The sequence below is a fragment of the Erwinia artemisiae genome (assembly GCF_051400835.1).
In the GTDB taxonomy this organism is placed as follows: Bacteria; Pseudomonadota; Gammaproteobacteria; order Enterobacterales; family Enterobacteriaceae; genus Erwinia; species Erwinia aeris.
The window spans coordinates 115,344-172,313 of sequence record NZ_JBLFFM010000009.1 but is presented as its reverse complement, the minus strand read 5'-3'; the positions used below and the strand labels follow the sequence as shown (position 1 = coordinate 172,313).

The 56,970-nt window shown below is 57.0% G+C and carries 51 protein-coding genes, 1 pseudogene and 1 riboswitch (1 of these 53 cut by a window edge); of the genes and pseudogenes, 32 read left to right on the top strand and 20 right to left on the bottom strand.

What is annotated here, in order from left to right; all coding sequences use genetic code 11:
* A protein-coding gene (locus ACMGEE_RS18190; RefSeq protein WP_436830440.1) for a Na/Pi cotransporter family protein crosses the window boundary here: on the top strand, positions 1-586 show its end. Its footprint begins 1,040 nt before the window's first position; 586 of the gene's 1,626 nt are visible here — the last part of the coding sequence; its start codon lies beyond the left edge, outside the window; its stop codon occupies positions 584-586.
* A 33-nt stretch (positions 587-619) separates the two neighbouring features.
* Here the strand turns inward: ACMGEE_RS18190 and panS are convergent, their stop codons facing one another.
* The 4 genes from panS to ACMGEE_RS18170 all read right to left on the bottom strand — a co-directional run bounded on the left by panS (position 620) and on the right by ACMGEE_RS18170 (position 6,220).
* Positions 620-1,537 carry a ketopantoate/pantoate/pantothenate transporter PanS gene (gene panS / locus ACMGEE_RS18185; RefSeq protein WP_253456247.1) on the bottom strand — a complete coding sequence of 306 codons (918 nt, stop codon included), beginning with the start codon at positions 1,535-1,537 and terminating at the stop codon, positions 620-622.
* Between the two features lie 167 nt (positions 1,538-1,704).
* Entirely contained in the window at positions 1,705-2,397 is a 693-nt protein-coding gene (aqpZ, locus tag ACMGEE_RS18180) for an aquaporin Z (RefSeq protein WP_436830435.1), read from the bottom strand.
* 327 nt (positions 2,398-2,724) lie between these two features.
* Positions 2,725-4,077 (bottom strand): lysine-sensitive aspartokinase 3, encoded by a 1,353-nt coding sequence (gene lysC, locus ACMGEE_RS18175; RefSeq protein ID WP_253456236.1) that lies wholly within the window; start codon positions 4,075-4,077, stop codon positions 2,725-2,727.
* Positions 4,078-4,171: 94 nt separating this feature from the next.
* Positions 4,172-4,365, bottom strand: a riboswitch (Lysine riboswitch).
* Positions 4,366-4,417: 52 nt separating this feature from the next.
* Positions 4,418-6,220, bottom strand: a complete 1,803-nt coding sequence (locus ACMGEE_RS18170) for a cation:proton antiporter (protein ID WP_253456233.1) — start codon at positions 6,218-6,220, stop codon at positions 4,418-4,420.
* A 213-nt stretch (positions 6,221-6,433) separates the two neighbouring features.
* Here ACMGEE_RS18170 and pgi point away from each other — a divergent pair, with 213 nt between their 5' ends.
* The 8 genes from pgi to ubiA all read left to right on the top strand — a co-directional run bounded on the left by pgi (position 6,434) and on the right by ubiA (position 15,085).
* Positions 6,434-8,083 carry a glucose-6-phosphate isomerase gene (pgi, locus tag ACMGEE_RS18165; protein WP_301252087.1) on the top strand — a complete coding sequence of 550 codons (1,650 nt, stop codon included), beginning with the start codon at positions 6,434-6,436 and terminating at the stop codon, positions 8,081-8,083.
* Positions 8,084-8,726: 643 nt separating this feature from the next.
* Positions 8,727-8,975 (top strand): exopolysaccharide production protein YjbE, encoded by a 249-nt coding sequence (yjbE, locus tag ACMGEE_RS18160; RefSeq protein WP_125290158.1) that lies wholly within the window; start codon positions 8,727-8,729, stop codon positions 8,973-8,975.
* 79 nt (positions 8,976-9,054) lie between these two features.
* Positions 9,055-9,696 (top strand): YjbF family lipoprotein, encoded by a 642-nt coding sequence (locus tag ACMGEE_RS18155; protein ID WP_253456227.1) that lies wholly within the window; start codon positions 9,055-9,057, stop codon positions 9,694-9,696.
* Positions 9,693-10,442 (top strand): capsule biosynthesis GfcC D2 domain-containing protein, encoded by a 750-nt coding sequence (locus ACMGEE_RS18150; protein WP_253456224.1) that lies wholly within the window; start codon positions 9,693-9,695, stop codon positions 10,440-10,442. Before ACMGEE_RS18155 ends, ACMGEE_RS18150 begins: the two co-directional genes overlap by 4 nt.
* Positions 10,442-12,529 (top strand): YjbH domain-containing protein, encoded by a 2,088-nt coding sequence (locus ACMGEE_RS18145; protein ID WP_253456221.1) that lies wholly within the window; start codon positions 10,442-10,444, stop codon positions 12,527-12,529. The genes ACMGEE_RS18150 and ACMGEE_RS18145 overlap by 1 nt, the downstream gene beginning before the upstream one ends.
* 148 nt (positions 12,530-12,677) lie before the next feature.
* Positions 12,678-13,076, top strand: coding sequence for a phosphate-starvation-inducible protein PsiE (gene psiE, locus ACMGEE_RS18140; RefSeq protein WP_253456218.1), 399 nt, complete (start codon positions 12,678-12,680; stop codon positions 13,074-13,076).
* Positions 13,077-13,678: 602 nt separating this feature from the next.
* A complete protein-coding gene (gene ubiC, locus ACMGEE_RS18135; protein WP_436830434.1) occupies positions 13,679-14,206 on the top strand; it encodes a chorismate lyase in 528 nt (175 codons plus the stop codon).
* Positions 14,207-15,085 carry a 4-hydroxybenzoate octaprenyltransferase gene (ubiA, locus tag ACMGEE_RS18130; RefSeq protein WP_253456211.1) on the top strand — a complete coding sequence of 293 codons (879 nt, stop codon included), beginning with the start codon at positions 14,207-14,209 and terminating at the stop codon, positions 15,083-15,085.
* 60 nt (positions 15,086-15,145) lie between these two features.
* On the opposite strand, the gene plsB is transcribed toward ubiA, so the two are convergent.
* A complete protein-coding gene (plsB, locus tag ACMGEE_RS18125; protein WP_253461154.1) occupies positions 15,146-17,575 on the bottom strand; it encodes a glycerol-3-phosphate 1-O-acyltransferase PlsB in 2,430 nt (809 codons plus the stop codon).
* Positions 17,576-17,703: 128 nt separating this feature from the next.
* Here plsB and ACMGEE_RS18120 point away from each other — a divergent pair, with 128 nt between their 5' ends.
* From ACMGEE_RS18120 to ACMGEE_RS18110, 3 genes are all read left to right on the top strand, one after another.
* Positions 17,704-18,078 carry a diacylglycerol kinase gene (locus ACMGEE_RS18120; RefSeq protein ID WP_301252092.1) on the top strand — a complete coding sequence of 125 codons (375 nt, stop codon included), beginning with the start codon at positions 17,704-17,706 and terminating at the stop codon, positions 18,076-18,078.
* 97 nt (positions 18,079-18,175) lie between these two features.
* Complete coding sequence (gene lexA / locus ACMGEE_RS18115) at positions 18,176-18,784, top strand: transcriptional repressor LexA (protein ID WP_253456205.1); 609 nt, start codon at positions 18,176-18,178, stop codon at positions 18,782-18,784.
* Between the two features lie 649 nt (positions 18,785-19,433).
* Complete coding sequence (locus ACMGEE_RS18110; RefSeq protein WP_125290167.1) at positions 19,434-19,643, top strand: CsbD family protein; 210 nt, start codon at positions 19,434-19,436, stop codon at positions 19,641-19,643.
* Positions 19,644-19,790: 147 nt separating this feature from the next.
* Here the strand turns inward: ACMGEE_RS18110 and zur are convergent, their stop codons facing one another.
* Positions 19,791-20,306, bottom strand: coding sequence for a zinc uptake transcriptional repressor Zur (zur, locus tag ACMGEE_RS18105; protein WP_253456203.1), 516 nt, complete (start codon positions 20,304-20,306; stop codon positions 19,791-19,793).
* Positions 20,307-20,744: 438 nt separating this feature from the next.
* Between zur and ACMGEE_RS18100 the strand changes: the two genes are divergently transcribed.
* From ACMGEE_RS18100 to pspG, 3 genes are all read left to right on the top strand, one after another.
* Positions 20,745-21,989 (top strand): conjugal transfer protein TraF, encoded by a 1,245-nt coding sequence (locus ACMGEE_RS18100; RefSeq protein WP_436830433.1) that lies wholly within the window; start codon positions 20,745-20,747, stop codon positions 21,987-21,989.
* 113 nt (positions 21,990-22,102) lie between these two features.
* Complete coding sequence (dusA, locus tag ACMGEE_RS18095) at positions 22,103-23,098, top strand: tRNA dihydrouridine(20/20a) synthase DusA (protein WP_436830432.1); 996 nt, start codon at positions 22,103-22,105, stop codon at positions 23,096-23,098.
* Positions 23,099-23,346: 248 nt separating this feature from the next.
* The gene (gene pspG / locus ACMGEE_RS18090; protein WP_253456194.1) at positions 23,347-23,577 is read left to right on the top strand and encodes an envelope stress response protein PspG; all 231 of its coding nucleotides are present in this window, start codon (positions 23,347-23,349) and stop codon (positions 23,575-23,577) included.
* Positions 23,578-23,817: 240 nt separating this feature from the next.
* On the opposite strand, the gene ACMGEE_RS18085 is transcribed toward pspG, so the two are convergent.
* The gene (locus ACMGEE_RS18085) at positions 23,818-24,798 is read right to left on the bottom strand and encodes a quinone oxidoreductase (RefSeq protein WP_369895063.1); all 981 of its coding nucleotides are present in this window, start codon (positions 24,796-24,798) and stop codon (positions 23,818-23,820) included.
* Positions 24,799-24,890: 92 nt separating this feature from the next.
* On the opposite strand from ACMGEE_RS18085, the gene dnaB reads away from it, so the two are divergent.
* The 6 genes from dnaB (at position 24,891) to ACMGEE_RS18055 (ending at position 30,021) form a co-directional block, all read left to right on the top strand.
* On the top strand, positions 24,891-26,306 hold the full coding sequence (gene dnaB, locus ACMGEE_RS18080; protein WP_125290172.1) for a replicative DNA helicase: 1,416 nt from the start codon (positions 24,891-24,893) through the stop codon (positions 26,304-26,306).
* A gap of 268 nt (positions 26,307-26,574) precedes the next feature.
* Positions 26,575-27,039, top strand: a complete 465-nt coding sequence (locus ACMGEE_RS18075; protein WP_253456188.1) for an Lrp/AsnC family transcriptional regulator — start codon at positions 26,575-26,577, stop codon at positions 27,037-27,039.
* A gap of 232 nt (positions 27,040-27,271) precedes the next feature.
* Entirely contained in the window at positions 27,272-27,886 is a 615-nt protein-coding gene (locus ACMGEE_RS18070) for a YitT family protein (protein ID WP_436830431.1), read from the top strand.
* 78 nt (positions 27,887-27,964) lie between these two features.
* Positions 27,965-29,158: an amino acid aminotransferase gene (locus ACMGEE_RS18065; protein ID WP_370734825.1), complete on the top strand. Its 1,194-nt coding sequence runs from the start codon at positions 27,965-27,967 to the stop codon at positions 29,156-29,158.
* Between the two features lie 115 nt (positions 29,159-29,273).
* The gene (locus tag ACMGEE_RS18060; RefSeq protein WP_301252096.1) at positions 29,274-29,690 is read left to right on the top strand and encodes a secondary thiamine-phosphate synthase enzyme YjbQ; all 417 of its coding nucleotides are present in this window, start codon (positions 29,274-29,276) and stop codon (positions 29,688-29,690) included.
* A gap of 1 nt (position 29,691) precedes the next feature.
* Positions 29,692-30,021 carry an MmcQ/YjbR family DNA-binding protein gene (locus ACMGEE_RS18055; protein WP_125290176.1) on the top strand — a complete coding sequence of 110 codons (330 nt, stop codon included), beginning with the start codon at positions 29,692-29,694 and terminating at the stop codon, positions 30,019-30,021.
* A 62-nt stretch (positions 30,022-30,083) separates the two neighbouring features.
* On the opposite strand, the gene ACMGEE_RS18050 is transcribed toward ACMGEE_RS18055, so the two are convergent.
* Both ACMGEE_RS18050 and uvrA read right to left on the bottom strand, forming a co-directional pair.
* Positions 30,084-31,136 carry an NAD(P)-dependent alcohol dehydrogenase gene (locus ACMGEE_RS18050; RefSeq protein ID WP_125290177.1) on the bottom strand — a complete coding sequence of 351 codons (1,053 nt, stop codon included), beginning with the start codon at positions 31,134-31,136 and terminating at the stop codon, positions 30,084-30,086.
* A 248-nt stretch (positions 31,137-31,384) separates the two neighbouring features.
* Positions 31,385-34,216 carry an excinuclease ABC subunit UvrA gene (gene uvrA, locus ACMGEE_RS18045; protein WP_253456179.1) on the bottom strand — a complete coding sequence of 944 codons (2,832 nt, stop codon included), beginning with the start codon at positions 34,214-34,216 and terminating at the stop codon, positions 31,385-31,387.
* Positions 34,217-34,526: 310 nt separating this feature from the next.
* Between uvrA and ACMGEE_RS18040 the strand changes: the two genes are divergently transcribed.
* Positions 34,527-35,069, top strand: a complete 543-nt coding sequence (locus ACMGEE_RS18040) for a single-stranded DNA-binding protein (RefSeq protein WP_253456176.1) — start codon at positions 34,527-34,529, stop codon at positions 35,067-35,069.
* A 95-nt stretch (positions 35,070-35,164) separates the two neighbouring features.
* Here ACMGEE_RS18040 and ACMGEE_RS18035 read toward each other — a convergent pair whose 3' ends face one another.
* A complete protein-coding gene (locus ACMGEE_RS18035) occupies positions 35,165-38,968 on the bottom strand; it encodes an NAD(P)-binding protein (protein ID WP_436830430.1) in 3,804 nt (1,267 codons plus the stop codon).
* A 415-nt stretch (positions 38,969-39,383) separates the two neighbouring features.
* On the opposite strand from ACMGEE_RS18035, the gene ACMGEE_RS18030 reads away from it, so the two are divergent.
* Positions 39,384-40,313, top strand: coding sequence for an alpha/beta fold hydrolase (locus ACMGEE_RS18030; protein WP_436830429.1), 930 nt, complete (start codon positions 39,384-39,386; stop codon positions 40,311-40,313).
* A gap of 185 nt (positions 40,314-40,498) precedes the next feature.
* Here the strand turns inward: ACMGEE_RS18030 and ACMGEE_RS18025 are convergent, their stop codons facing one another.
* Complete coding sequence (locus tag ACMGEE_RS18025) at positions 40,499-41,257, bottom strand: SDR family NAD(P)-dependent oxidoreductase (RefSeq protein ID WP_253456167.1); 759 nt, start codon at positions 41,255-41,257, stop codon at positions 40,499-40,501.
* A gap of 382 nt (positions 41,258-41,639) precedes the next feature.
* On the opposite strand from ACMGEE_RS18025, the gene cspE reads away from it, so the two are divergent.
* Positions 41,640-41,852 (top strand): transcription antiterminator/RNA stability regulator CspE, encoded by a 213-nt coding sequence (gene cspE / locus ACMGEE_RS18020; protein WP_125290184.1) that lies wholly within the window; start codon positions 41,640-41,642, stop codon positions 41,850-41,852.
* Positions 41,853-41,972: 120 nt separating this feature from the next.
* On the opposite strand, the gene ACMGEE_RS18015 is transcribed toward cspE, so the two are convergent.
* From ACMGEE_RS18015 to gstA, 7 genes and pseudogenes are all read right to left on the bottom strand, one after another.
* Entirely contained in the window at positions 41,973-42,362 is a 390-nt protein-coding gene (locus ACMGEE_RS18015; RefSeq protein WP_436830428.1) for a hypothetical protein, read from the bottom strand.
* 68 nt (positions 42,363-42,430) lie between these two features.
* On the bottom strand, positions 42,431-42,964 hold the full coding sequence (locus ACMGEE_RS18010; RefSeq protein ID WP_436830427.1) for a hypothetical protein: 534 nt from the start codon (positions 42,962-42,964) through the stop codon (positions 42,431-42,433).
* A gap of 238 nt (positions 42,965-43,202) precedes the next feature.
* A pseudogene (locus ACMGEE_RS18005) lies at positions 43,203-43,610 on the bottom strand (methyltransferase domain-containing protein); the annotation flags it as partial.
* Positions 43,611-43,663: 53 nt separating this feature from the next.
* On the bottom strand, positions 43,664-44,044 hold the full coding sequence (locus ACMGEE_RS18000) for a DUF4440 domain-containing protein (RefSeq protein WP_394148921.1): 381 nt from the start codon (positions 44,042-44,044) through the stop codon (positions 43,664-43,666).
* 33 nt (positions 44,045-44,077) lie between these two features.
* The gene (locus ACMGEE_RS17995; RefSeq protein WP_253456158.1) at positions 44,078-44,545 is read right to left on the bottom strand and encodes an OsmC family protein; all 468 of its coding nucleotides are present in this window, start codon (positions 44,543-44,545) and stop codon (positions 44,078-44,080) included.
* 79 nt (positions 44,546-44,624) lie between these two features.
* On the bottom strand, positions 44,625-45,542 hold the full coding sequence (locus ACMGEE_RS17990; RefSeq protein ID WP_301730350.1) for a pyridoxal-phosphate dependent enzyme: 918 nt from the start codon (positions 45,540-45,542) through the stop codon (positions 44,625-44,627).
* A gap of 203 nt (positions 45,543-45,745) precedes the next feature.
* Entirely contained in the window at positions 45,746-46,348 is a 603-nt protein-coding gene (gene gstA / locus ACMGEE_RS17985; protein ID WP_253456153.1) for a glutathione transferase GstA, read from the bottom strand.
* 359 nt (positions 46,349-46,707) lie between these two features.
* Between gstA and ACMGEE_RS17980 the strand changes: the two genes are divergently transcribed.
* Genes ACMGEE_RS17980 through ACMGEE_RS17960 form a run of 5 tightly spaced genes read left to right on the top strand, consistent with a single transcriptional unit; the run spans position 46,708 to position 52,031 of the window.
* Positions 46,708-47,115 (top strand): ExbD/TolR family protein, encoded by a 408-nt coding sequence (locus ACMGEE_RS17980; RefSeq protein ID WP_301252107.1) that lies wholly within the window; start codon positions 46,708-46,710, stop codon positions 47,113-47,115.
* 1 nt (position 47,116) lies between these two features.
* A complete protein-coding gene (locus tag ACMGEE_RS17975; protein WP_369895071.1) occupies positions 47,117-47,854 on the top strand; it encodes an energy transducer TonB family protein in 738 nt (245 codons plus the stop codon).
* A gap of 28 nt (positions 47,855-47,882) precedes the next feature.
* A complete protein-coding gene (locus ACMGEE_RS17970) occupies positions 47,883-50,126 on the top strand; it encodes a TonB-dependent receptor family protein (protein ID WP_436830426.1) in 2,244 nt (747 codons plus the stop codon).
* Between the two features lie 17 nt (positions 50,127-50,143).
* A complete protein-coding gene (locus tag ACMGEE_RS17965; RefSeq protein WP_253456141.1) occupies positions 50,144-50,776 on the top strand; it encodes a MotA/TolQ/ExbB proton channel family protein in 633 nt (210 codons plus the stop codon).
* Entirely contained in the window at positions 50,769-52,031 is a 1,263-nt protein-coding gene (locus ACMGEE_RS17960) for a phospholipase D-like domain-containing protein (RefSeq protein ID WP_436830425.1), read from the top strand. The genes ACMGEE_RS17965 and ACMGEE_RS17960 overlap by 8 nt, the downstream gene beginning before the upstream one ends.
* A 112-nt stretch (positions 52,032-52,143) precedes the next feature.
* Here the strand turns inward: ACMGEE_RS17960 and ACMGEE_RS17955 are convergent, their stop codons facing one another.
* Positions 52,144-52,332 carry a hypothetical protein gene (locus tag ACMGEE_RS17955; protein ID WP_253456134.1) on the bottom strand — a complete coding sequence of 63 codons (189 nt, stop codon included), beginning with the start codon at positions 52,330-52,332 and terminating at the stop codon, positions 52,144-52,146.
* Positions 52,333-52,704: 372 nt separating this feature from the next.
* Here ACMGEE_RS17955 and ACMGEE_RS17950 point away from each other — a divergent pair, with 372 nt between their 5' ends.
* Positions 52,705-53,136, top strand: coding sequence for a DUF3828 domain-containing protein (locus ACMGEE_RS17950; RefSeq protein ID WP_253456131.1), 432 nt, complete (start codon positions 52,705-52,707; stop codon positions 53,134-53,136).
* Between the two features lie 44 nt (positions 53,137-53,180).
* Here the strand turns inward: ACMGEE_RS17950 and ACMGEE_RS17945 are convergent, their stop codons facing one another.
* Positions 53,181-54,116 (bottom strand): VirK/YbjX family protein, encoded by a 936-nt coding sequence (locus ACMGEE_RS17945; RefSeq protein ID WP_253456127.1) that lies wholly within the window; start codon positions 54,114-54,116, stop codon positions 53,181-53,183.
* 234 nt (positions 54,117-54,350) lie between these two features.
* On the opposite strand from ACMGEE_RS17945, the gene ACMGEE_RS17940 reads away from it, so the two are divergent.
* Both ACMGEE_RS17940 and ACMGEE_RS17935 read left to right on the top strand, forming a co-directional pair.
* On the top strand, positions 54,351-55,175 hold the full coding sequence (locus ACMGEE_RS17940) for an AraC family transcriptional regulator (RefSeq protein ID WP_253456124.1): 825 nt from the start codon (positions 54,351-54,353) through the stop codon (positions 55,173-55,175).
* 77 nt (positions 55,176-55,252) lie between these two features.
* The gene (locus ACMGEE_RS17935; protein WP_301252114.1) at positions 55,253-56,212 is read left to right on the top strand and encodes a DMT family transporter; all 960 of its coding nucleotides are present in this window, start codon (positions 55,253-55,255) and stop codon (positions 56,210-56,212) included.
* Positions 56,213-56,970 lie beyond the last annotated feature (758 nt).

Below are 56,970 nucleotides of genomic sequence, written 5' to 3'. Positions count from 1 at the left end.
ACAGATGCTGACCAGCTTCAGTAAAGTGATGCACGGCGAGCTGCGAGAGGAAAGGGAAATTCGGCGGCTGGACGACGACGTTGACATACTTTATACCGCGATCAAACTCTATCTGGCGCAGATGCCGAAAGAAGATCTGCCGGAAGAGGATTCGCGGCGCTGGGCGGAAACCATCGAAATGGCGCTGAACCTGGAAATGGCGGGCGATATTCTGGAGCGCATGAGCGGCGACGTGGTGGATAAATCGCTGAATGCGCGCCGCGCTTTTTCGGTGGAGGGCCTGGCGGAGCTGGATGCGCTGCTTGAGCAGCTCAACGCCAACCTGCGTCTGAGCCTGTCGGTATTTTTATCACATGACGTAACCAGTGCTAAGCGGCTGCGGCGCGCCAAGCACCGTTTCCGCATTACAACTCGCCGCTATTCGCATAAGCATGTCGATCGTCTGCATCAGCAAAACGTGCAGAGTATAGAAACCAGTTCGCTGCATCTGGGCCTGCTGGGCGATATGAAAAGGTTGAACTCGCTATTTTGCGCGGTTGCCTACAGCGTGCTGGAGCAGCCTGACGATCCCAGGGATGAGGAATAACGCAAGCCCCCGCGACAATGCGGGGGAGAAACGCTATTTTTTGCTGATGGGTTTGCTGGACCAGTAGCCCGCCAGCAGCGAGCCGGAAAGATTGTGCCAGACCGAGAACAGCGCGCCCGGCAGCGCGGCCAGCGGTGAGAAGTAAAGCTTGCCCAGCGTCGCCGCCAGCCCGGAGTTTTGCATTCCCACTTCCAGCGCCAGCGTGCGGCAGGTGGATTCATCGAAGCCAAACAGCTTGCCGCCCCAATAGCCGCCCAGCAGGCCGATAGCGTTATGCAGGATCACTGCGGCTATCGTCACCAGCCCCACCGACCCGATAAAGCCCTGACTGCCCGCTACGACGGCGCTAATAATCAGCAGAATGCAGACCATGGAAAAAGCGGGCAGATAAGGCTCCACGCGGCGCACCACGCCGTGCAGCGTGTGATGGACAATCAGCCCGATGCTAATCGGCACCACCACGATTTTAACGATGCTCAGCAGCATCCCGGCGACATCCACCTGAATATGCGTATCCACGTAGAGCTTAGTCAGCAGCGGCGTGGCGAACACGCCTACCAGTGCGGAGACGGACGAGATGGTCACCGACAGCGCCACGTCGCCCTTAGCCAGATAGATCATCACGTTGGAAGCGGTGCCGCTGGCGACGCTGCCGACCAGGATCATGCCCGCTGCCAGATCCGGCGGCATCTTAAACAGTTTTGCCAGCGCCCAGGCGGCGAGCGGCATCACCAGATAGTGCAAAAACGTGCCGGCGATAACCGGTGCCGGTCGGGTCAGCACGCGTTTGAAATCGTTGATATTCAGCGTGACGCCCATACCAAACATAATCAGCATCAGCAAATAAGTGACCCAGGGGCCAATACCCAGAAAGGGAGTTGGCGTGTACCAGGCAGCAAGGGAAAGCAGGACTGCCCATAACGGGAACAGTCGGGTAACGGTGGCGAGCATAGCCAGACTTCCTTTTTATGTTGTGATTACAGAATGCCGTTTTCCCGGAACGGGGGAAAAGCGGTCGTCGAATCATAGCATTAGCCGATGGGAAAGGAAGGACGAGCGGACAGCGGCGGGAAAGACGCAGGAAAAGGGCGGGCCAGCAGCGGCCCGCCAGGCAGGCGTTACGCTTTTTCCTCCAGCAGAACGCGGTAAATCAGGCCGCCAACCAGCGCGCCGACGAGCGGCATCGCCCAGAACATCCATAGCTGATCCAGCGCCCAGCCGCCCTGGAAGATAGCCACGGCGGTACTGCGTGCCGGGTTAACCGAGGTATTGGTCACCGGAATGCTGATCAAATGGATCAGGGTCAGCGCCAGACCGATAGCAATGGGCGCAAAGCCCTTCGGCGCGCGTTTGTCGGTCGCGCCGTGGATGACGATCAGGAAAATAGCGGTCAGCACGGCTTCCGCAATCATGCCGGACAGCAGAGAGAAACCGCCGGGCGAATGCTCGCCGTAGCCGTTAGCGGCAAAACCGCTGGCTGCCGCGTCAAAAGAGGCTTTGCCGCTGGCGATCAGATAAAGCGTGCCTGCCGCCAGCGCGCCGCCCACAACCTGCGCCAGCACATAGGGAAGGATTTGCGACGCGGGAAAACGGCCGCCGGCCCACAGCCCTATGGTTACCGCCGGATTAAAATGACCGCCCGAGATATGCCCTACGGCATAAGCCATCGTCAGGACGGTCAGGCCAAACGCCAGCGATACGCCGAAAAAACCAATTCCCAGCTCGGGAAAAGCCGCGGCTAATACCGCGCTACCACAGCCGCCGAGAACCAGCACAAAGGTTCCCAGCGATTCAGCGACTAACCTACGCATGTTTTGCTCCATTATTTGATTTAACGCCACGATTATCCCTGGCTTGTCCAACCGGAAAATCAACGGAACGGAGAATATGCTGTCTGCGGGCGGATCTGCGGCTTTATTAGCGACTGGCTTGAGCCAGATCAAAAGATAAGCGCTCGCTGAGTAAAGCGATGAAAGGGAAAAACAAGAAAAGTAAAAAAGCGGGCAAGGCTGATTAAGCCTTAAGGCTATCAGGCCACCATTGGGCTGAGGAAGGGCGGCATTGCTGCTGCGAAAAACGGCAGGGCGCCGCAGGCTTGTCAGCAATCTGAAAACCGGGCTTCCGCCCGGCTTTCACGCTTACTCAAACAGATTTTTATGCAGCGCCTGCACCACCTGTTCGGCGTCGTTGCCCGGCACCAGGAAGCAGAGGTTATAGCTGCTTGCGCCATAGCAGATCAGGCGCAGGTTAAACGGCTCCAGCACGCCGAAGACCTCTTTGCCGACGCCGCAGGCTTTGGAAAGCTGATTGCCGATTAACGCCACCAGCGCCAGGTTTTCTTCTACCTCTACGCGGCACAGAGAAGAAAGCTCGGTCAGCAGCGCCTGAGTCAGCAGGCCATCGCTGTTGGAGGTGGAGCCAGTGGTATCCAGCGTCAGCGCAACGCTTACCTCCGAAGTGGTAATCAGATCGACCGAGATATTATGGCGCGCGAGGATGGTGAAAACCTCAACCAGAAAGCCGCGCGCGTGCAGCATATTCAGGCTGTGCAGCGTCAGCAGCGTCTGTTTGCGGCGCAGGGCCAGCGCGCGGAACAGCGGCGGATCCTGCGTTTCGTTGCAGACGCGCGTGCCGCCAGCGGCCGGATCCTTACTGGAGCCGACGAACACCGGAATATCGCTGCGTACGGCAGGCAACAGCGTGGCCGGATGCAGCACCTTGGCACCAAACGTCGCCATCTCCGCCGCTTCGCCAAAGGTGATTTCATCAATGCGTTTCGCCGTCGGCACCACGCGCGGATCGGTGGTATAGATGCCCGGTACATCGGTCCAAATGTCGATACGGCTTGCGTGCAGCGCTTCGCCCAGCAGCGCGGCGGTATAGTCGCTGCCGCCGCGACCCAGCGTGGTGGTGCGGCCTTTCGGCTCGCTGCCGATAAAGCCCTGGGTCACGATCAGCGCTTCGCCCAGCCGCGGCGCCAGCTGTGCCTGCGTCAGTTCCGCCAGCAGCGCGACATCCGGCTCTGCGCGACCAAAGCGGTCGTTGGTGCGCATCACTTTACGCACGTCGAACCACTCGGAGGCCACTTCGCGCTGGCGCAGGATCTCTACAAACAGCAGGCTGGACATCAGTTCGCCGTGGCTGACCAGCTCATCGGTCAGCGCGGTTGAGGTAGCCAGCGCGGCGGCTTCGGAAAGCATGGTGATGTTTTCCAGCACGCGATCGATTTCGTCGCGAATCACTTCAGAATGCGGCAGCTGGTCAACAATGGCGTACTGGATGCGGCGGATCTCATCCAGTTGATAAGCACGCTGTTCCTGCTCCAGGCCTTCCGCCAGGGAAACCAACAGGTTGGTGACGCCCGCAGAGGCGGAAAGCACCACCACGCGCACATTCGGATCGGCCAGCACCACGTCGGCGCTGCGGTTCATGGCGGCGTAATCGGCAACGCTGGTGCCGCCGAACTTCGCCACGATCAATGATTGGGACATGTCTTGACATACCTCGTGTCAGGTTAAAATCTATCAGCCTTGGCACAAGGGAAGAGCAGAAACGGGGCAGACGTAGAAAAGGGATTACTACGAGTCACCCAGAAGCGCTCCACCTTGCAAATCGTCCGCCCGGCGGACGATCGTGGTGACAACCCAGAGGATTCAGCCCCTGTAGCCGATACGCCCCATACCGCATGGTTTGTACCTCGGCGTCGCTCCCCCTGATGTGTTTTCTACGGATTCGGTTCCTCCAACACACTGCCTGGGCGACGCGCCTCTTCTGGCCTGCGCATCAGATGCGCAGCTAGCCGCCCAGAAATACCGGGTTATTGCCTTGCTGTCAATCCCCGGAACTGGCCGATGATTCATTTTGTACCAGAGCGATCACCGTACAGGGCAGCGCGGGCGGCTGGCCGTCGCCTATTTTCAGCTTGCCCTGTTCGTCCTGCACAAAGAGCAACAGCGCGTTCTGATTCTTTTCCAGATACTCTTCCCAGCCGAAATTTTCATTCAGGCCCGTCGCTTTGATTACGCCGCCTTTCGCCAGCAGGCTGCTGAGGCGGGCATAGGTATGCTCCTGGCTGAACAGCACTTCATGACGGCGAAAGCGCGGGCTTTCACTGTCGCGGCGGCCTTTCAGCGCGGCGCCCGAACGAATAGCCGCCACGTTGTTGTTACCAAAAATATGGCTGAAATGGTAAACGGCCAGCGCATTTTGATGGCGATTGGGCGACAGGGCAAGCACCTGGGCCGTTTCGCTAAGGTCGAGGAAGTTTTCGGCATGATCCGACCAGGCGTTGCCGTAGTAAGCGGGAATGCCTTCCATACGGGCCAGCCGATAATATTCCCAGCTGCTGTCCGTCACTAGCACGGGCAGATCCAGCTTTTGCAGCGCGGCAGCCAGCGCGCGGGCGACGCTGTTCGCGCCGATAATCAGGATACCGCGCGGCTCCCGTTGCTGCACGCGCAGCGCACGGGCGAGGAACGAGCTGGTCAGGCTTTGCAGCACCACGGTGCCGATAATCACCGCAAACACCACGGTCACCAGCCGGCTGGCGCCTTCATAGCCGGTTTTTTCCAGCGTCAGCGCAAACAGCGAGCTGACTGCCGCCGCCACGATGCCGCGTGGCGAAATCCAGCTCAGCAGCAGCTTGTCGCGCCAGGAGAGCGAGGAACCCCACGTGGAGAGCGCGATACAGAGCGGACGAGCGATAAACTGCACCACCAGCAGCAGGCCAAGCAGCGGCCAGCCCATCGCCAGCAGCGCGCCGAGATCCAGCCTGGCAGCCAGAATAATAAACAGCGCGGAGATCAGCAGCGCCGACAGCTCCTCTTTAAAGGCGATAATCTCGCTCAAATCCACATCGCGCATATTGGCCAGCCAGATCCCCATCACGGTGACGGTCAGCAGGCCCGACTCGTCGGCAATAGCGTTCGACGCGCCGAAAGCGGTCAGCGTAACGGCCAGCACCGCAAAGTTTTGCAGATAGCCCGGCAGCCAGACGCGCTTCAGCGCGACGCCCATCAGCCAGCCGAACAGCGCGCCGCCGACGGTGCCGACCACCACGGTCAGGCCGAACGTCCAGAAGAGATGGGTCAGCGACTCCGCTTTTTGCTGTAGCACAATGAATTCAAACACCAGCAGCGTGAAAATAGCGCCGACCGGATCGATCACAATGCCTTCCCAGCGCAGGATCTGATTAATTGCCTTATTCGGACGCACCACGCGCATCAGCGGAGCGATAACCGTCGGGCCGGTGACGACCGTGACGGCGCCGACCAGCGCCGCCAGCTCGGGCGGGAAGTCGAGCAGCAGCCAGCAGGTGAGGCCGATAGCCAGAAAAGTGATAAACATGCCGATTGTGACCAGATTGCGCACCACCTTGCCCAATCCACGGATCTCGTCGAAACGCAGCGTCAACGCGCCTTCAAACAGAATGATCGCTACCGAGAGAGAAACCAGCGGGAACAGCAGAGCGCCAAACAGCGCATCCGGCTGCAAAACATGACCGACCGGCCCCAGGAGAATGCCGAAAACAAGCAGCGGTAAAATGGCCGGTAAACGCAGCAACCAGGCCAGCCACTGGGCCACGAGCGAGCTTAATCCAATGATAACCAACAGGAGTGGCGCAGAAAGCTCCATAAAATTTTTCCTTTAAAGGGCAAGAATAGTCATACTGAAACGCATCGGGTTTCACCCCGCCGCCTGAATTATAAATAGCCCCGGGCAAAAGAGAGGAAAACTTCTCCTCTGATAGCCGTCACCTGTTGCAGGGAAAGGCGTGCGAAAAACGCGTAACAGGTAACATGGCGCCCGGTCTGTTTTACGGTTCTTAAATAAAAAGAGTGTGTTGCTATGAAAAATATCAATCCGACACAAACCGCTGCCTGGCAAGCGCTGCAGCAGCATTTTGCAGAGATGAAAGACGTAGAGATTGCCGACCTGTTCGCGAAAGATGCCGATCGGTTCAGCAAATTTTCCGCCACCTTCGACGATCAAATGCTGGTGGACTTCTCTAAAAACCGCATCACCAGCGAAACGCTCGACAAGCTGCAGGCTCTGGCGAAAGAAACCGAGCTGCAGGATGCTATCAAATCCATGTTCTCCGGGGAAAAAATTAACCGCACTGAAGATCGCGCCGTGCTGCACGTTGCCCTGCGCAACCGCAGCAACAAGCCGATTATGGTCGATGGCAAGGATGTGATGCCGGAAGTCAATGCGGTGCTGGAGAAGATGAAGTCGTTCTCCGATCGCATCATCAGCGGTGAGTGGAAGGGCTACACCGGTAAAGCTATCACCGACGTGGTCAACATCGGTATCGGCGGTTCCGATCTGGGGCCGTTTATGGTTACCGAGGCGCTGCGTCCGTATAAAAACCATCTGAATATGCATTTCGTCTCTAACGTAGACGGCACGCATATTGCGGAAACGGTAAAAGATCTCAGCCCGGAAACCACACTGTTCCTGGTCGCGTCAAAAACCTTCACCACCCAGGAAACCATGACCAACGCCCACAGCGCGCGTGACTGGTTCCTGAAGGCGGCGGGCGACGAGCAGCACGTAGCGAAACACTTCGCCGCGCTCTCTACCAATGCCAAAGCCGTGGGCGAGTTCGGCATCGACACTGCCAATATGTTTGAGTTCTGGGACTGGGTCGGCGGCCGCTATTCGCTCTGGTCGGCGATTGGCCTCTCTATCGTGCTGTCCATCGGCTTCGATAACTTCGAGCAGCTGCTGAGCGGCGCCCACGCGATGGACAACCACTTCGCCAACACGCCTGCGGAGCAAAACCTGCCGGTGATCCTGGCGCTGATCGGCATCTGGTATAACAACTTCTTCGGTGCCGAAACCGAAGCTATCCTGCCTTACGACCAGTACATGCATCGTTTTGCCGCCTACTTCCAGCAGGGCAATATGGAGTCGAACGGCAAATATGTCGATCGCAACGGCAACCCTGTCAGCTATGAAACCGGCCCGATCATCTGGGGCGAGCCTGGCACCAACGGTCAGCACGCCTTCTATCAGCTGATCCACCAGGGCACCAAGCTGGTACCCTGCGACTTTATCGCGCCGGCCGTCAGCCACAACCAGCTGGGCGATCATCACGCCAAGCTGCTCTCTAACTTCTTCGCACAGACCGAAGCGCTGGCGTTCGGCAAATCTCGCGAAACGGTAGAGAAAGAGTTCGCTGATGCGGGCAAAGATGCCCAGTCCGTCGGGCATATCGTGCCGTTCAAAGTGTTTGAAGGGAACCGTCCGACCAACTCCATTCTGCTGCGTGAAATCAACCCGTTCAGCCTTGGCGCATTGATTGCGCTGTACGAGCACAAAATCTTTACCCAGGGCGCTATCCTGAACATCTTCACCTTCGATCAGTGGGGCGTGGAGCTGGGTAAACAGCTGGCTAACCGCATCCTGCCTGAGCTTTCCGGCGGCGAGCAGGTGGCAAGCCATGACAGCTCCACCAACGGCCTGATCAACCGCTACAAAAACTGGCGCGGCTGAAACAGCTGACACGCGTCCGGCTCTCTGCTGGCGCAGCGCAAAGTCTGAAGGTCGGCCATCGCGCCGGCCTTTTTTAGCTGCATAATGCGTTTATCAGATCCATCTTTATCTACTGGTGGTCCTGTTTGACAGCGACGCGGTTTCCCGCTGGCCCTGACGAATGCGGCGCTGTAACAGAGTTTAAGGTTAATTCCTCTTCCAATAATTGCTGAATGACCTGCTGCCTGACTAAGGAAATTCTTAAATTTCAGGCCGCTAAGTCAATTTATGGCAGGAATAGTCCGAAACGCATTCTCGTTCGATCCGCTTAAAACGCTGAGTAAATACATTTAAACCACTGATAAACTGCACTTTTAACAGAAAAAGCGCGCTGCCGCATTTTCTGCCCATAAAACGCCCGTTTTAATCACAATCGGTAGTGAATGGCGCTAACTTGTCGCGTTATGGCAGCGATAAATAGCGATATAACGAGTTTATTGACCAATTGTTGCCTTATCCCTCCAAAAATGTTTCTGTTTCACACAGCGAAGCGGCAGCAGCCAGCGCGTTTAACCGTCCTGAATTCTGGTAATTTATTGCCTTATAATGAGCCGGTCTGAAATCTTTCAGGCGAGTTATCCATTCATTCTATGAAGGATTTTGTATGAAAAAAGTCTTATGTGCTGCTGCAGCCGTAGCGTACTTAGCGACTGCTTCCGCCGCGTTTGCCGCGCCTGAAGAGGCCGGTGCCGCAGCGGGCGCCTCGGCGGGAACCCTTTCCGCCGGGACGACCACGGCAGTGGGTGTGGGCGCGCTTGGCGCGCTGGTTGGCGTGGCGCTGGCAGCAAGCAGCGGCGGTAACGGTTCCAACACCGGAACCACGACTACTACCACCACCAGCACCACTCGTTAAGTGCAGTAAATTAATCATAACCACACGCTTGTGTGGTTATTTTTTGATATTTTCAGACTTCATTCAGGAACTTACACCAGTGCGCTACCTACCACTGCTGCTTTTATGCCTGCTTGCCCAGGGCTGCACACAAACACAAAAAAGCCTGGGGGAGACGGTAAAACTCGCTCTGCTCGGGCCGGACGACGTCGAGGTAACGGCAGAGCAGGTCGAAGGCCTGCCCTATGCCAGCATGTATCTGCGCGTTAACAACGGCCAGCGTATTTTTGTGGTGCTGGGCTTTGACGAAAACGGCCAGCAAAAATGGATCACGCGCGATCGCACCATGATCGTCACGCAGCATGGCCGCGTGGTGAAAACGTTAGGCCTGGCGGACAACCTGCATGAGGTGAGCAACCTTGCTCAGGATCCGCTGGCCGATCCGCTGCATCTGACCGATGGCGCAGGCTGGACACGCCAGCTGACCTGGTCGGCAGCGGGCCGCTTCCACGCCGCGACGGCGGTATCGCGCTTTACGCGTTTGCAGGATGAGGTACTTGACCTGACAGGGCACCGCGTCGCCTGCCGCGTCTGGCAGGAAGAGGTCACGGCCGACGGTAAAACCTGGCGCAATATTTTCTGGATCGACACGACTACCGGCCAGGTTCGCCAGTCGCGGCAGACGCTGGGCGGCGACGACGTCTCCGTTGAAACCACCATCCTGAAGCCTGCAAAATCATGAAAAATATTACTTATCTCCTCGCAGGCCTCGCCGCCTGCGTGTCACTGAACGTGTGCGCCGACAGCGAAGTCACCGTCTTCTCGCCGGATCGCAGCGAAACTGCGCTGGTCAGCCATGCGCAAAACCTGGCGCAGCTGACGGCAAGCCCCGCGCTGGCAGGTACCTGGTGGCCAGGCACGGTTATCAGCGAAAAGCTGGCGACGGCAGCGGCGGTACAGCAACAGCAGCAGCTGCTGGCGCGTCTGAAAAGCTGGAGCGCGGAATTACGCGCCGACGACGACGGCGAAAAAGCCGCGGTTGTCGATAACCTTTACCAGCAGATTGCCGCCATTAAGGTCACGGGTCGTCAGATTGTGAACCTCGATCCGGACTGGGTGCGCCTGCGCCCTGAAGAGAACCGTCGGCTGGAGGGTGAATACAGCGTCTATACGCTGCAAAAACCCGGCAGCCTGACGATCGCCGGTCTGGCGAATAACAGCGGCAAAACAACCTGGGTGGCGGGCCGCAGCGTGGTTGACTATCTGGCTGACCACGAGCGTCTGGACGGCGGCGAGCGCAATTTCGTCACGCTGATCGCGCCTACCGGCAAAACCGAGCAGGTGCCGGTCGCCTACTGGAATCGCCGCGATGTTGAACCCGACGCGGGCAGCATCATTTACGTTGGCTTTTCTGCCTGGTCGCTGCCTGACGGCCCGGATCTTAACCAGCAAATTATTTCTGTTTTGACGCACCGGATCCCTGACTGATGAAAAAAACTTACCTTCTCAGCCTGCTGGCGATGTCCGTGGCCTGCGCTTGCCAGGCTCAGGCTGCGGATCCTGTCGGGCCATCGCAGTCCGACTTTGGCGGCGTGGGCCTGCTGCAGGTGCCGACGGCGCGTATGGCGAAAGATGGCGAATTCAGCCTGAACTACCGCTATAACGATCAGTACCGCTTCTATTCCTCCTCGGTGCAGCTTTTCCCGTGGCTGGAAGCCACCATCCGCTATACCGACGTGAAAACCCGTCGCTACAGCGCCGTGGAAAGCTTCAGCGGCAGCCAGTCCTATAAAGACAAGGCGTTCGATCTTAAAGCGCGACTGTGGCAGGAAGGCTACTGGTTGCCGGAAGTCTCCGTCGGCGCGCGCGACCTGGGCGGTACAGGACTGTTCGACAGCGAATATATGGTTGCCAGCAAAGCCTGGGGGCCGTTTGACTTCACCGTCGGGCTGGGCTTCGGCTATCTCGGCAACAGCGGCACGGTCAAAAACCCGTTCTGCGAGGCGGACAGCAGCTACTGCTACCGCTCCAACACCAACGGCACCGCCGGTTCGGTCAGCGACAAAGATCTGTTTAAAGGCCCGGCGGCTATTTTCGGCGGCATTGAATACCAGACGCCATGGCAGCCGCTGCGTCTGAAGGTGGAATACGAAGGCAACGACTATCAGGATGATTTTGCCGGTCGCCTGGAGCAGAAAAGTAAAGTCAACGTTGGGGCTATTTATCGCATCACCGACTGGGCCGACGTTAACGTCAGCTACGAGCGTGGCAACACGCTGATGGCGGGCTTTACGCTGCGCACCAACTTCAACGATCTGCATACCGCCTCGGTGGATGCGCCTAAGCCAGCTTATAATCCACAGCCGCAGGGCGAATTCCTCGAGCCGACGGTGGTGGCGAACCAGCTGACCGACCTGAAATATAATGCGGGCCTGGTGGGGCCAAGAATTCAGGTGAAGGGCGACACGCTTTATGTTTCCGGTCAGCAGGTAAAATATCGCAATACCCAGGAAGGGATCGATCGCGCCAATGTGATCATGATGAATGCGCTGCCGCAGAACATCGAAAAACTGAACGTGACCGAAACGCGCAACAATATGCCGCAGGTCACTACGGAAACCAGCACCGACAGCCTGCGTCAGCAGCTGGAAGGCTATCCGCTCGGCAAAGAAAAAATGCTGGATCAGAAGCGGGTTAACCCGTCCGATCCTGGCCATACCGAGCAGGGCTATTACATCGACGCGGATCGCTTTAACGCCAGCCTGTCACCGGTGCTGAACCAGTCCGTCGGCGGGCCGGAAAGCTTCTATCTGTACCAGGTCGGCGTGATGGCCAGCGCCAACTACTGGCTGACCGATCATTTGCTGGTGGACGGCAGCGTCTTCGGCAACCTGGCGAACAATTACGATAAGTTCACCTATAACGGCGCGCCGGCCGATTCCTCGCTGCCGCGCGTCCGTACCCATATCCGCGACTATGTTGACAACAACGTCTACGTAAATAACCTGCAAGCCAACTATATGCACTCCCTGGGCAACGGCTTTTACGGGCAGGTTTACGGCGGCTATCTGGAAACGATGTATGGCGGCGTGGGCGGCGAACTCCTTTATCGTCCGCTTGATTCCGACTGGGCGTTCGGCGTTGACGCTAACTACGTCAAGCAGCGCGACTGGGACAACATGATGCAGTTCACCGACTACAATGCGAAAGTCGGTAATCTGACCGCCTACTGGCGTCCCTCCTTCTTTAACCATCAGGTGCTGGTGAAGGCGAGCGTGGGTCAGTATCTGGCCGAGGACAAAGGGGCGACGCTGGACGTTTCCCGTCAGTTCGACAGTGGCGTGATCGTCGGCGCTTACGCCACCAAAACCAACGTTTCGGCGGAGGAGTATGGCGAAGGCGACTTCACCAAAGGCTTCTACATTTCTATTCCGATGGATCTGTTTACCGCTTCGCCGACGCGTGGACGCGCGCAGGTCAACTGGACGCCGCTGACGCGCGACGGCGGTCAGATGCTGGGCCGCAAGTATCAGCTTTACGATATGACCACCGATCGGGACAAAGACTTCCGCTAGGGTGCACAGCAAGGGGCGAATTTTCGCCCCTTTTTTTATGCCTGTTGCGGGCGGCTGGCCTGCGGAAAACTTGTGAAGCAGCTCACACTAAAGCATATTGTGGCGGTCAGGATGATCTGACGGGAAATCGTATTTGCAGAGGATGATAATGATTAACGCCACGCGTATTGCCTGGTTTTTACAGATGGTGCTGAACGTAGGCCTGATTTCACTGGCCGGTATTCTGGCCGTTTTTTTAGGAAAAGAGACGTTTCATCTGGCCAACGTGCTGCTGAATACCGGCGAGCAGACCTCTTCGTATCTGCTGATCGAAGGGATTGTGATCTACTTTCTGTACTTTGAATTTATTGCGCTGATTGTGAAGTACTTCCAGTCCGGCTACCACTTCCCGCTGCGCTACTTTGTGTATATCGGCATCACGGCTATTATCCGCCTGATCATCGTCGATCATAAGAATCCGCTCGACACGCTGGCCTATTCTGTCGCGATCCTGATCCTGGTGGTGACGCTGTGGCTGGCGAACAGCAACCGCCTGAAACGCGAATAGGCAGGAAGACGCTTTGTGGGCTGACGAAGCGGCAGCTTTTCGCCCAAGGGCAGAAACAAAAAAACCGCCTTTAACGGCGGTTTTTTTGCGCTGGCCAGGTAAGCGGCCTTGCCAGCAGGTTGATTGCTGATTTAACGCAAGCACTCCCAAGTGCTCATAGAATGTCCTTTTGAAGAATGTCTGTCAAGTGTACAAACTGCTTGTTTAGCGTACAATGCGGGCGGGCCTTTTCGCCGTCTTAAGCAAGCGGGCACCGGATTGGGAAAAGGATTTCCAACGGCCGTAAACGCAAGTACTCCCAAGTGCTTGCATTCGCAGTTACATCTCCGGTGGTGGCATTGCGAAGCGGCCTTTAGCAGGGCCGCACAATGAAACGGTATCTTTGTATCGTGCTCGTTGTTTCTGGTGCGCTGTGGTCATCCGGAGAAGGGAAGTGGGAGCTGTCCCATAATTCCATCACGGTGATCGTTAACGCAGCAGGCAAGTAAGCCAGGAGGCCGTCCTACCGGGGCGGCTTTCCGCTTCGCTATCCTGTTAAAATTCTGTTTAACGCCTTTTGCCTTGTGCTACGCTAGCCCCATTTTACTGTCCGGAGAAGCGCAATGACCAACCGCGCGCTGACGCAGCTGCACGCTATCGAATGGCTTCCACTCTCTTCGCCCCAGCTGACGCCGTCGCTGCTTGACTGGCTGATGGAAGAAGATTCCATGACCCGCCGCTTTGAACGCCACTGCGAAAAAGCTACCGTTGAGATCCTGCGCGAGGGCTTTATCGGGGCGGAAGAGGCCGGCGCGGATGCGCTGCTGCTGCCTGAAGAGCCGCGCTACTGGCTGCGGGAAATCCTGCTGTGCGGCGATGGCGAAGCCTGGCTGGCGGCCCGCACCATCCTGCCGGAATCCACGCTACAAGGGCCGGAGCAGAAGCTGCAACAGCTTGGCAGCCAGCCGCTGGGGCGCTATCTTTTCGCCTCGTCGACGCTCAGCCGCGATTTTATCGAACCGGGACGCAGCCACGACCTGTGGGGTCGCCGCTCGCTGCTGCGCCTTTCCGGCAAGCCGCTGCTGCTGACCGAACTGTTTTTACCGCCTGCGCCGCTTTATCACGCCGTTCAGGCCGAAAGGAAGAAGTAGATGGAAAAATCTTTACCTGTCAGTAAGCTTCAGGCCTACAGTCGCCTGATGCGGATTGATAAGCCAATCGGCTCGCTGCTGCTGCTGTGGCCGACTTTCTGGGCGCTATGGCTGGCCGGGCTGCGCGTGCCGCCGCTCAACGTGCTGGTGGTGTTTACGCTGGGCGTCTTTTTTATGCGCGCGGCGGGCTGCGTGGTTAACGACTTTGCCGATCGCAAGATAGACGGACACGTCAAACGCACGCGATCGCGGCCGCTACCGAGCGGCGCAGTCACCTCGACGGAGGCGAAATTTTTGTTTGGCGGTCTGGTGCTGGTGTCGTTTTGCCTGGTGCTGACCATGAATCTGATGACCATCCTGCTCTCTTTTGGCGGCCTGGCGCTGGCGTGGATCTATCCGTTTATGAAGCGCTACACCCATCTGCCGCAGGTGGTGCTGGGCGCGGCGTTTGGCTGGGCCATTCCGATGGGCTGGGCGGCGGTCAGCGAAACGGTGCCGCTGGCCTGTTGGCTGCTGTTTTTCGCCAATATTTGTTGGACGGTCGCTTACGACACGCAGTATGCGATGGTGGACAGGGATGACGATTTAAAAATCGGCGTCAAATCCACCGCCATCCTGTTTGGCCGTTTTGATAAGCTGATTATCGGCCTGTTGCAGCTGGCCACGCTGGGGCTGATGGCCGCCATCGGCTGGCTGACGCAGCTGGGGGCGCCTTTTTACTGCTCGCTGCTGGCGGCGGCGGCGCTGTTTATTTATCAGCAAAAGCTGATTAGCGCTCGCGAACGTGATGCCTGCTTTCGTGGCTTTCTGAATAACAACTATGTGGGGCTGATCCTGTTTGTCGGCATCGCTTTGAGCTGTGCGCCGTTTTCTGGCTGATCGACAGCCAATAAAAAAGGCCGGTGTGATGCTCACGCCGGCCTTTTTTTTATCTCTTACCTACTCGTACGTCAGCGCGCTTTCAATGGTCATCCGCACTTCCTGACTGATCAGATCGGCCAGCAGCTGATAGACCTTATGCGTTCTTTCATAGTGCGCATCGCCGGTATCGCTGATATAGCCTTCATCACGCAGCGTCAGCACCAGCGTCGAGAACACCGCCTTATCGAAGAATTCCGGCGCGTTGATGCCGTGCAGCACCGACAGGCGCTGCGCCATGGTGCGGCTCTCTTTCTCCAGCGTACCGCGGTTGATCGACGGATTGGCGCTGAGGATAGAAAAGGTGATGGCGTAGCGCTGTAGCGTCTCCCGCACACCGGCCGCCAGCAGCTGTAGCGTATGGAAACGGGCAGGGCTGAGGCGTAGCGTTTGCGTCTGCTCGTCGGCGGTCAACAAACCCTGACGCGCCATTTCGCTGACCAGCGGATCCAGCACGCCCGGCAGCTCGTCTTTTTCCCAGTGCAGGAACAGCTCGCTTTTCAGCATAGGATAGATCACGCTGACCTGGCGCAGCAGCTCGGCGCGCGTCAGCTCCTGATGCTGCATCAAAATTACCGCAATCACCGACGGCATCACCAGCATGTGGTGAACGTTGTTGCGGTAATAGGTCATCAGCACCGCCTGCTCGCGCGGCAGCACGATGATCTCGCCGATATTATCCTGCTCGATCTCGAACTTGTTCATGCTGAGCGCATGATCCAGGAGCGCTTCCGGCGTCATGTCCGGCACGGTGGCGTCCGGCGAATAAGGCACGTTGCGCAGCAGCTGAATATAGCAGTCCAGCTGTTCCACCAGCTGCTCACGGGTTAGCGAACGCTGACGGGAAGCCAGCAGCGCGGTAACGCACAGGTTCATGGCGTTGGCCGCGCCCGCGTTATTGATCCGCACCATGACGCGCTGGGCGATATCGTTGACCGCTGGCGTCAGCCAGGCCGGACGCTGGGATTCGATCGGGTCGATAGCGTCGCGCCATTCCGGCACGTGCTTGTTCAGGTAAGCCACCAGCGGCAGCGGTTCACCGAAGTTGACGTAGCCCTGGCCCAGATTGCGCAGCTTGCGCAGCCCGCGCACCATCTGCATAAAGCCTTCTTTTTCTTTGGTCGCGCCGCGCAGCTCTTTGGCATAGGTGCCAACTTCCATGACGTGCTCGTAGCCGATGTAAATCGGCACCAGCGTAATCGGGCGGTTGCCGCCGCGCAGCATCGCCTGAATGGTCATCGACAGCGTGCCGGTTTTCGGATCGAGCAGGCGTCCGGTACGGGAACGGCCGCCTTCCACAAAGTACTCCACGGAATAGCCACGGGTGAACAGCTCGCCCAGGTATTCGCGGAAAACGGTGGAGTAGAGCTTGTTGCCCTTAAACGTGCGGCGAATAAAGAACGCGCCCAGGCGACGGAAAATCGGGCCGGCCGGCCAGAAGTTCAGGTTGATGCCCGCAGCGATATGCGGCGGCACCAGGCCCTGGTGATAAAGCACGTAGGAGAGCAGCAGGTAATCCATATGGCTGCGGTGGCACGGCACGTAAACGATTTCATGGCCGTCCTGCGCCAGCTGACGCACGCGCTCGCCGCCGTTGACGTTGATGCCCTGATAGAGCTTGCTCCACGTCCAGCCCATGATCCTGTCGGTCAGACGGATTGCCTCGTAGGAGAAATCCGCGGCAACTTCTTCCATCAGCTCAATGGCGTTCTGCTGCGCCTTCTCATGGGAGATTTTCTTACTGCGCGCTTCGTCCTCTACGGCCTTGGCGATAGCCTTGGACTGTAAGAGCTTGTTGAACAGATCCTGACGCACAGGCAGACGCGGGCCGACTGCGGCAAGGCGCTGACGGGCAAAGTGCATTCTGGCCACGCGCGCCAGCTTCTGGGCGATGGTTTTATCGGTGCCGTGCTCGGTTGCCATACGGCGCAGCGACACCATCGGCGAGAAACGCACAAAGCTGTCGCGGCCCAGCCACAGGACGGCGATAAATTTCTGAATGCCGTTCAGCACGCGCAGATGCGGCTGGCTTTCGCCCTGAACTTCACGCCCCGGCGCCCGACCAAACATAATCGAGACGGGCACCATCTGCACGTCCAGCAGCGGGTTGCTGCGATGGAGATCCAGATAGTCGTGAAACGTCTTTACGGATTCCGGATTGGCCGCGTAATAAGGAAATACGCGCGGGCCATCATGAATAAAGACGTAGCGGGGCAGCAGCGTGCCGTCGATCTCCAGCGGGTCTAAAGGATCGGGCAGATCCTCTTTGCGACACTGCTCACGCAGCGCCAGCAAATCGGCCTTTGAATCGTATGGCAGCACATACATAATAGGACGCGACGTATCCAGCCCCAGCTCAACGACCGGCTCGGCAGGGATCGCTTTACTTTTTACCAGCATTTTTACCGGTAAATTCAATAATTTGTAATATAAGTTACGCCAACCTGACATAGACAACATAAAGCCTCTTGTTAGCAAAGCGCCGCAAGCATACCAGAATCCTTGCATGAGATCTGTGGTGTTGCAAAATGTGCGCTACCCTGACATTGACGCTAAACAGAACAAAGGGTTCCCTGATTATGGCAAATAACGCCTCGGGTTTAACGCGGATCATTAAAGCTGCGGGGTATTCCTGGAAAGGATTACGGGCGGCCTGGCAACACGAGGCGGCTTTCCGCCAGGAAGTGGTTGCGGCGGTAGTGGCGATTATTATCGCCTGCTGGCTGGACGTGACGCCTTTGGCCAGAGTCATGCTGATTGGCTCCGTCGCGCTGGTGGTGATTGTGGAAATCCTCAACAGCGCGATAGAAGCCGTGGTCGACAGGCTGGGCAATGAGTTCCACGAGCTTTCCGGGCGCGCCAAAGATATGGGCTCAGCTGCCGTGCTGTTAGCTATTCTGTTAGCGGTTTTTGTCTGGCTGACGATTCTGCTTTCTCACCAGCCGCCGGGCTAAATAGCTATCACCATGGTTTTTTATCCGGCTTGAGGTTTTCATTGACGAAATACCTGTATATACTCACAGTCGACTGTATAAACAACCAGGGGGCGGGATGAAAGCACTAACGGCAAGGCAGCAGCAGGTCTATGACCTGATTCGCCAGCATATTAACCAGACCGGCATGCCGCCGACGCGGGCAGAAATTGCCGCTCAGCTCGGCTTCCGCTCCCCGAATGCGGCTGAAGAACACCTGAAGGCGCTGGCGCGTAAAGGCGTTATCGAGATCGTTTCCGGCGCATCACGCGGTATCCGCCTGATGATGGAAGAAGTCGATGGCCTGCCGCTGATTGGCCGCGTGGCGGCAGGCGAACCGCTGCTGGCGGAACAGCATATCGAAGGCCATTACCAGGTCGATCCCGATCTGTTTAAGCCGGGCGCGGATTTCCTGCTGCGCGTTAGCGGCATGTCGATGAAGGATATCGGCATTATGGATGGCGACCTGCTGGCGGTTCATAAAACCCAGGACGTGCGCAATGGCCAGGTCGTGGTAGCGCGTATTGATGATGAAGTCACCGTCAAGCGCCTGAAAAAGCAGGGCAACATTGTGCAGCTGCTGCCGGAAAACAGCGAGTTCCAGCCGATTGTGGTGGATCTGCGTGAGCATACCTTCTCTATCGAAGGACTTGCCGTCGGCGTGATCCGCAACGGTAGCTGGCTGTAATAGCCAGACGCCGTGCCGCCTCTGCGTCGTTGCGATGACGCAGAGGCTTGCTTCTACCGGCGGGCGTATCGCCTACGGCTTTTATTTCGCACCTCTCATATTGTCTGAATCCTTCTGCTGTATGCCCCTGCCATATTGTCTGACCGCACCTACGGTTGTTGTCTGCCCCTGCCATATTGTCTGACCGTGCCTGAATGTCTCCTGTGGAGCGCAAGCCATCGTAGTTCTGTCCGACATATATCGATGCCCGCTCCTGTTCGTATTTAGCGTTTATTGTCTTTTCGTATCCCACGATGATATTTACTGCCTGTTGGTATTCCGCATTGGCGTTTATTGTGTGTTGGCATTCCGTATGGGCAGTTACTCTCTGTTTGCATCCGTCTTTTCCCGAACCCCGCCGATCGAACCGGAAAAATCGCCTCAGCGCTTCTGTTCTCCCGCTTCTTAAGTATCCGAGCCCGCGCGATTTTTGCTGCCCGGCCCGTGCCGCTTCGCTTTTTTTTAGAAAAATACGCCGCCTCGCCGTGCAAACCTGCCATCTTCTACTACAATTATCTGTACGTTAAGCATTTGGGCAGCGTTTTATGTTGCTGTCAGTGGTTTTGCTGTAACGATAAGCTGTTATCACCTAAGGTTAAGGAGAAACAAGATGAATAAAGACGAAGCCGGCGGTAACTGGAAACAGTTAAAAGGTAAATTTAAAGAAAAATGGGGCAAGCTGACCGATGACGACATGACCGTCGTAGAAGGTAAACGCGATCAGCTGGTCGGTAAAATTCAGGAACGTTATGGCTACACCAAAGACCAGGCTGAGAAAGAGCTGGGCGACTGGGAAACCAGCAACAACCATCGTTTCTGATAAGATAGCCTCCGGAAAGGCTGACTGGCACTGCCAGGGCCGACTCTCCGGATAGCCTTCTAAAGCAAGGGCAGCGCTTCTGGCGCTGCCCTTGTTGTTTTGTCTGGCGCGATCCCGCCGCTTAAATTATTCTGATGGTTGACCGTTTCAACGACCGCGCTTTTTTGTCCCAAGCGTATGATCGTGCTGGCACGCATCCTGATGCTGGCAGGCTTCCACCTCAACGCAGCTTTGGCACAATCCGTGCGCTTCAATCACGCTGTTGGTCAGCGCAAAGCCCGCTGCCCGCGACAGGGACTTCAGAATATCCTGCACGCCTTCCGCATGTTGCTCCGCTACGCCGCCGCAGCGGTCGCAGATCAGCATCGCCGAGGTATGCGCAGGCTCTTCGAAATGATGGCAGACGACATAGCTGTTGGTGGACTCCACGCGATGCACGAATCCCTGCTCCAGCAGAAAGTCCAATGCCCGATAGATAGTGGGCGGTTTGGCCTGCGGTTCGCTGGCGCGCAGCAGGTCCAGCAGGTCGTACGCGCTGATCGCGCCGTGGTGCTGGCTCATCAGCCGCAGCACCTCCAGACGCTGAGGCGTCAGCCTGACGTTGCGCTGCTGACAGATAGCTTCCGCCTGCGACAGAATATTTTCAGGACTGTTAATGTTCATAGATCTCCCCAGGCTGGCTTAGCACGTTATATTATCACAGCGCCGATAAAAACGCCGCGCTTCCGGCTTCCCGCCTGAGCGTCTCCCTTCATCGCTATGCCCGCAAAAAATTTCAGTCAAATCCGAAGAGCGGAAGCTCACCTTTGTCATCAACTGCGTTGTACCATTCATTACTAAAGAAGACCGTCAATAACGGTTGCACTCTGAAATGTTTTGGCTACATTTACTTAAATATTTGTAAACCTTTCCACAGCAGACGTTGAAAACACGGCTTATTTTCAAGCCAGCTAGCAGATTAAAAGCCGTGCAATGAGCAGAAAAGCCCCGGTAATTTGACTTAGTTCAGGCTAATGACTTAGCGCCGTTCGGCCCATTATACGGACAATCACACTTGTCGCGCTTCAGGCGCTGTCTCCTTTGTTGAAGGGTTAGAAGTAAATGGTCAAAAAATTTAAGCTGAACAGATTCACCCGACCGGTTGTATTTCCCGTGCTGTTTCTGGCTCCGCTAAGCGCTCTGGCCGCTGGCAACTACTACGACGCTCGCAACGATGCGATGGGTGGCACGGGCGTAGCCTCTTCAACCTATGGCACGGCGGTGCTGGCTAACCCGGCGCTGATGACGAAAGCCCAGCCGGAAGACGATGTCAGTATTATTCTTCCGGCCGCTGGCGCGCAGCTGACGGATAAGCACAAGCTCATCGATAAAGTGGATGACCTGAGCGACAGCGTTGATCGCTATCAGGACATTGCCGAGCAGGCTCCCATCAGCCCGATCACGAATTATCCACGCGTGCGGGCGGCGGCCGGCGATCTGGCGAGCCAGCTGCGCGGCATCAAGGGCAACAAAGCCTGGGCTACGGCAGGCGCGGCCGTGGCGGTGACCGTGCCGAACGAAGTGCTGCCTTTTGCCTTTGTGGCGAAAGCTTACGGTACGGCGCACGTGACGGCGAACGTCAGCCAGGGCGATATCGACTATTTGCAGCGCATTGCCGACGGCACCGATTTTCCACGGCCGGGCGCGCAGGACTCGCTGACCTCGTCAGCGCTGGGACGCGGCGCCATAGTTTATGATTACGGCGTTGCCGTGGCGCATGAGTTCAATATTGCCGGTCATCCGGTTTCGTTTGGCATCACGCCGAAGATCCAGAAGACTTATCTCTATAACTATAGCGCCTCCGTTTATAACTACGACAAGTCGGATTTCACCAAAGGGCGCTATAAAAATTCCAATACCGGTTTCAACATGGATGCCGGTGCGGCGACCGATCTGAACGATAACTGGACGCTGGGCGTCAGCGCGCAGAACCTGATTGCCCGCAATATCGATACCCGCGAAGTGAACGGCTACAAGGATACTTACCAGATCCGCCCGGTAGTGACGCCTGGCGTCTCTTATCATACCGAGCGGCTGACGGCGGCGCTGGATGTGGACGCCACGCCGACCAAACGGTTTAAAACGGTGGAAGACAGCCAGTATGCAGGCGTGGGCGCGGAGTATCGCGTACTGGACTGGCTGCAGCTGCGTGCAGGTTATCGTGCGGATATGAAGTCTAACGATACCAACGTGGTCACCGCCGGTTTTGGCGTGTCGCCGTTTAACAAGGTACATCTGGACCTGGCCGGAATGCGGGGCAATGACAATACCTGGGGCGCGGTAGCCCAGCTTAACTTCACGTTCTGATTTCTCTCAGGGGCGCATCACCGTGCGCCCTTACAGCCCGTTTAGCGATTGCGGGCAGTCATGCTATCATTGCGCACATTATCGTCATTTGTTAATCAGAGTCTTTGCGCTTTATGACCCAAAATTTACCTGCCCACCGTTTTTCTGTTGCGCCAATGCTGGACTGGACCGACCGCCACTGCCGCTACTTTCACCGTCAGCTGAGCCGTCAGGCGCTGCTTTACACTGAGATGGTCACCACCGGCGCCATTATTCATGGCAAAGGTGACTATCTGGCCTGGAACCAGCAGGAGCAGCCGGTTGCCCTGCAGCTTGGCGGCAGCGATCCGCTTGCGCTGGCGCAATGTGCCGAACTGGCGCAGGCTCGCGGCTATAACGAGATCAACCTGAACGTCGGTTGTCCTTCCGACCGCGTGCAGAACGGACGCTTCGGCGCCTGCCTGATGGGAGAAGCCGCGCTGGTGGCGGACGCGGTGAAGGCCATGCGCGATCGCGTGTCGATTCCGGTCACGGTAAAAACCCGTATCGGCATTGATGAGCAGGACAGCTATGAGTTTCTCTGCGATTTTATTCGTCAGGTATCGGAACAGGGCGGCTGCGACATGTTTATTATCCATGCGCGTAAAGCCTGGCTTTCCGGCCTCAGCCCGAAAGAGAACCGCGAGATCCCGCCGCTGGACTACGAGCGCGTTTATCAGCTGAAACGTGATTTTCCGCATTTGACGCTGTCGATTAACGGCGGCATCAAGTCGCTGGCGGAAGCCAAAGCGCATTTGCAGCATGTGGATGGCGTGATGGTAGGCCGCGAAGCCTATCAAAATCCGGGGATGCTGGCAGAGGTTGACCGGGAGCTGTTTGGCTGCGATCGTCCTGCGGTCAATCCGGTGGCGGTGGTGCGCTCAATGTACCCTTATATTGAAAGCGAACTGGCGCAGGGAACTTACCTGGGCCATATCACTCGCCATATGCTGGGGCTGTTTCAGGGGATCCCTGGCGCACGCCAGTGGCGTCGTTATCTGAGTGAAAATGCCCACAAGCCGGGTGCGAACGTAGAGACGCTGGAAGCCGCGCTGGCGCTGGTGGCCGACAAGGTGCCGACAGCGGTATAAGCCGTCGGGCCAAAGGTGCTATCAGTAAGCGGCGGCCGGCAGAAATCCTCGAATGACCGCCTGTAAAGCACGGCCTGCTGCTGGCTCGCTATTACCTGGTCAATATCGCGCCAGGTAATAGCGATATTGACCAGGCCCTCCGTGCGGTTCTTTTATCCTTTCCCATTAAATTCAAAGCTTCAGATGAAATGCATTTCTGGCACGGATCTTGTAATAGTGCTACAGCATCTTTAACAGGAGGAACGCTGATGGAAATCTTTTTCGTGCTTGGCTTTTTTGTCATGCTGCTGCTGACGGGCGTTTCGCTGCTGGGGATTATCCTGGCGCTGTTTGTCGCCAGCGTAGTGATGATGTTCGCCGGTTTGCTGATGGTGGTCATTAAAATGCTGCCTTGGCTGGCGCTGGCGGTCGCTGCGGTATGGATTTATCGCGCATACCGTAAACCGCCGTCAAAAACAGCACGCTGGATATCTCGCTAATTTCAGAGCGTTGACGCCAGGTTTGCAAAAGGTAATGCGGAGTCGATCACAACCTGGCAGATCGCACAGACAAATTTGCAATTAAACATATTTTTTACTTATGAATTCTGTCAGGATGATTTTACTGAATTGCCGAAATTCATCGCCGCTGACCCTACAACCAGCGCGAACTATAAAAAAGAAAAAGGGGCTTCCTACGGGAAGCCCCACTTATTTCTGACAGGCCTGGCGCGTTTGCCGTCAGGGGATCAGCAGGCAGGAGCCTTGAGTGGCACGGCTTTGCAATGTTTTATGCGCCTGCTGCGCGTCCGTTAACGCAAACTTCTGCTGTTCCGGCACCTCTACCTTAATCGCACCGCTGGCTATCAGCGAAAACAGCTCGTTGCTGGCCTGCGTCAGCGCATCGGCGTTGGTAATATAGCCGTTAAGAGAAGGGCGGGTCACGTACAGCGATCCTTTCTGGGTGAGCGTCGATAAATTCACCCCGGTCACCGGCCCGGAGGCGTTGCCGAAGCTGACCATCAGGCCGCGCCGCTGCAGGCAGTCCAGCGAGGCTTCCCAGGTATCCTTGCCTACCGAGTCGTACACCACGCGCACTTTCTTGCCGTTGGTCAGTTCCAGCACGCGCTTTGCCACATCTTCTTCGCGATAGTTAATGGTTTCCCAGGCGCCGGCCTCTTTGGCTCTTGCCGCTTTTTCCGCCGAGCCGACGGTGCCGATCAGATGCGCGCCCAGCGCTTTCGCCCACTGGCAGGCGATCAGCCCTACGCCGCCCGCCGCCGCCTGAAACAGAAAGGTTTCGTCCGGCTGTACCACGTAGGTCTGCCGCAGCAGGTAATGCACGGTCAGCCCTTTCAGAAACGAGGCCGCCGCCTGCTCAAAAGAGATGGCGTCCGGCAGCAGCGCCAGCTTGTCAGCCGCAACGGCATGATATTCGCTGTAGGCACCCAGCGCCGACTGCGCATAAACCACGCGATCGCCAACCTTAACCGTAGTCACGCCTTCGCCCACGCTCTTTACCACGCCAGCCGCTTCCGTTCCCAGGCCAGAAGGCAGCGAAGCCGGATAAAGCCCGCTGCGCACGTAGGTATCAATGTAGTTAATGCCTATCGCTTTGTTCTCAACCACAACCTCGTCAGCGGCCGGTTCCGGGATGGCCGCATCGATAATCTGCATCACTTCCGGGCCGCCGTGCTGACTGATTTGTATGCGTTTTGGCATGGTCACTCCTGTTGATTGCGCGTGATTGATGGAGGACGAAAGGCCGTCAAACGGGTATACTGGCGCGTCCCCACACAAGGTATTACATCACTATGGCAGGAAATAAACCCACCAACAAATCCAATGAAAACCGTGAGCCGCGCGACCGGCAAATGGAAGGGCTGAAGCTGCCGCCCCATTCGCTGGAAGCGGAGCAGTCCGTGTTGGGCGGCCTGATGCTGGATAACGAGCGCTGGGATAACGTCTCTGAGCGCGTGGTGGCGCAGGACTTCTTTAGTCGTCCGCATCGCATGATCTTCAGCGAAATGCAGCGGCTGCTGGAAATGGGCAAGCCAATCGATCTGATCACGCTTTCCGAGTCGCTGGAAACCAAAGGTGAACTCAGCATGGTCGGCGGCTTCGCTTACCTGGCTGAATTATCGAAAAATACGCCAAGTGCGGCGAACATAGGCGCCTATGCCGACATCGTACGCGAACGAGCGGTGGTACGCGAAATGATCGCGGTGGCAAACGAGATCGCCGATGCCGGTTACGATCCGCAAGGCCGCACCAGCGAAGATCTGCTCGATCTGGCGGAATCCCGCGTTTTCCAGATCGCCGAAAATCGCGCCAACAAGGATGAAGGGCCGAAAAGCGTCGATCAGATCCTGGAAGCGACGATCTCCAGGATCGAATCGCTTTACCAAACGCCGCATGATGGCGTAACCGGCGTTGACACCGGCTATCAGGATCTTAATAAGAAGACCGCAGGTCTCCAGCGCTCGGATTTGATTATCGTGGCGGCGCGTCCGTCGATGGGTAAAACCACGTTTGCCATGAACCTCTGCGAAAACGCGGCGATGTTGCAGGATAAACCGGTATTGATCTTCAGCCTGGAAATGCCCGGCGAACAGCTGATGATGCGTATGCTGGCCTCGCTTTCCCGCGTTGACCAGACCCGTATTCGTACCGGCCAGCTGGATGACGAAGACTGGGCGCGTATTTCCAGCACGATGGGCATCCTGCTGGAGAAGAAGAACATGTTTATCGATGACTCTTCCGGCCTGACGCCAACGGAAGTGCGCTCGCGCGCGCGACGTATTTTCCGTGAGCACGGCGGGTTAAGCCTGATTATGATCGACTACCTGCAGCTGATGCGCGTCCCGGCGCTGTCCGATAACCGTACGCTGGAGATTGCCGAGATTTCCCGCTCGCTGAAGGCGCTGGCAAAAGAGCTGCAGGTGCCGGTCGTGGCGCTGTCGCAGCTTAACCGTTCTCTTGAACAGCGTGCCGATAAGCGTCCCGTTAACTCCGATCTGCGTGAGTCCGGCTCCATCGAGCAGGATGCCGACCTGATCATGTTTATCTATCGTGACGAGGTTTACCACGAAAACAGCGATCTGAAAGGCATTGCGGAAATCATTCTGGGCAAGCAGCGTAACGGCCCTATCGGCACGGTGCGCCTGACCTTTAACGGCCAGTGGTCGCGCTTTGATAACTACGCCGGCCCGCAGTACGACGACGAATAAGCTCTTCTTTCTTTGCCTCTTCCAATAGCGGCCGTTATTGGAAGAGGGTTTTCATTGCCTTCAGGCATATTAATACGCTAACCCTTTATTCTCTCCTGCTGTTCTTCTCGTAATTTTTTTGAATATTAATCTCTGACAAGAAAGTCATTACCAATAAGCGTGTGTTTACCCGGCAGCAGTTTTTCCCTTAGGAAAATAGTATTGGACAACGAGGCGGGAACTGCGCTTACCTGTCCGGCAGGAAAAATAATTAGCCGCCGGATAAATGATGACCCAGATCGATGATTATGACTTCAAAATACTGACGCTGCTGGAAAGCAATGGCCGCCTGACTAACCAGGAGCTGAGCGATCTGGTCGGGCTTTCCGCTTCGCAGTGCTCCCGCCGCCGCATCAACCTTGAGCAGGCGGGGCTGATCCTCGGCTATCACGCACGGCTTTCAGCTAATGCGGTAGGGCTGGGCCTGATCGGCCTGATTGAAGTCCGCCTGATTAACCACACTGCTGAATACGTGGACAGCTTTACCCGCATGGTGGCTGAAGAAACGGCTATCGTCGATGCCTGGAAAACCACCGGCGACGCCGACTATCTGCTAAAGGTCGCCGTCGCCGATTTGCCCGCGTTGAGCGCGCTGATTAGCCAGCTGGTGGCGGGACATCGAAGCGTGTCGCATGTTAAGACCTCTGTCGTGCTCACCCGTCTGAAAGAAAACGGCATGATGACGCCTGGCTGACCAATAGCCCTTTTTTGGTGCAGATGTGGATCAATTTAGTGCATGGTCAGGGTATGCCATGCGAGATATAAGCGTGTTTCCTCTTATTCATGCATATATTGATGCTTTTACCCCGTAAATGCGCACAAGGTTAATTCTTTCCAGTCAATCACTTGTCTCGCCATCACCCGAATGGCAAAAGAGTGGTGCGATTCTTGCTGAGTCAGCGTTTATTTCTCAGAGAATCAACCTTATGGATAACGTCATTCAGCCTGTTAAAGTCCCCCATACCTTTATCGAAGATGCGCTGGCGCTGCTGTTTGGAACGCTGATGGTCTCGTTTGGCGTAATGCTGTTAAAAAGCGCGGGTGCCCTGACCGGCAGCACCGCAGGTATCGCTTTTCTGCTTAGCTATCTGACGCACGCTTCTTTCGGCTTGGCTTTTTTCCTGATCAACCTGCCTTTTTACTGGCTGGCGGTTAAGCGCATGGGCTGGGCGTTTACCCTTAAAACCTTCAGCGCCGTCGGCCTGGTGTCGCTGTTTACCCATCTGCATACGCTTTTTATCCATTTTTCCGCGCTGGATCCCTTTTACGCCACGCTGTTCGGTAACGTCATTATGGGGATTGGGTTTATAGTACTGTTCCGCCATAAGGCCAGCCTGGGCGGCGTGAATATTCTGGCGTTATGGCTACAGGATCGTTACGGTATCCGTGCCGGAAAATTACAGATGGCGGTCGATACCTGCGTGGTACTGGCCTCGCTGTTTGTGGTGCCGTTGCCGATGCTGGCGGCCTCGGTTGCGGGCGCGGCGATCCTTAACCTGATTATCGCCATGAACCACCGCCCTGGCCGTTACGCTGTCTGAACCAGGCGCGGCGCCCTTCGTCGCGCAAGGCCGCGAGCGCCACAGCGTCCGACCAACTAATTAATGGAGATTTGCACCGTGTTTCAAAACGTTGATGCCTATGCTGGCGATCCGATCCTTTCCCTGATGGAAACCTACAAGCAGGATACGCGCCCCCACAAGGTTAACCTGAGCATCGGGCTGTATTACGACGGCCAGGGCGTTATTCCTCAGCTGAAGGCGGTGGCCGCAGCGGAAGCGCGTCTGAACGCGCAGGCGCACGATGCTTCTCTCTATCTGCCGATGGAAGGGCTGCCGTCCTACCGCAGCGCGGTTGCGCCGCTGCTGTTTGGCCAAGAGCATCCAATGCTGCAGGCCGGGCGTATTGCCACCATCCAGACCGTTGGCGGCTCCGGCGCGCTGAAGGTCGGTGCGGATTTCCTCAAGGCGTATTTTCCCGGCTCCCAGGTCTGGGTCAGTAACCCAACCTGGGAAAACCATATTGCGATCTTTTCCGGCGCGGGTTTCCAGGTAAACACCTATCCGTGGTACGACGATGCGACCAACGGCGTGAAGTTCGAAGAGCTGATCGCCACGCTGAAGACGCTGCCGCCGCAGAGCATCGTGCTGCTGCATCCCTGCTGCCATAATCCAACCGGCGCCGATCTGACTAACCAGCAGTGGGACAGCGTGACGGCGGTACTGAAAGAGCGCGATCTGATCCCCTTCCTGGATATTGCCTATCAGGGCTTTGGCGAAGGCATGGAAGAAGACGCCTATGCGATCCGCGCGATTGCCGCCGCAGGTCTACCGGCGCTGGTCAGCAACTCTTTCTCAAAAATCTTCTCGCTGTACGGCGAGCGCGTCGGCGGTCTTTCCGTGGTCTGTGAAGATGCGGAAGAAGCTTCCCGCGTGCTGGGCCAGTTGAAGGCCACCGTGCGCCGCAACTACTCCAGCCCGCCAAACTTTGGCGCTCAGGTGGTGGCCTGCGTGCTGAACGACGCGGCGCTGAAAGCGCAGTGGCTGGCGGAAGTCGAGGCGATGCGCGTGCGCATTTCCACCATGCGTCAGGCGCTGGTGGACGTGCTGACTACGGCGGTGCCGGGAAAAAACTTCGATTACCTGCTGAAGCAGCGCGGCATGTTTAGCTACACCGGTCTGAGCGCGGCACAGGTCGATCGCCTGCGTGACGAGTTCGGCATCTATTTGATTGCCAGCGGCCGTATGTGCGTGGCGGGCCTGAACAACGAGAACGTGCATCAGGTTGCCGAAGCCTTCGCCGCGGTCATGTAAGCCGCTGTGGCCGGACGCCCGTCCGGCCTTTTTCACTCTTTTTTCCCTCCGCAGGTTTACCTTTTCCCATCATGCTGCACACTTAACGGAACGTATTCAGTTAAGGAGCATAACGATGTGGTATCAGCAGACAATCACCCTGGATCCCAAATCCCGCGGCTTTCATCTGGTAACGGACGAGATCGTCCAGGAGCTGCGGCGGCTTGGCGATGTGCAGGTCGGCCTGCTGCATCTGCTGCTTCAGCATACTTCCGCCTCGCTGACGCTGAATGAAAATTGCGATCCCACGGTGAGAAGCGACATGGAAAACCATTTTTTGCGGCAGGTACCGGAAAAGGCGAACTATGAGCATGATTACGAAGGCGCGGACGATATGCCTGCGCATATAAAATCTTCGTCGCTGGGCGTGTCGCTGACGCTGCCGGTGAGCCGTGGCAAGCTGCTGCTGGGCACCTGGCAAGGCATCTGGCTGGGCGAGCATCGCAATCACGGCGGCAGCCGCCGCATTATCGCCACGTTACAGGGGGAATGACATGAACGTATCGGATTTACTTTCTTACTGCATGGATAAGCCGGGCGCGGAGCAGGTCGTGCATAACGACTGGAAAGCGACCCAGATAAAAGTGGATGACGTGCTGTTTGCGATGGTACATGAAGTGGACGACCGTCCTGCGGTAACTCTGAAGTCGACGCCCGCGCTGGCGGATTTACTGCGGGAAAAGCACAGCGATGTGGTGCCCGCCGCGCATCTGAATAAAACGCACTGGAGCACCGTGCTGCTGGATGGCTCGCTGAAGGATTCGCAGATTTACTATCTGATCGACGCCTCGCTTCAGCAGGCGCTGGCTACGCGAACGGCGTAGTGAAAGAAGACGCGGCTCAGGCACCCTGATACCCATCGGGCTTCAGGATGCCTGAAGAACGTTTATCCGCGCAGCGTGGCGATATCAATCACAAAACGGTACTTCACGTCGCTTTTCAGCATACGTTCGTAGGCTTCGTTGATTTCGTCCATTTTGATCATCTCGATATCCGAGGTGATGTTGTGCTTGCCGCAGAAATCCAGCATTTCCTGCGTTTCTTTGATGCCGCCAATCAGCGAACCGGCGATGCTGCGGCGTTTGAAAATCAGGTTAAACACCTGCGGTGATGGATGATCGTGTTCCGGCGCGCCAACCAGCGTCATGTTGCCGTCGCGACGCAGCAGCGTGATAAACGGGTTCAAATCGTGCGGAGCCGCCACGGTATTCAGGATAAAATCAAAGCTGTTGGCGTGCTGTGCCATCTGCTCAGGATCTTTAGAAATCACCACTTCATCCGCGCCCAGGCGTTTGCCATCTTCTACCTTAGAAGGCGAGGTGGTGAACAGCACGACGTGCGCGCCCATCGCGTGTGCGATTTTCACGCCCATATGGCCCAGACCGCCCAGGCCGACGATACCGACTTTTTTGCCCGGGCCTGCGCCCCAGTGGCTCAGCGGCGAATAGGTGGTGATGCCGGCGCACAGCAGCGGCGCGGCGCCTGCGGGATCCAGATTCTCCGGCACGCGCAGCACGAAGTCTTCATTGACGACGATCTGCGTTGAGTAGCCGCCGTAGGTGATGTCGCCGGTTTCGCGATCTTCACCGTTATAGGTGCCGGTAAAGCCGTTTTCGCAATACTGCTCCAGGTCTTCTTTACAGCTGTCGCAGGTGCGGCAGGAATCAACCAGACAGCCGACGCCGACTAAATCGCCGATTTTATACTTGTGCGTATGGCCGCCGACGGCGGTCACGCGACCTACGATTTCATGTCCCGGTACGACGGGAAAAATGGTGTTTTTCCACTCGTTGCGGGCCTGGTGTAAATCGGAATGGCAGACGCCGCAGTAAAGAATTTCAATCTGTACGTCGTGCTCACGCAGTTCGCGCGGCTGGAATTCAAAAGGCGCAAGCTTCGCATCGGCGCTTTTAGCGGCATAAGCATGGGTAATATTCATGGACTCTCCTGATAATGGAATGGCGTGTGCCTCACGGCTCATTAAGGATAGTGGCCCGTTCCGCGCAGGGGTATGCCGGAACCTGTTTAAATCTTGCCTGATCCTGCAAGTTTTAGGGGAAAATGACAAAAAACAGGCGCTAATAAGAAAGTTTTATTGCAGACGCGGAAGAAAATGGCGGAAGCGATAACGGCAGTGCAGAGGGAAAAAAGGCGCGAGCCGTTAACGACTCGCGCCTTCGTGGCAAACTATTTCTTTGCCAGTAGCGGTTTAAGGAAGCGTGCGGTATGCGACTCTTTGCACTCCGCCACCGTTTCCGGCGTGCCGGAGACCAGGATCTCGCCGCCGCCGCTGCCGCCTTCCGGGCCGAGATCGACAATCCAGTCAGCCGTTTTGATCACGTCCAGGTTGTGCTCAATCACCACGATGGTATTGCCCTGATCGCGCAGCTGGTGCAGCACGGCCAGCAGCTGCTGGATATCGGCAAAGTGCAGGCCGGTGGTCGGCTCATCCAGGATGTAGAGCGTCTGACCGGTGCCGCGCTTCGACAGCTCGCGGGCCAGCTTGACGCGCTGCGCCTCGCCGCCGGAAAGCGTGGTGGCCGACTGCCCCAGACGGATATAGGAAAGGCCCACGTCCATCAGCGTTTGTAGCTTACGCGCCAGCGCAGGCACCGCATCGAAGAACTCGCGCGCTTCTTCGATAGTCATCTCCAGCACCTGGTGAATGCTTTTGCCTTTGTATTTAATCTCCAGCGTCTCACGGTTATAGCGCTTGCCCTTACACTGGTCGCACGGCACGTAGATATCCGGCAGGAAGTGCATTTCCACCTTAATCACGCCGTCGCCCTGACAGGCTTCGCAGCGTCCGCCGCGTACGTTAAAGCTGAAGCGGCCCGGCGTATAGCCGCGCGTGCGCGACTCTGGCACGCCCGCAAACAGTTCGCGCACCGGCGTAAAGATGCCGGTATAGGTGGCCGGGTTGGAGCGCGGCGTACGCCCGATCGGGCTTTGGTCGATATCGATAACCTTATCGAAATGCTCCATGCCGGTAATTTCGCGGTAGGGTGCCGCCTCGGCGATGGTGGCGCCGTTCAGCTGGCGCTGCGCGATAGGGAACAGCGTATCGTTGATCAGCGTCGACTTGCCGGAACCGGACACGCCGGTAATGCAGCTGAACAGGCCAACCGGCAGCGTCAGCGTGACGTCCTTCAGGTTGTTGCCTTTTGCGCCGCTCAGCTTCAGCACTTTGCTGGCATCGGCTTTGACGCGCTCTTCCGGCACCTGAATACCGCGCTCGCCGCTCAGGTACTGTCCGGTCAGCGACTCCTTCACCGCCATGATGTCGTCAACGGTGCCTTCCGCCACCACCTGGCCACCGTGCACGCCCGCACCCGGCCCGATATCGATCACGTGATCGGCAGCGCGGATCGCATCTTCATCATGCTCTACCACGATCACGGTGTTGCCTAGATCGCGCAGGTGTACCAGCGTCTCCAGCAGGCGCTCGTTATCGCGCTGGTGCAGGCCGATAGAAGGCTCATCCAGCACGTACATCACGCCCACCAGCCCGGCACCGATCTGGCTCGCCAGACGGATACGCTGTGCTTCGCCGCCCGACAGCGTTTCAGCAGAGCGGGACATCGACAAGTAATTCAGGCCGACGTTAACCAAAAACTTCAGGCGATCGCCGATCTCTTTCAGCACTTTCTCGGCGATTTTGGCGCGCTGGCCGCTCAGCTTCATGTTCTGGAAGAACGCCATTGCATGGCCGATGCTCATATCCGAAATAGTCGGCAGCGTGGTGTTCTCAACGTAGACGTGGCGCGCCTCACGGCGCAGACGCGTACCTTCACAGGTCGCACAGGCGCGGTTGCTGATAAACTTCGCCAGGTCCTCGCGCACCGCGGCGGACTCCGTCTCTTTGTAACGGCGCTCCATATTATGCAGCACGCCTTCGAACGGATGGCGACGCACGGAGGTATCGCCGCGATCGTTGATGTATTTAAACTCGATGCTCTCTTTGCCGGAGCCGTACAGGATGATTTTGCGAGCCTTGTCGCTCAGTGAATCAAACGGCGCTTCGATGTCGAAATCCAGGTGTTCGGCCAGCGAGCGCAGCATCTGGAAGTAGTAAAAGTTACGGCGATCCCAGCCGCGGATAGCGCCGCCGGCCAGCGACAGCTCCGGGTTTTGCACCACGCGATCCGGATCGAAATATTGCTGTACGCCCAGACCGTCGCAGGTCGGGCAGGCGCCGGCCGGATTGTTGAACGAGAACAGGCGTGGTTCCAGCTCCGTCATGCTGTAGCCGCAGATTGGACAGGCGAAATTGGCGGAGAAGATCAGCTCTTCCGCCTGCGCGTCGTCCATATCGGCGATCACGGCGGTGCCGCCGGAAAGCTCCAGCGCCGTCTCAAAAGATTCCGCCAGGCGCTGTTTCAGATCTTCCCGCACCTTGAAGCGATCCACCACTACTTCGATAGTGTGTTTCTTTTGCAGCTCCAGCTTCGGCGGATCGGAGAGATCGCAGACCTCGCCGTCGATGCGCGCGCGGATATAGCCCTGTGAAGCCAGGTTTTCCAGCGTTTTGGTGTGCTCGCCCTTGCGTTCTTTAACAATAGGCGCGAGCAGCATCAGGCGGCGGCCTTCCGGCTCCGACAGCACGTTATCCACCATCTGGCTGACCGTCTGCGCCGCCAGCGTGACGTCGTGGTCCGGGCAGCGCGGTTCGCCCACGCGAGCAAACAGCAGGCGCAGGTAGTCGTGGATTTCCGTAATGGTGCCGACGGTAGAGCGTGGGTTATGCGAGGTTGATTTCTGTTCGATCGAGATAGCTGGCGACAGCCCTTCTATATGATCGACATCCGGCTTTTCCATCAGCGAGAGGAACTGACGCGCATAGGCGGAAAGGGATTCCACGTAGCGGCGCTGCCCCTCGGCATACAGCGTATCAAACGCCAGCGAGGACTTACCCGAACCCGACAGGCCGGTGACAACGATCAGTTTGTCGCGCGGGATGATCAGGTTGATATTCTTCAGATTATGGGTGCGGGCACCCCGTACTTCGATCTTATCCATTCACAATTCCCGGATTAACACGGACGTCACCATGCCTGTCCGGCACGGCCAGAATTAAGCCTGTTAGTATGGCACAAAAAAAGCTGAATGGATATACAGTACTTTGCTGTATAATACGCCACGGGATCCTGGCATTGCCAGGCGGCGCCAGGGCATTTTGCGATCCTGCCCGCCCCGCCTGCCGAAAGGCTGCGCCTGAAAGCGACCCTTTGCGATCTGCCTCTGAAACCCGGATCCGAAGGTATAATCTATGGGTAGGGCGTGTTAGAATTTCATCCTTAAGCTAAGAACATTTATCGGAGAGACGAACATGGCCAGCAGAGGCGTAAATAAAGTAATCCTGGTGGGAAATCTGGGTCAGGATCCGGAAGTCCGCTATATGCCGAATGGCGGCGCCGTTGCCAACATTACGCTGGCCACGTCCGAAAGCTGGCGTGACAAGCAGACCGGCGAAACCAAAGAGAAAACGGAATGGCACCGCGTAGTGCTGTTCGGCAAGCTGGCGGAAGTGGCGGGCGAATACCTGCGAAAAGGCTCTCAGGTTTATATCGAAGGGGCGCTGCAAACCCGTAAATGGACCGACCAGGCGGGCGTGGAGAAGTACACCACCGAGGTTGTGGTTAACGTTGGCGGCACCATGCAGATGCTGGGCGGCCGTCAGGGCGGCGGCGCACCGGCTGGCGGCGGCCAGGGTCAGAACAACAACAACGGCTGGGGCCAGCCGCAGCAGCCTGCGGGCGGCAACCAGTTCAGCGGCGGCCAGCAGCAGCAGTCTCGTCCACAGCCGCAGCAGAACAGCGCGCCGGCGGGCAACGAGCCGCCAATGGATTTCGATGACGATATCCCGTTCTGATTATTGTCGCCGGGCCAAGGCCTGGGCAGACTAAACAGCAAAAACCCCGTTTATACGGGGTTTTTTTATGGCCGCAGTTTTATAGCCGCAGCGGATTAACCCAGCGTGCTGGTGGCGACGCTCTCGCTTTTTACGTTCTCTGCCGCGCGTTTACCGGCCAGGAACGCGTGATCCGAATTGTAGTACTCCCACTCGCTATAGCGACCCGACAGATGAATATCCTGGGTCAGCAGCCACTGGCGGATTAACGCGACGTTCGCCTGGCGGTGATGGTCGTACACCACATAGGCGTAAGGCATATCGACCTCGCTGGCGGTAATCACGGGATCGTCAGCGCGGATAATACCAACCCGAATACAATCCTCCACGCAGCGGGCTATCAGCGCGTCGCCTTTCAGCGGCAAAGGGTGCTCCGCGCAATAGCTGATCTCGCAGGTCAGGCCAAAGCCATCTTTCGGGTTATTAAACGGACTGGCGTTGCCTTGCAGGAAAATGCGGTGGAAGATCGTCTCGCCCGGATAGTAAATCCAGTGTTTCTCGCTAAGGTTAGCGCGGCCGATGCCCAGGTTGACGCAGCGCACTGAAACATGACGCAAATGCCTGGCGGCTGCCTGCACGTTTTGCGGCGCTTCATCGCCCATCAGAACGATCAGTTCCGGCAGCGGCATAGTATTGATCAGCTGCTCATAGCGAAAGGCCCGTCCGTCGGCCAGCAGCGCGGTGCGCGCCTGCGGCAGGATCTTGACGATAGCAGCATTGGTTTCCAGCCTGCATTTCAGATGGGGTAAAAAACCGGACATCAACGCCTGAAAACCGCCGCGCAGCGGATAGCCGAAGCGGGCGTTTGGGCCGACCGGCTTCGCCAGCGGCTTCAGCGCGCCGTCGATAATCTGATCCAAATCCGGTAAGGGCACGCGGCCGCCGAGCCATGAGGTTTCCATTTCGCTCAGCGGCAGCTTCCACAGCTTGTTGTTGTAGGGCAGCGCAAAATAACGCGCGATGCCTTTTCCCCACGTATGCAGGATAAACTGCTCAAAATTTTCCGGTTTGCCGACGGTCAGTGCGCACGCTTCATCGGGCACCGATCCATCCGCGCAGCAGTCGCGGTGGCTAAGACGGTTCTCCGTGCGGCGCAAATCCCTGGCGGCCGCGGCGTTAAGCGGCACCGCCTGCGCTTCGGCCTCGCCATAGCGCGCTTCGATAGCGCCAAGGATGCACTCTTTGATCACCTCCGGCGGCAGCCCATGCAGCGCGGACTGGAAAGGGTAGCGGGTGTGCACGCCCTCGCTGTAAACCCAGGCCTCCCGATCCTGCCAGTGCAGGTTATCGCCCAGCAGCATCTCGTAAAGCTGCAGCACGTAGGGATCCTGGGAAAACATAATATGGCCAGCGTAATCGAAGGTGAAACCGGCGTGTTCGACCGAGCGGCACCAGCCGCCGGGCGCGGCGTTTTTTTCCAGCAGCACGGCGCCTTCGCCATAGTGGTAGCCCGCGCTCAGCCCGGTCGGCCCGGCGCCGATAATCAAACAGGGAACCTTCTCTGCCTCTTCGGCCTGCACGTTAAGCCAGGCGACATCCTGTGCCTTAACGGCTGCGTCGGCGGCTGACGGCGCGGAGTGGGCGACGACAGCCTGTGTCATCAGCTCGTGCATTCGATCTGCAGTGCGATCCCAGGACGTCTCCGCCACTTTGGTGCGCATCTTCGCGGCGAGCATCTGGCGAGCGTCCGGCGTCAGTTTCAGCATCTTTTCACAGGCGTGGATAAAGGCCGCGTGACTATCGGCAATTTCGACCAGCCCCGCGTAGTGCCGCTGCACGTCGGCGATAGCCGTGCTGACGACAGGCAGACGAGCCGCCATATACTCCAGCACTTTGGTTGGGCTGATATAGCGCGTGGAGGCGTTCAGGGCGAAGGGCATCAGGCAGACATCCCAGCCCGCGAGAAACTGCGGCAGCGCCTGATAAGGCTGCTGCCCGAACCAGTGAATATTGCCGCGCTGCGACAGCGTAGCCGGATCGATTTTCACCACCGGCCCGACCATAACGATCTGCCAGTCCGGATGGCTGTCGGCCAGCGCCGCAATGAGCGGCAGATCCAGACGCTCATCGATCACGCCATAGTAGCCCAGGCGCAGCGGCGGCAAATTTTCCTGCAAAGGATGGCCGTTGCTGCGATCCAGCGCCTGCTCAAAATGCACCGCGTCTACGCTGCTGGGGAAGCAGTGTACGTGGGGATGCTTGCTTTTTTTCGCCTCGTACAGGCTGGTGCCGCCGGTAAACACCAGATCGGCCCGGCTCATCAGCGCGGATTCACGCTGTTGGAGCTGGCGCGGCGCCTGATCGAACGCCGACAGCTCATCCATGCAGTCGTAAATAATGGCGCGCGGCTTCAGGCCCGTCAGCAGAGGCAGCGCCATAGGCGTATAGAACCAAATCAGCGGCTGCTCATCCTCATCAATCAGCGTGGCGAGCAGAAGCTGAAGCGGCGCGATCTGGCTGTCGTGAAAACCCGGCGCGTTGACGTCGGTATGCGGCTGCACCACCGTCACGTTAGGCGCCGGGCTGCTGGTATGGATCTCTTCCGCTCCCGCCTGATAAATCGGCTCTTCAACAAACAGGATGCGGTAGTGCTGCGCGAGGCGGGTCAGCAGATGCTGAGGGCGTTGAAAAACGAATCCCCAACGCAGATGACTGAAAACAATCAGGACTGGTATTTTCATATTATTCTCCCGGGCTTCCCTGGCCGACGTGATAAAGGAATGAAAACGGCGCATCGTACGCTGCGCCAGGAGCAGAGCATGGTCATAAGGGTGTTGGAGCTGACGTGCACAGGGATCGGGGCCTTGCCGATCGAGATCCCACAAGCCGCTGCGGGTCCAGAAAGCGGTGTCTTCCCAAAGCGGTCGATCAATAATCGGATAAAGGCAAGCGCCGCTGATGGTGACGCCAGCCAGCTGCGCCTGCGCAAGCTGCGAGCCGATCTCCGCAATCCAGGCGCCGCGTCCGCTGCCGACATGGCTGGTTTCGGCCAGCAGTAGCGGCCGCCGGTAGCGGTTATGCAGCTCATGCAGCAGCGCATGCAGCGGCTTGCGGCGTACGTCGCCAAGATGCCAGTAGAGCCGACGGCCGGAAAACGCTTCCCACTGATTGTCGTGATAATAATTAACGCCAATCAGATCCAGATAGTGCGGCGCGCCGCCCAGTTCGGGCTCGCAGCGGCCGGCGATCATATCCCAGGCCTGATATTGGGATTCAGTCATGTTGCCGGCGGCCTGCCGACAGGCTTCGTTTTCTTCATCGGCGATAACGTGGATCAGGGGATCGCAGTGCAGAAAGCGCGCACGGGGATCGGCAAGGCGAATGGCGTCACAGGCGGCCAGCGTGGCGCGCACCAGCTGGCGCTTGGCGGCAAGCGCGCGGTCATTTTCCGGGCCGCCCGTACAGGCGAACAGGCCGACCGAGATACCCCAACTGAGGAAAGAAATCTCATTCATCGGCGCGTAAACCGGCGCTTCCGATCCTGCATAGAACGGCGCCAGAAATTCCGCTAAAGCGCCGCAAAATGCAGCGAAACTGCTGATAAATTCGGAAGAAAACAGGCTCAGGTATTCAGGCCAGCCGTAGTGGCACAGAGTCCAGGAGATCTGTATATCGTGTTCGCGTGCGGCCTGCATTCGCAACGCGACGGAAGAAAAATCGTAGCCCTTTGCCGTTTCAGCGAGCCGCCAGCCGACGCTTTCGCGCACGGTGGAAATATTAAAATGTTTAAGCCGGGCATAATCCTGTCGGGCCTGCGTCAGGTGGTCGGTAATCGCATTCATCGACAGGCGCTGGCCCTGCGGATTAATGTGATCGGCTCCTTCGTAACCCGCCTGCCAAAAACTGCGAAATGGCGCCATGCAAAATTCCCTTACCGTTTAAAAGAGAATATTTTCCCGCCAGCGTCAGGGTGCCGACGGCTGGATAGCAGCTGTGCAGGCCGATTACGATCGGTCCGAAAACCGTTTCCACGCCGTAAAAAAGGCAATATCCGCCGTAAGCTGGCGAACGGGGGAAAGCGGTAAAATCAGTGAGGAGCAGAAGAAAAGGCGGCTGGAGACTGAACCGCACAAGTCGCCGCGCCGCAGGCCATACTCAGCCAGGCGGCGAAACTTTGTACTGATTATAGACAGCATCCGGAAATGCAATGTGATTTTCGTCTCTTTCAGGAAAGTTCTGGCGCTGTAAAAGCACGCTAAACTTTTCCGACGAGAAGGCGGCCCGAAAACAGAAACGCCGTCTTATACACAGGGGATGACATTACGGGAGCGTGAAATGGCAACAGATCAACAGGTTGAAACCGCAAGAGGCGCATCTCCGTTTATTGCGGATTGCTCGCTTAAGGACGTAAAGCTGCCAAACGGGATAACGCTGCGCGTTGCCGTTATGGGGCAGGGTAAGCCGCTGGTGCTGCTGCACGGACATCCGCAGAACCACCTGGCCTGGCGGAAGATTGCGCCGGCGCTGAGCCAGCACTACACGGTGGTGATGCCGGATCTGCGCGGCTATGGCGACAGTGATAAACCGCCAGGCGATGCCGATCACCGCTGCTATTCCAAAAAAGTGATGGCGCAGGATGTGGCCCAGCTGATGGACGCGCTGGGCTATGACCGTTTCGCTTTTGTCGGCCACGATCGCGGCGGCCGCGTCGGACACCGGCTGGCGCTTGATTATCCTGATCGGGTGGAGCGCTGCGTTTTTCTCGATATTGCGCCGACGGCAACCATGTATTCGCAGACCGACAAAGCGTTTGCAACCCGCTATTTCTGGTGGTTTTTCCTGATCCAGCCCGAGCCGCTGCCGGAAAAAATGATCGGCAACGATCCGGCTTTTTTCCTGCAAAAGCATATTGAAGGACAGCTGAAAACGCCTGGCGCCACGGAGCCGGAAATTTTCGCCGATTATCTGCGCTGTTACCGCGATCCTGCGATGATCCACGCGGTCTGCGAAGATTATCGTGCCTCGGCGACAATCGACCTGGCAGACGATGCGGCGGACAGCGATCAACGTATCCGTTGCCCTTTGCTGCTGCTGTGGGGCGAGAAGGGCACGGTAGGCCAGCTTTACGACGTGGTCGCCACATGGCAGGAAAAAGCCCTGTGCGTCAGCGGCGAGGCGTTGCCGTGCGGGCATTCGCCTCAGGAGGAGGTGCCGGAAAACGTGCTGGCGACGCTGCTGCCTTTTCTGGCTGAGGATGAGGAATAGCCGCGCCTGCTCAGCGGTGCCCACCTGCTTGTGAAGGGAGAGTAGCCGCGCCTGTTTATCGGTGGCCGCCTGCCTGAGAGGGAGGAGTAGCCGCGCCTGTTTATTGGTGGCCGCCTGCCTGAGAAAGACGAGTAGCCGAACCTCGACTGCCTGCGACGGCTTCTGAAGCCGCGACGCCGACCAGGTCAGGCGAGCCGGATACCCGCGTCGATCATAAACTGCGCGCCGGTGCAGCCTCGCGCCTCATCGGAGGCCACAAACAGCGCCATTGCGGCCACGTCGCGACCCTGAAGCACTATCTTCAGCGCCTGCGCGGCCTGAATTTCCGCCTGCGCTTCCGGCGTGCGCCACAGCGCCTGCTGTCTGGGCGTGGCGATTGCGCCGGGTACCAGACAGTTGACCCGGATACCGTACTGGCCCAGCTCACGCGCCAGCGTCTGGGTCAGCCCGATAACGGCGGCTTTGGCCGTGGTGTAACCGACCATCCCGGGGCGGCCTCTCATAAACGAGGTTGAGCTGGTCAGTAGAATATTCCCCGATCCCTGTCGGCGCATAATCTCCGCCGCCGCCTGGCTGGCGAAAAACTGGTGATCCAGATTCACCGCCAGCCGATCGCGCCAGTATGCCGGCTCCACGCTAAAGAAATCGTGGCGATCGTCATTGGCGGCATTATTGATCAGCACGTCCAGCGCACCTTCCTGGCTGGCGATATCGTTAATAATCGCCCGACACGCCGCGCCGTCACGCAAATCGCAGTAGTGAAAAGTTGTGCCGAGCTGCTTTGCCAGCGCTTCGCCGCTGCGATCGATATCCAGAAAATGCACCTTGCCCTGCTGCTGAGCGAAAGCCGCAACCAGATCTGCGCCGATCCCGCTTGCGCCGCCGGTGATGATGATGGTCTTATTTTGCAAGCTGCTATAGCGAGTGTAAGTTTCGTTTAACATTAAACGCGTCTCCGGAGGCGGATTTGAGTTAAGTGCATGAAAACAGACGAAAGCGCCCGCGTCTTTTTTGCCGCAGCGGGCCAGCGCAATAGCGTAAAATCATAGCGTATTGGCGCTGGCTGGTTTCTAAACCGGCGGCCAAAAAACCCGGCGCGAATAAAATATAAAAAATAAACGTTGCTTAACTGAGTCAGGCATGACTTAATAGCGTCATCGGTTTGGAATACAGACCTTATGAAAGCAGTTTTAGTAAAGCAGTCCTCAGCGCAAGCGTTATCCAACGATATCCTTCCTCCTGATCTTCTTCTAAGTGCCCAATAAGTTATGCTCTGGAAACAGGCCTTCACGCCAATTTAAGTGGCTCAAAATTAAGGAAGTATCGATGTCTGGTAAAATGACTGGTTTAGTAAAATGGTTTAACGCGGATAAAGGTTTCGGCTTCATTTCTCCGCAGGACGGCAGCAAAGACGTATTTGTACATTTCTCTGCAATCCAGGGTAATGACTACAAAACGCTGGACGAAGGCCAGAAGGTAGAATTCACCATCGAAAATGGTGCTAAAGGCCCTTCAGCTGCAAACGTCGTCGCACTGTAAATATTATTACCACACTTACGATAGCGATGAAGGCAGCAGCCTGAGCAGTTAAGTGGAAAATAATAACAGTGACAAAAAACCCGCCTCGTGCGGGTTTTTTTACGTCTGTGGAAAAGGAAGTCACCGTCCGGAGGAGAGTTCAGTTCCCGAATAATCGAACATTCCCGTACGGCAGTCCAGAATGACGTAAGCTTCATCACTGCCTTTGCTGCCGCTGACCTGGAGCTTGCCGAACCACATCTTGTTCCCGAAAGTCGGGGCGGTATTAAAACTCAGGCTGTCCAGGCCGATAGCCGCTTTCCGCTCATTTTCTCCAGCCGAACGCAGCCACGACCGAATATATTCCTCGCGGACCTCTTCCGGCGTAAAGCGCGGACAGGCCTGCTGAAAAGCCTCATTGGCAGGCGCAACGCGTGAGTAAATCATCAGCGCCGCCAGGCAGGCCAGCGTCAGCACGCCGCCCAATAAAAGCGTAATAAAGTAAGAAAGGGGCTTCCAGAACCTGCGCATCGTACCTCCCTGTAAAGTCACCTCACGACACGCTACCGGAAAAGCATAACGTGTAACAAGATGGGCGTTTAGTCAGTCCAGCCTAAGCTTTCTACAATGGCCCGACGGTAAGTGGTGTCGATCTGCGCCGGCACCCGGCAGATATAATCTTTAGCATGTTCCCGCGTCTCGCCCGTCAGGCTGTCCAGATAGGCCAGCGCCGCCTCTAAAGAAGGCGTACGGCTCTCAATCTTATCGCAGCACGGCGGCAGAGCCGTCCAGATCACCGCATCAATATGCCGGTCGTGCGCCCATTTAGCCAGCGCGCCTGCCGGCCTGTCGGTCACTATCAGCGAGCCGATGCCGTCGCTACGCTGTGCCGGAATGGCCTCGCGGGCTTTCAACAGTTCACACGCCGTCGCGAGGTCATCAACCGTCAGCCATGCCCACAGCGCAGGAACGGGATCGGCGTTGATACAAATAGCCGTCGCCAGCTCGCCGCCGTCGCTGATGCGGGAAAATTCTATCGGCACAGGCGGCCCATTTTTATGCCATTCGCCCTCGACCGGCAGCACGCCGGATTTCCAGATAAGCGATCCCCAACCCAAACAGGCAATTCTCATTCTATTTTTCCTCGAAGACAGCGTCCGATAACTATGGCCTGATTACCCCAGGCCCGCCAGAGCGATGCGGCGAGAGATGAAAACCGTGGCTGAATGAGCCTGCTACGGTTATAAAAAGCGCAAAAGCTGACCGGCACGCGGCGTTTGTAAGGCCGCAGCGTAATGCGTTTTGGCGGGCAGATGAAAAAATGCCGCTCAAACGCATCAGCAAGCTGAGGATAAACAAAGCAGAACAGGGCTATTGTGCCTGAAACATCAGGGTATCGGTGCTAAAGGATCCGTCCGGCTGGAGGGCATAATGGCGCTTCACGCTGGCGGATGCTTTTTCCTGCAGCAAAAGGATCGCCTGCGTCAGCGTCTGCGGCGTTTGCATTCTTTCGATCCACGAAGCGAACGCCAGATCCAGACGATCCATCACCAGCCGGTTAACGATCATCCCGCTTTTGTTCGCCATCTTCAGCCAGTCACCCTGCGAGTAATTGCGTACGTGAGAAGGATCGCGCAGCATCTCCACCGTTTGCAGCCAGACATCCAGTACCGGCTGACCGGGCGAGGCGGTATCCATCATGATAAATTTACCGCCCGGCTTCAGGACGCGTTTTACCTTGTGCAGCGCCTGGCCGACGTCGTACCGGTGATGCGCGGAATTTATGCCGATCCCGGACGCGGACTGCCAAAGCGCGAGCTAAGGCGCGCTGGTTACGCGCCCTGCCAGGTTTCGTGCAGGGAAACCCACTGTGGATGGCCGTCGATCAGCCGGAACACCGCCGTTGACCAGCGCGCGGTGGCGGCTGCGTCTGGCCGGGTCTGCCGTTCAAGATAGCGTACTACCGCGCCGCCGGGCCAGCTTTCCACCAGCGTCAGTTCCTCAAGCACGATAGCCAGCCCCGGCCTGCCGCCGCGCTGCGCCAGAAAAAAGTCGCTCACGCTGGCCATATCCATGCAGCGACCGGTAGGAGGGATCATCACAAAGTCCGCGCTGAAGCGATTTAAAAGCGCCTGTATGTCGCCGCTACCCTGACCAAGCCAGTTTTCAATCGCCACGTGGGCAGCGATAACTTCCGTAAAATAAGGGTTCATGACTTCTCCGGTTGGGTTAACGTCGTTTTTCACTCAGGCGTGTTTGATAGTCGGCTCGCAAAGTACCGGAAAGTTCAGCGAGTTGGCGATAAAACACTGCTCATGCGCTTTTTCGTGCAGCGCTGCCGCCAGGGTAATATCGTCACCCGCGCGTAGCGTGATTTGCGGCTTCAGGACAATTCGGGTAAAACGGCCGCGTCTGGCTTCCAGCATGGTGCCTTCCGCCCTGTCGCAGTAGCTTTGCACGCTAATGCCCGCCTCGGCGCACAGGTGCAGATACCAAAGTTTATGGCAGGCGGAAGCGGAAGCCAGCAGCATCTCTTCGGGATTCCAGCGGCTGGCGTCGCCCAGAAAAGCGGGATCGGCGGAGCCGGCTATCTCTGCTTTAGCGTCGGCTACCACCTTAAACTGGCGGTCGTAGGCCTTGTAATTTTCGGTGCCCTGGCCTTTGTTGCCGGTCCACTCCACGGTCACCTGATAGTCATGCTCGCGATCTGCCATAGCGCTTCTTCTGTCCTGTTATTAACAAAATCAGAAGATTAGCGTTTTCTGCCCGCATTACCAGACGCATTTACAGCCTTTAGCGCTTTTCGGACAGATGCCACAGCTGTTCCGCCGTAACGGTAGCGCCGCCGCAGACAATCACCAGCGGTTTCCGGAACGCCGCCAGCAGCGGATGGCTATCGTAAATAACCGCCAGGCTTGCGCCGCAGGCTGGCTCGGTCAGCACGCGATGATCGTTCAGGAAGCGGCTGCACGCGGCGATAGCCTGGCTGTCGGTAACCAGCGCGCTGTGGATCGGATGCGTAGCGGCGCAGCGTAGAGACTGCTCGCTGACGCGCTTTGCACCCAGCGAACCGGCCACGCTGTTAATAGCGGCCAGCTCCACGGTATGACCGGCCTGCAGAGCCGCATGAAAGGAGGCTGCGCCTTCGGTTTCCACCGCTATCACGGGGACATCGTGCCAGCCGTTGCGCTGCAACCCTTCCACCACGCCGTTCAGCAGGCCGCCGCCGCCAACAGACAGGATCACCACGTCAGGTTTACAGCCGTCAGCGGCCACTTCATCGATCATTGTGGCATGGCCCTGCCACAGCAACGGATCGTCAAACGGGTGCAGAAAAGCATCCTTGCTGCCTGAGAGCGACTGAGCGTAGTGGTTGGCTTCCTGCCAGGACGCGCCGTGTACGATAACCTCTGCGTTCTCCTGACGCAGCAGCTCAACGGCGCGCGCGGAAGTGGTTTCAGGCACGACGACGATAACGGGTACGCCCAGCTGGCGACCGGCCCAGGCGACCGCCATGCCCGCATTGCCGCCGGAAGAAGAGACAAAGCGTTCGGCACCCTGGTGTAAATAGTGCTGGCAGGCCAGCCCGATACCGCGGATTTTAAAAGAGCCGGGCGGCTGAAACGCCTCCATTTTTAGCCAGACGTCACGTCCGGCCAGCAGGCTGAGCGCACGTGACGGGATAAGCGGCGTTGCTTGGTGTAGGTGCATATTTATTCCTGAAGGCTAACGAAGATGGGCAGCGGCAGATACGGCCCGGACTTCTGTTTCTACATCCAGATTGAAGGCCAGCTTGCTGCCTGCGACCGAACGGGCCGGGAAACCTGCGTAGCGCTGTCCGCCCGGCCTTTTGCCGTACGCAAAAGGCCGGATGAACGCGGGTTGCGCAGGTTAACCTCGCTCCGCGCAGCTATTCAGATCAGGCCTTCCGCCTTCAGCGCGGCCTGCACGGCGGGCCGTTCCGCGACGTTGGCAAGGTAACGCTGCACCGCAGGCCAGTCGTCCAGGCTAAATCCAACCACTTTGCTCCAGCCGAGCACGGTAAACAAATAGGCGTCGGCAATAGTGAAGCGGTCGCCGGTCAGCGTGGTTTTACCGTCGATTTCATTTTCCAGCCAGTTCAGTCGGCGCGTCAGCTGAGCAACTACCGCATCTTTCCACTCGCCTTTTACCGCCGGGTTAAACAGCGCCGCCAGCGTCTTATGCAGCTCGGCAGAAATAAAGCTCATCCACTCCAGCACGGCGTAGCGCGCTTCGCCCTGCGCAGGCAGCAGGCCGCTTTCAGGGTTTAAATCCGCCAGGTATTGTGAAATCACCGCGCCTTCAGTCATCACCCTACCGTTGTCCAGCGCCAGCGCGGGCACATAGCCTTTACTGTTGATGGCCCGAAAATCTTTGCCGCTGCGGGTGGTTTTGGTTTTTAAATCCACCGCCTCCAGCTCGTGCGCCAGGCCAGTTTCGTGCAGGACGATATGCGGGGCCAGCGAGCAGGCGCCGGGAGAGTAATAGAGTTTCATATTCTTCCCTAAATGGTAATGAATGGCCTGATGACGTTACTCCCGCCAGAGAGTGATAACAAGCCTTTCGGCTTTGGCAAAGCGCTAAGTTTTACGCGCGGTTTTTTCATTAATAACTTTATTATCAATAGTTTAATTATTACATTTGCACTGTGTTCACTTCTTTAAGCCTGTATTCTGAGAGATAATTCTTTTCGATTTCAGATGCCCCTCGCAAAACCCCCCGTTCACCCGTTTTTAATTTCCTTCCGTCACTAATATGTAAGTTAATCGTAATGATCCACCGTTTTATCTTAAAAGTGTAACTAAAAATAAACATTCCGCTTCTATATTGGCCTTCCAAAAAGAGGGGGAGCCTGATGCGTAGCTGGAATGAACCTGTCAAAAATAAAGCCCATATTGAACTGATCCCGATGATTGACGTGATGATGTTCCTGCTGGTGTTTTTTGTTCTGATCAGCCTGAACGTTATTCCTTCCCAGGGAATGAAAACCCAGCTGCCGGGCGCGGCCAGCGCGCAGCAGTTAAAACCGCAGCAGCACGCCATCGTTACGCTGGGCACGGATAACCGTCTGGAGCTGGACGGACAGCCGGTGACGCCGGAAACGCTTGTTAACCGGCTGAAAGCGCAGCAGGAAGACAGCCAGAAAACGGCGATCGTGCTTAACAGCGATAAAAGCGTGCCCGTCGAGCGGCTGATTGCCGTAATGGACAGCCTGCGGCAGGGCGGCTTTACCGCTATTTCTATCGCAACACGGAAACTATGACATGTACGCCGTCTATCGTTTTCGCCATGCTTTTAGCTGGCTGCCCGTGCTGATGGCGGCTGGCTGGGTGCTGATGAATCAGCACGCCACGCTGAAAATTGAACCGCGCTACGACGAATCAACCATGGAACTGGCGCTGGTGGAACCCCCATCGGCTGAAACGCCGCCGGTTGAGACACCGCCGGTTGAAACGCCTTCCGAACCACCAGCGGAACCCGAGCCTCAGCCCGTAGTGGAAACGCCGCCGGAACCTACGCTCTCCTCGCCTGAACCCGTTGCGCCGCCGCCGAAGCCCAAACCGAAGCCAAAGCCAAAACCGAAAAAGGCGATCGAGCCAGCCAGTACTTCGGTTAAACCTACTGCCGTTGCAAGGCCGATACCCGCCGCGTCGCCGGTCGCCACGCCCAAACCCGTCGCGCCGCGCGTCAACAGCGGCGCCATCGAAAACGGTTGGATCGCAGAGCTACGTCACGATCTGGAGGCACAAAAACGCTATCCCACCGGCCGTCAGGCCTCGCTGGAACGCCCGGAAGGCAGCGTGGAAATCTGGCTGGAAGTCGATCGCAGCGGTCGCGTACTGGCTTCCGGCATCAGCAGTAAAGCTCGCAATATGCTGCTTAATCGCGCCGCGCTGGGCAGCTTACAAAATATCAGGCAGGTCAAGCCGTTCCCGGCCGACGCCTTCGCCGGACAAAACAGCAGGCGCTTTACCGCCACGCTGAATTATCGGGCGCCGTGAACGCCCAACATCAAAACAGGAAATAATAATGAGCATTTTTATACGTTCCGGGGTGTGCCTTGCGGTGATGTCGGCCTTATCAATGGCGGCACAGGCAGCAGAAAGTACCGATGTCGGTGCCATTAATGTTCAGGGCGAGACGCTGGGCGGCGGCATGATGGTGCAGGAAGAGTCGGCGAAAGCACGTTCTACCATTACTAAAGAGGCGATGCAGAAGCAGGCGGATATGGCGGGAAACGCGCTGGATCGACTGAAATATACGCCCGGCCTGAACGTTAACAGCAACGACGCCAGCGGTTTGAGCGGCGTTGATTACACCATGCGCGGCATGAACTCCGATCAGATTGGCCTGTCGATCGACGGCATTCCAATTAACGACTCCGGCAACTACGCGGTTTACCCTAATCTGGTGGGCGACGCGGAAAATATCGAAGAGGTATTTGTGACGCAGGGCTCGGCCGAGGCAGACGGCCCCCATATTGGATCGAGCGGCGGCAATATCGGTCTGGTGACCAAAAGGCCCGCAAAAGATTTCGGCGGCTTTGTGAAGCAGACGCTGGGCAGTAACAATCTGAGTAAAACATTCGCCCGTCTGGAAACCGGCGAATATAACGGCTTCAGTAACTGGCTCTCTTATTCGCATACCGAAGCGAAAAAATGGCGCGGCGAAGGACGCTTATATTCCAATAAATTTGAGATGAACTCGCTCTTCGAGGCGGAAAATGGCAACAGCAGCAACCTGATTATGAAGTATAACCGTCAGGAAAACGCCAATTACAATACGTTAAGCAAGGCGCAGTTTGAACAGGACGGACGCTACGCCAACGATTATCCCGCTACGCCGCAGTACAATAGCCGTGGTCAGCTGTCGAGATACTACAAGCTGAACCGTAACCCGTTTGAGAATTTCACCCTCAGTTTTACGCAGAAACTCCAGCTGCAGGATAACCTGTCGCTGACGTTGCAGCCTTACTATTACTGGGGCAACGGCGGCAGCTTTACCGGCCAGAGCGCCAGCACGCTGGGGCCAACGTCCGATCAGGCGGGCCAGTACGATCTCAGCAATCTGACCAGCAATACTTATTACCGCCCGTCGTGGACACAAACCTGGCGGCCCGGCATCACGACTAAACTGAAGTGGGATATCAACGAGCAGCACAGTCTGGATCTGGGCTACTGGTATGAACGCGCTCGCCAGCTACAAACGCAGCCTTATGTGGCGATCAAGAGCGACGGTAATCCAGCTGATCTGTGGGGCGATCCGAACGGTGCCGGACAGGTAAAGGATGCCAACGGCAACACCGTGCAGGGCCGCAACCAGTATACCATCACGCCCGCGCAAAAAATCTGGCTACAGGATAGCTGGTTCGTCACGCCCGACTGGACGCTGGTCGGCGGTCTGGCCTGGCAGCACGTCGATCGTCGCGGCGAAAACAAAGGCAGCCTGGAAAACGCGCCGGAGCATCGCCACGCCACCTATCACAAGTTCCTGCCGAACTTCAGCGCCAGCTATCGGCTCGATCAGCAGAATCAGGTGTTTTACAACCTGACGCGCAATATGCGTACACCGCAAAACTACGTGCTCTATAACGTCGGCGATTCGATTAATACTAAACCGGAGCTGAGCTGGAACCATGAGCTGGGCTGGCGCTTTCAGCAAGACGATATGCTGCTCAGCGCCACGCTGTTCTATTTGCGCTATACCGACCGTCAGATTTCCACCACCAACCCGGATGGCGACTACGAGATGATGAACGTCGGCAAGGTGGAAAACCGGGGGCTGGAGGTCGAGTGGAGCGGCAAGCTGCCCTATAACTTCAACTACTACACGTCTTACACCTATACCGACTCCGAGCAGAAAGATAACGTCACGCGGGAAGATATCTCTCTGCCGACCAGCGGCAAGCAGCTGCCCAACTCGCCCAAAAATCTGTTGAACCTGACGCTGGGCTACGATGATGGCCGCTACTACAGCAGCGTCAGCGGAAAATATGTCGGCGCGTTTTACGGCGACATGACCAACGATGAAAAAGTGGGCGGCAGAACGGTGTTCGATCTGGCGGCAGGCGTTTATTTGCCAGTGGATAAAAAGATCGTCAAAAGCGCCGCGCTGCGGTTCGGCATCCTCAACCTGCTCGATAAGGAATACCTGACGTCGGCGCGCACTACGGTATTTAACGCCGATGCGCGTAACGGTCTTAGCGCCGCCACGCCTTATTACAATGTTGGCGTAGAGCGTACCTACAGCGTTTCGCTGGAAGCCACTTTTTAACCGAAAGAGAGAAGAAGATGAATGCAACCCTGATGCACGATGCAATCTTTTATGTCATGTACTTCTCGCTGGCGGCAGCGCTGGTGATTATTATTGAACGATCTATCTGGTTTGCGTGGACGCGGCGGCAGGCCAGCCAGCTGGCGGCGGTACTGACGACGGAAACGCACGCGCTGCCGGAAAGCGTAACCCGACGCAGCAGCGTGCCGCTGCGCGCAGTGCAGCCCGTACTGGCACGTAAAGCGCAGGCTTCCGCCGAGGCGCTCAGCGACGAGGTCGACGCGCAGTATCTGCTGAGCAAAGCGGCCATGACGCGCGGCCTGTGGCTGCTGGAAACGGTGGTGACCGCCGCGCCGCTGCTGGGGCTGCTGGGCACGGTAATGGGAATTATCGACACGTTTAAAGCGCTGGCGGCGGCAGGCGTGTCGGACGCCAGCCAGGTTTCCGCCGGGATGGGCACCGCGCTGTACGCCACCGGATTAGGCATCGCTATCGCGCTGGTTTGCCTGGTTAGCAATAACTTTTTGCAGAACCGTATGGAGCGCATTAATGAATTACTTAAGGTGCTGCTGTTGCGGGCGGCTACGCCCGTACAGCGGGCCGGGCCTGTTGCCGGGCCGCAGGACAATGGCGTGCGCCGCTATGCGTGATCTTGCGCAGCGGTGCAAACGGCTGCTGTGCGGCGGGCTGCTGCTGTTCAGCCCGCTCGGTGAGGCAAATTTCGCTATCGCGGGTTATGAACTGGTTTATGATGCGCCCGTCGAAACCACCCTGACGGCATCAGATTTGCGCAGCAGTGCCGTGGTGTGGCAAGAGATGTTCGCCAGCGCCCGTACGCAGATCGATATTGCACAATTCTATGTGGCCAACGAGCCGGGTTCGCGATTGGATAAGGTGATCCAGACGCTGCGGCAGGCTGGCGAACGCGGCGTAAAAATTCGTTTTTTAATGGATCAAAAGGGGCTGAAGCTCAGCACGCCGGAAACGCTGGCGCAGCTGAAAGCCATTCCGGGACTGACCTTGCGCATTATGCCTTTCGCCCGCCTGGCTGGCGGTATTATTCATGCAAAATACCTGCTGGTGGATGGTAAGCAGAGCTTTGTCGGCAGCCAGAACTTCGACTGGCGGGCGCTGGAGCATATCCAGGAAACCGGTCTGCTGATTAACGACGCACCTGTTGTAGCGCAAATTGCCGCCATCTTTAATCACGACTGGGCCGCGCAGCCGTTGCTGGAGGCGGGCGAAAAGGTGCCCGAAACCGGTAAGGGTGCTTTGCCTGCCGATCTTCGCGCCGGCCGTTATCTGGTCGCCAGCCCGCGCGCCTGGAATCCGGCAGGTATCCCTGATTCGCAGCTGGTGCTGCCGCAGCTGCTTGCTTCCGCCAGAAAGCGTATTCGGGTGCAGGTAATGGAATATGCGCCGCTGTCGTTTGGCGAAAATCGCACTCGCCCCTTTTATGCCGTTATCGACAATGCGTTGCGCGCAGCAGCGGCGCGCGGCGTACAGGTCGAGCTGATGGTCGCCAACTGGAATACCAAACAGCCCGATATCGCCTGGCTGAAAAGTCTGGCGCTGGTGCCGGGCGTAACGATAAAAATCGTGACGATACCGGAGGCGAGCAGCGGTTTTATTCCCTACGCCCGCGTCGTGCACAGTAAGATCATGACCATCGACGGCGAACTGGCCTGGACAGGCACCAGTAACTGGAGCGGCGGCTACTTTGATAATTCACGCAACCTGGAGCTGGTGCTGAATGACGCCGTCATGGCGGCGCGGCTGGATGCGCTTTATGAGCAGCTGTGGCAGAGCCGCTATGCCGCGCCGTTACGCATTGATGCCGACTATCCTGCGCCCGATCCCGGCGGTCTGCTGCGGGAAAATGCGCCGCGCCGTTACGCGCCATAGCGCTAAGCGTGAAACACCAGGAGAGGGCGGTATAAAGCATCAGCAGCACCCGCTGCCGCCAGAAACCGGCCCGGCTTGTAAAGGATAACCTGGCTCCAGCGGGCAGGCCGCGTCACAGCCAGGCAAAACCCCTGGCTATCAGCAAAGCCAGCCCCAGAGTTGTGGTCACAATTGCGCCGAACAGCAGGCGAAAATCCATGCGCGCCTCTTTTTTAAACTCACGGATGTCGCTTTTGATTTCCTGAATAGCTTCCTGCATATGCCCGACATCGGTTTCCAGCCTGGTGACTCGTCTTTCCATCCGTTTGCTCTCCATTGCGGTCTGAACGGCAAAGCTGACGCTTACGATAATTAAGACAGGAGTTGCGGCAGCGCGATAATCTTATAACCACATAAAAAAAGCGGACACTGTTTTCTGACGGCGCAGCGGAAAAACATTGAGGACTTCGGCATGGCTCGCATTTGTCGTTCGGATTTGCAGGCTGTTGCAGTTATCAGGCCGCTGCGGCGCCTGCTGCCCTGGCTAAAGTCATGACCCGTTGGCTACGGCGCGACACGGTATAAACATTTACCAAAAATAATGCGGAAACGGGTTCATTCAGGGCGATGAAAAGGTAAATTAACCGGCAGCGTGGAGCCGCCACGTAAAAGCGTAACGGGCAGAGATTTGTTGATGAAAAAATGGATACTGGCGCTGGGCATAGCGCTACTGGCGTCGCAGGCCGGCGCGGCGGAACAGGATCCGCAAAAGGTAAGCCAGGATTTTTACAGCTGGTATCTTAATGCGTTGAGCAAGGATGAAAGCCCGATCGACGAGCACGATCCGGTGTTAAATCAGTATGTCACGCCGCAGCTGCTGCAAAAGATCAACGTGCTGATCAAAAGCCCTGACGGCATGGACGACGATTTCTTTTTGCAGGATCAGGATTACAGCGACAGCTGGGTGGATCACGTCAGCGTAAGCCGGTTTACCGTCAACGGCGAAACCGCGTCCGGCGACGTGGCGCTGGGCAAGGATCCAGAGGATCGTCAGCTGCTGCTGGTCACGATGCGCAAAGATCGCGACGGCTGGAAAATTGATGATGTGGTAAAGGAAAGCCGCTAAGGTGAACCGCACGCGGGCCGGTACGGTCACCTGTGGCACGCGGCTCAGCGGATATGCGCGGTGAACTGCCCGGCCAGGGCGTCCAGCAGCTCGTAGCGTTTCCGATACTCCGACCGTTTCTTGCTGCTTATCTCCTCCAGCGGCTTGCGTGCAAACGTCGTCGGCAAGCGACAGAGTTTTGACGACAGCGGCACAGCGTTAAGCGTCTGCCAGAATTCGTCATAGCTGGCATGAAACAAACTCTTCTTTTTCAGGCGATAGCGCCAGCTGCGGAAAATATGGCCGGTGTCGCTGACGGCCTGGATCTGCGAAATCCCCGTTGCCTTACAGAACAGCGCCAGGGTTTCCATCAGCAGGCGTTTCGGAAATAAACCATAGCAGGCCTTGGTCGCCGAACGGATCAGCTCGTGCGGCGTATCGCGATGCGCGCCCTGAATACCGCCGACGATCGCTACCTTTTCACCTTGCTGCTCGGTTACAGCAAAGGTCACTATCGCCAGCTTGATCCCGTCCTGGCTGAAAAACAGATTGACCTCGCCTTCTCTTTCACAGCGTCCGGTACAGGCCATGGTAATGGAAAAGCTTTCGCCACCTTTGCCTGCAAAACGCAGCAGCTCCGCCCCTTGTTGGCTGAGCAGCGCCTGACGAAAGACAGAGTAAGGCAGGTCTCTGGCGAATCGGTAGTGCGCGATAATCGCCCCGGCCCGATCCGCCACCGGCATGCCGCCATAGAGATAGGGGCGATGGATCTTGCTCGGCAGCGTATGCTGGACGGCCAGTATTTCACGCATCACCGGCTCATGAATAATCGCATCGGTCAGTTTCAGGGTCTGCCGCGGACAGGCGAGCGAGCGGAACAAATACTTGAGGCGATATTCCCGGTCATACCACAGCTTGCCCGGTTTCAGCCTGCCCGTAACCAGCGACAGAAAAAGGGTCAGGCTGCTCTCCTGACCTGACGTAAGTGTGATATCGGACATCTTCGGCGTTCCAGTGGAAAAAACTCAGTTGAACACCGGCAACCTCAACATTGAGTAAATGACGATTTACAAGTTAAGAGCATTGCTTGTTGGTTGAATGAATGTTTAATTTATTAATCACTTATGCCAAATCAATTGCAGGAAACAGACAAATTAAGGATGACGTTCGCTGCTAACGTTATACTTTTGTATTAAGCAGAAGAGGGTTCCTCGCTCAATTTTCCGGAGGCTGGCTTGCAGGGTGTTCCCGCGCAGTTTAATGATGAAAAAGATCGCGCCCGCTTTTGCCAGCTTGATGGCCTGACGGGCGTAGAGCTTTATCAGGCGCATATTTCGCGCTACGCCTTTGAGCCGCACACGCATGAGGCGTTCGGCATCGGCACGATAGACGCAGGCGCGGAGCGTTTTCGCTATCGCGGCGCTGTGCATACGGCACCCGCGCAATCGCTGGTGTTAATGAATCCGGACGAGCTGCATACCGGCGAATCGGCCAGCGAAGAAGGGTGGCAGTATCGTATGCTCTATCTCGATCCGGCGCGGCTGGCCGCCATAACGGGCGAGCAGGGCTGGTGGTTTACCGAGGCGGTGTGCTTCGATCCGCCTCGAGCGGCCCAGCTTTCCGCGCTGTTGGCTATGCTCTGGCAGGTGCGGGATCCGCTGGCGAGAGACGGCATTTTACTGACAGCGATCGACCTTTTGCGTCCCTGCGCCCGGATTGGCGATAAGATGGCAGCCGCGCCCAGGCACCGCTTCGACCTCATAAAAGAGTATTTACGCGACAACCTTGCTGACAATATCACCCTGAACGAGCTGGCCGCGCTGGCCTCGCTCAGTCCCTGGCATTTTCAACGACAGTTCAAGGCGCAGTATCACGTTACGCCACACCAGATGCTGATGGCGTTTCGCCTGTGGCGTGCAAAAGAGCTGCTGGCCTCGGGCCGCCCGGCCGCTGACGTCGCGCTGGCGGTAGGCCTGACCGATCAGGCTCATCTGACCCGCAGCTTCGCTAACCGCTACGGCACTACCCCGGTGCGCTATCAGAAGCAGATAAGAGGCTAAGCGCAATCTGCTACAATCTTTTCCCCTGACGGCGCGTCAGAATAGCGTTTTCGCTTTAATTAACGGGATCGCTGTTTATGTTTGCTGGTGTCTTTTTTGCCCTGAGCGCGGGACTGATGTGGGGACTTATTTTTGTGGTGCCTCTGCTGGTGCCGGATTACCCGGGCGCGCTACAGTCGGTAGGCCGCTATGTGGCTTTCGGCCTGATTGCTCTGCCGCTGGCGTGGCAGGATCGACGCCGGTTGCGTCAGCTGTCGCGCGGCGACTGGAAAGAAGCACTCAAACTGGCGCTGATCGGTAACCTTCTTTATTACACCTTTTTAGCCAGTGCTATTCAGCGTACCGGCGCACCTGTTTCCAGTATGATTATCGGCACGTTGCCGGTAGTTATTTCCGTCAGCGCTAACCTGTTTTATGGGCACCATGAAGGGCGGCTGCCGTGGCGAAAGCTGGTGCCGGTACTGCTGCTGATCGCGCTGGGATTAGGCTGCGTCAACGTTGCGGAATGGCAGGATAGCGCTCAGCATGGCGATCTGCCACGTTATCTGAGCGGCATAGGGCTGGCGGTAATGGCGATGATTTGCTGGACATGGTATCCGCTACGCAACGCTCGCTGGTTACGCGCGCATCCGCAGAAAAGCGCGACGACCTGGGCGACGGCGCAAGGCATAGCCACGCTGCCGCTGGCGCTGGTGGGCTATCTGCTGGTGAGCATCCAGCTGCACGTTACCCGTCCCGACTTTTCGCTGCCTTTTGGCCCCCATCCCGCTCTTTTTATCGCCTTAATGATTGCGCTGGGCCTGTTCTGCTCCTGGCTGGGCGCTTTGTGCTGGAACGAAGCCAGCCAGCGTTTACCCACCGTGTTGGTTGGCCCGCTGATTGTTTTTGAAACGCTGGCGGCATTGGCCTACACCTTTTTATTAAGGCAGGGCTGGCCTTCAGCAGTAACGGTCTGCGGCATTCTGGCCCTGATAGCGGGCGTAGTGCTGGCGACACGTATCCAACCTGAACCGGTTAAAAAATCCGTCTTTTCTTAAGAGACTGGCCGAAAAAGGCACATCCTTTGGCAAATTGTTTTGATTAAGGTAAAAAAAAGAGCGCTTTTCGTGCTCTTTTTTTATTGCCGCTGGCTGTAATTTCAGGAAGTTTTTAGCTCTATGTGTGATTTTTATCACGTTTTTTTTCCGATGCGGTGAGGAAAAAAAGCGGCTTCCATCAAAGACCGCTATGACACAGTGACCGATTGTTCCGCTATAAGAATAATCGCTAATCGGATTTGGTTATTTTCAAACACAGTCAATTCTTACTACACATTCAATATTGCTTGTTTTTTGAGACTGTTTTAGCAGCAATAAACCATTTTTAACTCAAATTTTAATGAACAGAAACGGAAGAAAGGACGATGCCCGGCAGATGGATACATTAATAAATCACAGGAAAAGATTAACTCTGCACATCAATGTCGGTCGTAAAGGTCAGGAATGTTAAGGTCTGTTGCATTATCGTTGGTCTTGAAAGCAGGGTAGCGAAACGGAGGAGGCCGGAGTGGCGGGGTTTTCACGCGAAAGGACGCATGGTGAACGGCAGAGAACAGTGAGAACTGTAAACCATTCGTAAACTGATAAGCATTATCATTACTGAAGTAGATGCCGGGTTTTCGGGTCGATCTGTAAGAAGGTTTTATGTCAGAATTGGCGCATTTATCGTTGACCAAAAAGATAAATGCGCTCTTAACTGTATGAAAGTAAAATGATTTTTCTGGTGACGATCAATTGTGGTAGCCTGGTGAGGCGGG

Bases quoted from the DNA above. Each gene is read 5' to 3' on its own strand.
- panS (WP_253456247.1), bottom strand. From the start codon at position 1,537: ATGCTCGCCACCGTTACCCGACTGTTCCCGTTATGGGCAGTCCTGCTT.
- aqpZ (WP_436830435.1), bottom strand. From the start codon at position 2,397: ATGCGTAGGTTAGTCGCTGAATCGCTGGGAACCTTTGTGCTGGTTCTC.
- lysC (WP_253456236.1), bottom strand. From the start codon at position 4,077: ATGTCCCAATCATTGATCGTGGCGAAGTTCGGCGGCACCAGCGTTGCC.
- ACMGEE_RS18170 (WP_253456233.1), bottom strand. From the start codon at position 6,220: ATGGAGCTTTCTGCGCCACTCCTGTTGGTTATCATTGGATTAAGCTCG.
- pgi (WP_301252087.1), top strand. From the start codon at position 6,434: ATGAAAAATATCAATCCGACACAAACCGCTGCCTGGCAAGCGCTGCAG.
- yjbE (WP_125290158.1), top strand. From the start codon at position 8,727: ATGAAAAAAGTCTTATGTGCTGCTGCAGCCGTAGCGTACTTAGCGACT.
- ACMGEE_RS18150 (WP_253456224.1), top strand. From the start codon at position 9,693: ATGAAAAATATTACTTATCTCCTCGCAGGCCTCGCCGCCTGCGTGTCA.
- ACMGEE_RS18145 (WP_253456221.1), top strand. From the start codon at position 10,442: ATGAAAAAAACTTACCTTCTCAGCCTGCTGGCGATGTCCGTGGCCTGC.
- psiE (WP_253456218.1), top strand. From the start codon at position 12,678: ATGATTAACGCCACGCGTATTGCCTGGTTTTTACAGATGGTGCTGAAC.
- ubiC (WP_436830434.1), top strand. From the start codon at position 13,679: ATGACCAACCGCGCGCTGACGCAGCTGCACGCTATCGAATGGCTTCCA.
- ubiA (WP_253456211.1), top strand. From the start codon at position 14,207: ATGGAAAAATCTTTACCTGTCAGTAAGCTTCAGGCCTACAGTCGCCTG.
- plsB (WP_253461154.1), bottom strand. From the start codon at position 17,575: ATGTCAGGTTGGCGTAACTTATATTACAAATTATTGAATTTACCGGTA.
- ACMGEE_RS18120 (WP_301252092.1), top strand. From the start codon at position 17,704: ATGGCAAATAACGCCTCGGGTTTAACGCGGATCATTAAAGCTGCGGGG.
- lexA (WP_253456205.1), top strand. From the start codon at position 18,176: ATGAAAGCACTAACGGCAAGGCAGCAGCAGGTCTATGACCTGATTCGC.
- ACMGEE_RS18110 (WP_125290167.1), top strand. From the start codon at position 19,434: ATGAATAAAGACGAAGCCGGCGGTAACTGGAAACAGTTAAAAGGTAAA.
- zur (WP_253456203.1), bottom strand. From the start codon at position 20,306: ATGAACATTAACAGTCCTGAAAATATTCTGTCGCAGGCGGAAGCTATC.
- ACMGEE_RS18100 (WP_436830433.1), top strand. From the start codon at position 20,745: ATGGTCAAAAAATTTAAGCTGAACAGATTCACCCGACCGGTTGTATTT.
- dusA (WP_436830432.1), top strand. From the start codon at position 22,103: ATGACCCAAAATTTACCTGCCCACCGTTTTTCTGTTGCGCCAATGCTG.
- pspG (WP_253456194.1), top strand. From the start codon at position 23,347: ATGGAAATCTTTTTCGTGCTTGGCTTTTTTGTCATGCTGCTGCTGACG.
- ACMGEE_RS18085 (WP_369895063.1), bottom strand. From the start codon at position 24,798: ATGCCAAAACGCATACAAATCAGTCAGCACGGCGGCCCGGAAGTGATG.
- dnaB (WP_125290172.1), top strand. From the start codon at position 24,891: ATGGCAGGAAATAAACCCACCAACAAATCCAATGAAAACCGTGAGCCG.
- ACMGEE_RS18075 (WP_253456188.1), top strand. From the start codon at position 26,575: ATGACCCAGATCGATGATTATGACTTCAAAATACTGACGCTGCTGGAA.
- ACMGEE_RS18070 (WP_436830431.1), top strand. From the start codon at position 27,272: ATGGATAACGTCATTCAGCCTGTTAAAGTCCCCCATACCTTTATCGAA.
- ACMGEE_RS18060 (WP_301252096.1), top strand. From the start codon at position 29,274: ATGTGGTATCAGCAGACAATCACCCTGGATCCCAAATCCCGCGGCTTT.
- ACMGEE_RS18055 (WP_125290176.1), top strand. From the start codon at position 29,692: ATGAACGTATCGGATTTACTTTCTTACTGCATGGATAAGCCGGGCGCG.
- ACMGEE_RS18050 (WP_125290177.1), bottom strand. From the start codon at position 31,136: ATGAATATTACCCATGCTTATGCCGCTAAAAGCGCCGATGCGAAGCTT.
- uvrA (WP_253456179.1), bottom strand. From the start codon at position 34,216: ATGGATAAGATCGAAGTACGGGGTGCCCGCACCCATAATCTGAAGAAT.
- ACMGEE_RS18040 (WP_253456176.1), top strand. From the start codon at position 34,527: ATGGCCAGCAGAGGCGTAAATAAAGTAATCCTGGTGGGAAATCTGGGT.
- ACMGEE_RS18035 (WP_436830430.1), bottom strand. From the start codon at position 38,968: ATGGCGCCATTTCGCAGTTTTTGGCAGGCGGGTTACGAAGGAGCCGAT.
- ACMGEE_RS18030 (WP_436830429.1), top strand. From the start codon at position 39,384: ATGGCAACAGATCAACAGGTTGAAACCGCAAGAGGCGCATCTCCGTTT.
- ACMGEE_RS18025 (WP_253456167.1), bottom strand. From the start codon at position 41,257: ATGTTAAACGAAACTTACACTCGCTATAGCAGCTTGCAAAATAAGACC.
- cspE (WP_125290184.1), top strand. From the start codon at position 41,640: ATGTCTGGTAAAATGACTGGTTTAGTAAAATGGTTTAACGCGGATAAA.
- ACMGEE_RS18015 (WP_436830428.1), bottom strand. From the start codon at position 42,362: ATGCGCAGGTTCTGGAAGCCCCTTTCTTACTTTATTACGCTTTTATTG.
- ACMGEE_RS18010 (WP_436830427.1), bottom strand. From the start codon at position 42,964: ATGAGAATTGCCTGTTTGGGTTGGGGATCGCTTATCTGGAAATCCGGC.
- ACMGEE_RS18000 (WP_394148921.1), bottom strand. From the start codon at position 44,044: ATGAACCCTTATTTTACGGAAGTTATCGCTGCCCACGTGGCGATTGAA.
- ACMGEE_RS17995 (WP_253456158.1), bottom strand. From the start codon at position 44,545: ATGGCAGATCGCGAGCATGACTATCAGGTGACCGTGGAGTGGACCGGC.
- ACMGEE_RS17990 (WP_301730350.1), bottom strand. From the start codon at position 45,542: ATGCACCTACACCAAGCAACGCCGCTTATCCCGTCACGTGCGCTCAGC.
- gstA (WP_253456153.1), bottom strand. From the start codon at position 46,348: ATGAAACTCTATTACTCTCCCGGCGCCTGCTCGCTGGCCCCGCATATC.
- ACMGEE_RS17980 (WP_301252107.1), top strand. From the start codon at position 46,708: ATGCGTAGCTGGAATGAACCTGTCAAAAATAAAGCCCATATTGAACTG.
- ACMGEE_RS17975 (WP_369895071.1), top strand. From the start codon at position 47,117: ATGTACGCCGTCTATCGTTTTCGCCATGCTTTTAGCTGGCTGCCCGTG.
- ACMGEE_RS17970 (WP_436830426.1), top strand. From the start codon at position 47,883: ATGAGCATTTTTATACGTTCCGGGGTGTGCCTTGCGGTGATGTCGGCC.
- ACMGEE_RS17965 (WP_253456141.1), top strand. From the start codon at position 50,144: ATGAATGCAACCCTGATGCACGATGCAATCTTTTATGTCATGTACTTC.
- ACMGEE_RS17960 (WP_436830425.1), top strand. From the start codon at position 50,769: ATGCGTGATCTTGCGCAGCGGTGCAAACGGCTGCTGTGCGGCGGGCTG.
- ACMGEE_RS17955 (WP_253456134.1), bottom strand. From the start codon at position 52,332: ATGGAAAGACGAGTCACCAGGCTGGAAACCGATGTCGGGCATATGCAG.
- ACMGEE_RS17950 (WP_253456131.1), top strand. From the start codon at position 52,705: ATGAAAAAATGGATACTGGCGCTGGGCATAGCGCTACTGGCGTCGCAG.
- ACMGEE_RS17945 (WP_253456127.1), bottom strand. From the start codon at position 54,116: ATGTCCGATATCACACTTACGTCAGGTCAGGAGAGCAGCCTGACCCTT.
- ACMGEE_RS17935 (WP_301252114.1), top strand. From the start codon at position 55,253: ATGTTTGCTGGTGTCTTTTTTGCCCTGAGCGCGGGACTGATGTGGGGA.